This is a genomic window from Burkholderia sp. HI2714 (assembly GCF_002223085.1).
GTDB lineage: Bacteria > Pseudomonadota > Gammaproteobacteria > Burkholderiales > Burkholderiaceae > Burkholderia > Burkholderia lata_D.
On sequence record NZ_NKFM01000053.1, the window covers coordinates 461372 to 516760 of the forward strand.

53 protein-coding genes (2 of these 53 only partly in view) are annotated in these 55389 nt (G+C 67.8%); 26 read left to right on the top strand and 27 right to left on the bottom strand.

Features of this window, described 5'->3' with window-relative positions; genetic code table 11:
• Together CFB82_RS28810 and polA are read right to left on the bottom strand one after the other, a co-directional pair.
• Positions 1 to 899: the 5' portion of an NAD(P)/FAD-dependent oxidoreductase gene (locus CFB82_RS28810; RefSeq protein WP_089447348.1), read on the bottom strand. It extends 436 nt beyond the left edge of the window; 899 of the gene's 1335 nt are visible here — the first part of the coding sequence; it begins with the start codon at positions 897 to 899; its stop codon lies off the left edge, out of view.
• Positions 900 to 1169: 270 nt separating this feature from the next.
• On the bottom strand, positions 1170 to 3923 hold the full coding sequence (polA, locus tag CFB82_RS28815) for a DNA polymerase I (RefSeq protein WP_089486235.1): 2754 nt from the start codon (positions 3921 to 3923) through the stop codon (positions 1170 to 1172).
• A gap of 1 nt (position 3924) precedes the next feature.
• On the opposite strand from polA, the gene CFB82_RS28820 reads away from it, so the two are divergent.
• Both CFB82_RS28820 and CFB82_RS28825 read left to right on the top strand, forming a co-directional pair.
• Positions 3925 to 4683 carry a TIGR00730 family Rossman fold protein gene (locus CFB82_RS28820; RefSeq protein ID WP_039358092.1) on the top strand — a complete coding sequence of 253 codons (759 nt, stop codon included), beginning with the start codon at positions 3925 to 3927 and terminating at the stop codon, positions 4681 to 4683.
• A 388-nt stretch (positions 4684 to 5071) separates the two neighbouring features.
• Positions 5072 to 5368, top strand: coding sequence for a hypothetical protein (locus tag CFB82_RS28825; RefSeq protein WP_089447346.1), 297 nt, complete (start codon positions 5072 to 5074; stop codon positions 5366 to 5368).
• 274 nt (positions 5369 to 5642) lie between these two features.
• On the opposite strand, the gene CFB82_RS28830 is transcribed toward CFB82_RS28825, so the two are convergent.
• Entirely contained in the window at positions 5643 to 6602 is a 960-nt protein-coding gene (locus CFB82_RS28830; RefSeq protein WP_089447345.1) for a GlxA family transcriptional regulator, read from the bottom strand.
• A gap of 95 nt (positions 6603 to 6697) precedes the next feature.
• On the opposite strand from CFB82_RS28830, the gene CFB82_RS28835 reads away from it, so the two are divergent.
• Positions 6698 to 6988, top strand: coding sequence for a hypothetical protein (locus CFB82_RS28835; RefSeq protein ID WP_089447344.1), 291 nt, complete (start codon positions 6698 to 6700; stop codon positions 6986 to 6988).
• Between the two features lie 605 nt (positions 6989 to 7593).
• On the opposite strand, the gene CFB82_RS28845 is transcribed toward CFB82_RS28835, so the two are convergent.
• Positions 7594 to 9120 carry an AMP nucleosidase gene (locus CFB82_RS28845; RefSeq protein WP_089486236.1) on the bottom strand — a complete coding sequence of 509 codons (1527 nt, stop codon included), beginning with the start codon at positions 9118 to 9120 and terminating at the stop codon, positions 7594 to 7596.
• 129 nt (positions 9121 to 9249) lie between these two features.
• Between CFB82_RS28845 and CFB82_RS28850 the strand changes: the two genes are divergently transcribed.
• The 5 genes from CFB82_RS28850 to CFB82_RS28870 all read left to right on the top strand — a co-directional run bounded on the left by CFB82_RS28850 (position 9250) and on the right by CFB82_RS28870 (position 12760).
• A complete protein-coding gene (locus CFB82_RS28850) occupies positions 9250 to 9645 on the top strand; it encodes a hypothetical protein (protein WP_039358086.1) in 396 nt (131 codons plus the stop codon).
• A 101-nt stretch (positions 9646 to 9746) separates the two neighbouring features.
• Positions 9747 to 10745, top strand: a complete 999-nt coding sequence (locus CFB82_RS28855; RefSeq protein WP_089486237.1) for a homoserine kinase — start codon at positions 9747 to 9749, stop codon at positions 10743 to 10745.
• Complete coding sequence (locus CFB82_RS28860; RefSeq protein WP_089486238.1) at positions 10736 to 11545, top strand: BPSS1780 family membrane protein; 810 nt, start codon at positions 10736 to 10738, stop codon at positions 11543 to 11545. The genes CFB82_RS28855 and CFB82_RS28860 overlap by 10 nt, the downstream gene beginning before the upstream one ends.
• A gap of 186 nt (positions 11546 to 11731) precedes the next feature.
• Positions 11732 to 12184, top strand: coding sequence for a MarR family winged helix-turn-helix transcriptional regulator (locus tag CFB82_RS28865; RefSeq protein ID WP_089447341.1), 453 nt, complete (start codon positions 11732 to 11734; stop codon positions 12182 to 12184).
• Between the two features lie 156 nt (positions 12185 to 12340).
• Complete coding sequence (locus CFB82_RS28870) at positions 12341 to 12760, top strand: organic hydroperoxide resistance protein (protein WP_011355825.1); 420 nt, start codon at positions 12341 to 12343, stop codon at positions 12758 to 12760.
• Positions 12761 to 12873: 113 nt separating this feature from the next.
• Here the strand turns inward: CFB82_RS28870 and CFB82_RS28875 are convergent, their stop codons facing one another.
• Complete coding sequence (locus CFB82_RS28875) at positions 12874 to 13050, bottom strand: DUF3563 family protein (protein WP_069251078.1); 177 nt, start codon at positions 13048 to 13050, stop codon at positions 12874 to 12876.
• A gap of 96 nt (positions 13051 to 13146) precedes the next feature.
• The gene (locus CFB82_RS28880; protein WP_089486239.1) at positions 13147 to 14241 is read right to left on the bottom strand and encodes an extracellular catalytic domain type 1 short-chain-length polyhydroxyalkanoate depolymerase; all 1095 of its coding nucleotides are present in this window, start codon (positions 14239 to 14241) and stop codon (positions 13147 to 13149) included.
• A gap of 248 nt (positions 14242 to 14489) precedes the next feature.
• Here CFB82_RS28880 and CFB82_RS28885 point away from each other — a divergent pair, with 248 nt between their 5' ends.
• From CFB82_RS28885 to CFB82_RS28900, 4 genes are all read left to right on the top strand, one after another.
• Entirely contained in the window at positions 14490 to 15188 is a 699-nt protein-coding gene (locus tag CFB82_RS28885; RefSeq protein ID WP_089447339.1) for a phosphatase PAP2 family protein, read from the top strand.
• Positions 15189 to 15325: 137 nt separating this feature from the next.
• A complete protein-coding gene (gene modA / locus CFB82_RS28890) occupies positions 15326 to 16126 on the top strand; it encodes a molybdate ABC transporter substrate-binding protein (protein ID WP_089486240.1) in 801 nt (266 codons plus the stop codon).
• Between the two features lie 10 nt (positions 16127 to 16136).
• Complete coding sequence (gene modB, locus CFB82_RS28895; protein ID WP_089486241.1) at positions 16137 to 16814, top strand: molybdate ABC transporter permease subunit; 678 nt, start codon at positions 16137 to 16139, stop codon at positions 16812 to 16814.
• 55 nt (positions 16815 to 16869) lie between these two features.
• On the top strand, positions 16870 to 17571 hold the full coding sequence (locus CFB82_RS28900; protein ID WP_089447337.1) for a sulfate/molybdate ABC transporter ATP-binding protein: 702 nt from the start codon (positions 16870 to 16872) through the stop codon (positions 17569 to 17571).
• Between the two features lie 166 nt (positions 17572 to 17737).
• On the opposite strand, the gene CFB82_RS28905 is transcribed toward CFB82_RS28900, so the two are convergent.
• From CFB82_RS28905 to CFB82_RS28915, 3 genes are all read right to left on the bottom strand, one after another.
• Positions 17738 to 18574 carry a TOBE domain-containing protein gene (locus CFB82_RS28905; protein ID WP_089447336.1) on the bottom strand — a complete coding sequence of 279 codons (837 nt, stop codon included), beginning with the start codon at positions 18572 to 18574 and terminating at the stop codon, positions 17738 to 17740.
• A 48-nt stretch (positions 18575 to 18622) separates the two neighbouring features.
• Positions 18623 to 20257 carry a CHAD domain-containing protein gene (locus tag CFB82_RS28910; RefSeq protein ID WP_089486242.1) on the bottom strand — a complete coding sequence of 545 codons (1635 nt, stop codon included), beginning with the start codon at positions 20255 to 20257 and terminating at the stop codon, positions 18623 to 18625.
• A gap of 126 nt (positions 20258 to 20383) precedes the next feature.
• Positions 20384 to 20767: a tautomerase family protein gene (locus CFB82_RS28915; protein WP_011355834.1), complete on the bottom strand. Its 384-nt coding sequence runs from the start codon at positions 20765 to 20767 to the stop codon at positions 20384 to 20386.
• Positions 20768 to 20882: 115 nt separating this feature from the next.
• Here CFB82_RS28915 and CFB82_RS28920 point away from each other — a divergent pair, with 115 nt between their 5' ends.
• The 5 genes from CFB82_RS28920 to CFB82_RS28940 all read left to right on the top strand — a co-directional run bounded on the left by CFB82_RS28920 (position 20883) and on the right by CFB82_RS28940 (position 25579).
• Entirely contained in the window at positions 20883 to 21740 is an 858-nt protein-coding gene (locus CFB82_RS28920) for a LysR family transcriptional regulator (RefSeq protein WP_089486243.1), read from the top strand.
• A 41-nt stretch (positions 21741 to 21781) separates the two neighbouring features.
• Entirely contained in the window at positions 21782 to 22705 is a 924-nt protein-coding gene (locus tag CFB82_RS28925; protein ID WP_089486244.1) for a DMT family transporter, read from the top strand.
• Positions 22706 to 22772: 67 nt separating this feature from the next.
• On the top strand, positions 22773 to 23552 hold the full coding sequence (locus tag CFB82_RS28930) for a sensor histidine kinase (protein ID WP_089486245.1): 780 nt from the start codon (positions 22773 to 22775) through the stop codon (positions 23550 to 23552).
• 76 nt (positions 23553 to 23628) lie between these two features.
• The gene (locus CFB82_RS28935; RefSeq protein ID WP_069251067.1) at positions 23629 to 24972 is read left to right on the top strand and encodes a hemolysin family protein; all 1344 of its coding nucleotides are present in this window, start codon (positions 23629 to 23631) and stop codon (positions 24970 to 24972) included.
• Positions 24973 to 24994: 22 nt separating this feature from the next.
• Positions 24995 to 25579 carry a thiamine phosphate synthase gene (locus CFB82_RS28940; RefSeq protein ID WP_089486246.1) on the top strand — a complete coding sequence of 195 codons (585 nt, stop codon included), beginning with the start codon at positions 24995 to 24997 and terminating at the stop codon, positions 25577 to 25579.
• Positions 25580 to 25649: 70 nt separating this feature from the next.
• On the opposite strand, the gene CFB82_RS28945 is transcribed toward CFB82_RS28940, so the two are convergent.
• Complete coding sequence (locus CFB82_RS28945) at positions 25650 to 27302, bottom strand: DUF3459 domain-containing protein (RefSeq protein WP_089486308.1); 1653 nt, start codon at positions 27300 to 27302, stop codon at positions 25650 to 25652.
• A 309-nt stretch (positions 27303 to 27611) separates the two neighbouring features.
• On the opposite strand from CFB82_RS28945, the gene CFB82_RS28950 reads away from it, so the two are divergent.
• Together CFB82_RS28950 and CFB82_RS28955 are read left to right on the top strand one after the other, a co-directional pair.
• A complete protein-coding gene (locus CFB82_RS28950) occupies positions 27612 to 28319 on the top strand; it encodes a class I SAM-dependent methyltransferase (RefSeq protein ID WP_089447330.1) in 708 nt (235 codons plus the stop codon).
• A 148-nt stretch (positions 28320 to 28467) separates the two neighbouring features.
• On the top strand, positions 28468 to 29136 hold the full coding sequence (locus tag CFB82_RS28955) for a glutathione S-transferase (RefSeq protein ID WP_089486247.1): 669 nt from the start codon (positions 28468 to 28470) through the stop codon (positions 29134 to 29136).
• Between the two features lie 24 nt (positions 29137 to 29160).
• On the opposite strand, the gene CFB82_RS28960 is transcribed toward CFB82_RS28955, so the two are convergent.
• Positions 29161 to 29814 carry a DUF1345 domain-containing protein gene (locus CFB82_RS28960; protein WP_089448397.1) on the bottom strand — a complete coding sequence of 218 codons (654 nt, stop codon included), beginning with the start codon at positions 29812 to 29814 and terminating at the stop codon, positions 29161 to 29163.
• 139 nt (positions 29815 to 29953) lie between these two features.
• Between CFB82_RS28960 and CFB82_RS28965 the strand changes: the two genes are divergently transcribed.
• The gene (locus CFB82_RS28965; protein ID WP_089447328.1) at positions 29954 to 30685 is read left to right on the top strand and encodes a metallophosphoesterase; all 732 of its coding nucleotides are present in this window, start codon (positions 29954 to 29956) and stop codon (positions 30683 to 30685) included.
• 34 nt (positions 30686 to 30719) lie between these two features.
• On the opposite strand, the gene CFB82_RS28970 is transcribed toward CFB82_RS28965, so the two are convergent.
• On the bottom strand, positions 30720 to 31415 hold the full coding sequence (locus CFB82_RS28970; protein ID WP_069251061.1) for an RES family NAD+ phosphorylase: 696 nt from the start codon (positions 31413 to 31415) through the stop codon (positions 30720 to 30722).
• 2 nt (positions 31416 to 31417) lie between these two features.
• Complete coding sequence (locus CFB82_RS28975; RefSeq protein WP_011355846.1) at positions 31418 to 31837, bottom strand: MbcA/ParS/Xre antitoxin family protein; 420 nt, start codon at positions 31835 to 31837, stop codon at positions 31418 to 31420.
• A gap of 235 nt (positions 31838 to 32072) precedes the next feature.
• On the opposite strand from CFB82_RS28975, the gene CFB82_RS28980 reads away from it, so the two are divergent.
• Positions 32073 to 32855: an ABC transporter substrate-binding protein gene (locus CFB82_RS28980; RefSeq protein WP_069251060.1), complete on the top strand. Its 783-nt coding sequence runs from the start codon at positions 32073 to 32075 to the stop codon at positions 32853 to 32855.
• Positions 32856 to 33970: 1115 nt separating this feature from the next.
• On the top strand, positions 33971 to 34357 hold the full coding sequence (locus CFB82_RS28990) for a GtrA family protein (protein ID WP_069251058.1): 387 nt from the start codon (positions 33971 to 33973) through the stop codon (positions 34355 to 34357).
• Between the two features lie 28 nt (positions 34358 to 34385).
• Here CFB82_RS28990 and CFB82_RS28995 read toward each other — a convergent pair whose 3' ends face one another.
• Both CFB82_RS28995 and CFB82_RS29005 read right to left on the bottom strand, forming a co-directional pair.
• Positions 34386 to 35849 carry a sigma-54 dependent transcriptional regulator gene (locus tag CFB82_RS28995; protein WP_089447326.1) on the bottom strand — a complete coding sequence of 488 codons (1464 nt, stop codon included), beginning with the start codon at positions 35847 to 35849 and terminating at the stop codon, positions 34386 to 34388.
• 458 nt (positions 35850 to 36307) lie between these two features.
• Complete coding sequence (locus CFB82_RS29005) at positions 36308 to 37225, bottom strand: metal-dependent hydrolase (protein WP_089448396.1); 918 nt, start codon at positions 37223 to 37225, stop codon at positions 36308 to 36310.
• Between the two features lie 581 nt (positions 37226 to 37806).
• On the opposite strand from CFB82_RS29005, the gene CFB82_RS29010 reads away from it, so the two are divergent.
• Together CFB82_RS29010 and CFB82_RS29015 are read left to right on the top strand one after the other, a co-directional pair.
• Positions 37807 to 38148 (top strand): FKBP-type peptidyl-prolyl cis-trans isomerase, encoded by a 342-nt coding sequence (locus tag CFB82_RS29010; RefSeq protein ID WP_006479474.1) that lies wholly within the window; start codon positions 37807 to 37809, stop codon positions 38146 to 38148.
• A gap of 35 nt (positions 38149 to 38183) precedes the next feature.
• Entirely contained in the window at positions 38184 to 38957 is a 774-nt protein-coding gene (locus tag CFB82_RS29015; protein ID WP_089486249.1) for an AraC family transcriptional regulator, read from the top strand.
• Between the two features lie 61 nt (positions 38958 to 39018).
• Here CFB82_RS29015 and CFB82_RS29020 read toward each other — a convergent pair whose 3' ends face one another.
• Complete coding sequence (locus CFB82_RS29020) at positions 39019 to 39462, bottom strand: GNAT family N-acetyltransferase (protein ID WP_089486250.1); 444 nt, start codon at positions 39460 to 39462, stop codon at positions 39019 to 39021.
• 142 nt (positions 39463 to 39604) lie between these two features.
• Here CFB82_RS29020 and CFB82_RS29025 point away from each other — a divergent pair, with 142 nt between their 5' ends.
• Positions 39605 to 41044 carry an MFS transporter gene (locus CFB82_RS29025; RefSeq protein WP_089486251.1) on the top strand — a complete coding sequence of 480 codons (1440 nt, stop codon included), beginning with the start codon at positions 39605 to 39607 and terminating at the stop codon, positions 41042 to 41044.
• Positions 41045 to 41054: 10 nt separating this feature from the next.
• Here the strand turns inward: CFB82_RS29025 and CFB82_RS29030 are convergent, their stop codons facing one another.
• Together CFB82_RS29030 and CFB82_RS29035 are read right to left on the bottom strand one after the other, a co-directional pair.
• Positions 41055 to 41990, bottom strand: coding sequence for a hypothetical protein (locus tag CFB82_RS29030; RefSeq protein ID WP_089486252.1), 936 nt, complete (start codon positions 41988 to 41990; stop codon positions 41055 to 41057).
• 68 nt (positions 41991 to 42058) lie between these two features.
• A complete protein-coding gene (locus CFB82_RS29035) occupies positions 42059 to 42529 on the bottom strand; it encodes a winged helix-turn-helix transcriptional regulator (protein ID WP_179254214.1) in 471 nt (156 codons plus the stop codon).
• 154 nt (positions 42530 to 42683) lie between these two features.
• On the opposite strand from CFB82_RS29035, the gene CFB82_RS29040 reads away from it, so the two are divergent.
• Entirely contained in the window at positions 42684 to 43919 is a 1236-nt protein-coding gene (locus tag CFB82_RS29040; RefSeq protein WP_089486253.1) for an MFS transporter, read from the top strand.
• A 131-nt stretch (positions 43920 to 44050) separates the two neighbouring features.
• Here the strand turns inward: CFB82_RS29040 and CFB82_RS29045 are convergent, their stop codons facing one another.
• The 9 genes from CFB82_RS29045 to CFB82_RS29085 form a co-directional block, all read right to left on the bottom strand.
• A complete protein-coding gene (locus CFB82_RS29045) occupies positions 44051 to 45217 on the bottom strand; it encodes a glycosyltransferase family 4 protein (RefSeq protein ID WP_069252877.1) in 1167 nt (388 codons plus the stop codon).
• Complete coding sequence (locus CFB82_RS29050; RefSeq protein ID WP_089486254.1) at positions 45217 to 46401, bottom strand: glycosyltransferase family 4 protein; 1185 nt, start codon at positions 46399 to 46401, stop codon at positions 45217 to 45219. Before CFB82_RS29050 ends, CFB82_RS29045 begins: the two co-directional genes overlap by 1 nt.
• On the bottom strand, positions 46398 to 47864 hold the full coding sequence (locus CFB82_RS29055; protein ID WP_089486255.1) for a glucose-6-phosphate isomerase: 1467 nt from the start codon (positions 47862 to 47864) through the stop codon (positions 46398 to 46400). The genes CFB82_RS29050 and CFB82_RS29055 overlap by 4 nt, the downstream gene beginning before the upstream one ends.
• 10 nt (positions 47865 to 47874) lie before the next feature.
• On the bottom strand, positions 47875 to 49023 hold the full coding sequence (locus CFB82_RS29060) for a glycosyltransferase family 4 protein (protein WP_089447317.1): 1149 nt from the start codon (positions 49021 to 49023) through the stop codon (positions 47875 to 47877).
• 43 nt (positions 49024 to 49066) lie between these two features.
• Positions 49067 to 50026 (bottom strand): glycosyltransferase family 2 protein, encoded by a 960-nt coding sequence (locus CFB82_RS29065; protein WP_089486256.1) that lies wholly within the window; start codon positions 50024 to 50026, stop codon positions 49067 to 49069.
• Between the two features lie 64 nt (positions 50027 to 50090).
• Complete coding sequence (locus CFB82_RS29070) at positions 50091 to 52316, bottom strand: polysaccharide biosynthesis tyrosine autokinase (protein WP_089486257.1); 2226 nt, start codon at positions 52314 to 52316, stop codon at positions 50091 to 50093.
• A 50-nt stretch (positions 52317 to 52366) separates the two neighbouring features.
• Positions 52367 to 53545: a polysaccharide biosynthesis/export family protein gene (locus CFB82_RS29075; protein WP_069251045.1), complete on the bottom strand. Its 1179-nt coding sequence runs from the start codon at positions 53543 to 53545 to the stop codon at positions 52367 to 52369.
• Entirely contained in the window at positions 53539 to 53982 is a 444-nt protein-coding gene (locus CFB82_RS29080) for a low molecular weight protein-tyrosine-phosphatase (protein ID WP_069251044.1), read from the bottom strand. The genes CFB82_RS29075 and CFB82_RS29080 overlap by 7 nt, the downstream gene beginning before the upstream one ends.
• A gap of 30 nt (positions 53983 to 54012) precedes the next feature.
• A protein-coding gene (locus CFB82_RS29085; RefSeq protein WP_069251043.1) for a UDP-glucose dehydrogenase family protein crosses the window boundary here: on the bottom strand, positions 54013 to 55389 show its 3' portion. The gene runs 36 nt beyond the window's last position; 1377 of the gene's 1413 nt are visible here — the last part of the coding sequence; its start codon lies beyond the right edge, outside the window — the gene reads right to left on this strand; its stop codon occupies positions 54013 to 54015.

Here is a 55389-nt window from a genome sequence, read left to right on the forward strand (position 1 = left end):
TTGACCTGGAGGCCATCGAGATTGGCGAGCACGGACGGCGCCTTGATGCCCGCGGCCCAGACCGTCAGGTCGGCCCGCACCGTCTTGCCGCTCGCCGTATGGACGGCCCCGGGCGCCACCTCGGTCACGCGCTCGGCGAGCATCAGCCGCACGCCGATCTTTTCGAGCAGTTCGGCCGTCGCCGACGACACGCGCTCCGGCAATGCCGGGAGAATCCGCGGCCCCGATTCGATCAGCACGATGCCGACGTCGTGCCGCGGGTCGAGCTTGTGCAGCCCGTAGGCCGACAACACCTGCGCGGTGTTGCGCAGCTCGGCGGACAGCTCGACGCCGGTCGCGCCGCCACCGACGATCGCGACCTGGATGCGCGGCTCGGCCGCCTCACCCGGTGCGGTCGGCACCGGCGCCTGATGTTCGGCGCGCATGCACGCGGCGATCAGCCGCTTGCGGAAGCGCTCGGCCTCGCCAACGGTATCGAGCGCGATCGCGTTTTCCGCCGCTCCCTGCACGCCGAAGAAGTGAGTCGTGCTGCCGATCGCGATCACAAGCGTGTCATATTCCAGCTCGCGCGCCGGCAACAACTCCTCGCCGTCGCTGTCGTTGATGGGTGACAGCGTGATGCGCTTCGCCGCACGGTCGAGCCCGGTCAACCCGCCCTGCTGGAACTCGAAGCCATGCCAGCGCGCCTGCGCCGCATATTCGAGCTCCTGCGTGAACGGGTCCATGCTGCCGGCCGCGACCTCGTGCAGCAGCGGTTTCCAGATGTGGGTCGGATTGCGGTCGACGAGCGTGACAAGCGCACGCGCAGAGCGATTGCCGCGCGCGCCGTAACGGTCGCCGAGCCGCGTCGCCAGTTCCAGGCCGCCCGCGCCTCCGCCTACGATGATGATCCGATGCATCTGTTCCCCCTTTGCGATTCGAAACTGCTGCCGCCGGACAACGCGAACGCGATGCATTCGCGCGACCCGATGGATTAACCGGTTCGGACATCATCGATGTGCAGTTCGAAGCACTTCAATGCGCCCAACCCGGAACGCGGGGTGCGCATGCCCCCGAGTCAATGACATGCATTGTCCGGGAGCTTGCGCATTGACCACAAGCAAACCATCTCGATATTCAGCATCCCTGCAACAATATGCCGCAGGAATCGGGAACCGTGCAGCGGTGCGTCAGTGTGCCTCTTCCCAGTTCGCGCCGGCGCCTACTTCGGCGACCAGCGGCACCTTCAGCTTCGCCACGCCGCACATCATTTCCGGCAGTTTCTCGCGCACCAGCGACAGTTCGCCGTCGGGTACCTCGAGCACCAGTTCATCGTGCACCTGCATGATCATCCGCGACGCAAGCTTGTCGCGCGTGAGCCAGTCGTCCACCGCGATCATCGACAGCTTGATCAGGTCGGCCGCCGTGCCCTGCATCGGCGCATTGATTGCCGCGCGCTCGGCCGCCTGGCGGCGCGGGCCGTTGCCGCCGTTGATCTCGGGCAGCCACAGGCGGCGACCGAAAACGGTTTCGACGTAGCCCTTCTCCTTCGCAACCGAACGCGTGTCTTCCATGTACTGCGCGACACCCGGATAGCGGGCGAAATAACGGTCGATATAGAGCTTCGCCGCATCGCGCGTGATGCCGAGGTTCGACGCGAGCCCGAACGCGCTCATCCCGTAGATGAGCCCGAAGTTGATCACCTTCGCAATCCGGCGCTGGTCGGAATTGACCTCCAGCGGCGTCACGCCGAACACCTCGGCGGCCGTCGCGCGGTGGATGTCCTCGCCCTGCGAGAACGCGCGCAGCAGCGACGCGTCGCCCGAGATGTGCGCCATGATCCGCAGTTCGATCTGCGAATAATCGGCCGACACGATCCGGTGGCCCGGCGAGGCGATGAACGCCTCGCGGATCCGCCGCCCCTCGGCCGTGCGCACCGGAATGTTCTGAAGATTCGGATCGTTCGATGCCAGGCGGCCCGTGACCGCGACGGCCTGCGCGTAGTTCGTGTGCACGCGGCCCGTTGACGGGTTCACCATGCGCGGCAGCTTGTCGGTATAGGTCGACTTCAGCTTCGACAGCCCGCGATGCTCGAGCAGCAGCTTCGGCAACGGGTAATCTTCGGCCAGCTTCTGCAGCACTTCTTCGTCGGTCGACGGTGCGCCGCTCGGCGTCTTTTTCACGACGGGCAACTGCAGCTTTTCGAAGAAGATCTGCCCGATCTGCTTCGGCGAGCCGAGATTGAATTCGCCGCCCGCCAGTTCGTATGCCTGCCCTTCGAGCTCGATCAGGCGCGTCGCGATTTCGGTGCTCTGCGCCTGCAGGCGGGCGTCGTCGATCAGCACACCCGTGCGCTCCATCTTGCGCAGCACGAGCGACACGGGCATCTCGATCTCGCGGTACACGTGCAAGAGGCCCGGTTCGCGCGCGACCTGCGGATACAGTGCGTGATGCAGTTGCAGCGTGATGTCCGCATCTTCGGCGGCGTATTCGGCGGCCTGCGTGAGCGCGACTTCGTCGAAGCCGATCTGCTTCGCGCCCTTGCCGGCCACGTCTTCGTACTTGATCGTCTTGACACCCAGATGACGCAGCGCAAGGCTGTCCATGTCGTGCGTGCGATGCGATTCGACCACGTACGATTCGAGCAGCGTGTCGTGCTCGATGCCGTTCAGCGCGATGTCGTAGTTCGCGAGCACCTGCGCGTCGTACTTCAGGTGCTGGCCGACCTTCTTGCGATCGGCCGATTCGAGCCACGGCTTCAGGCGTGCGAGCACCTCATCGAGCGGAAGCTGTTCGGGCATGTCGGGGCCGCGATGCGCAACCGGCAGGTACGCCGCCTTGCCCGGCTCGACCGAGAACGACAGGCCGACGAGCCGCGCGAGCATCGGGTCGAGCGCGGTCGTCTCGGTGTCGAACGCGGTCAGTGCGGCCGCGTCGATCTTCGCGAACCACGCATCGAACTGTTCCCAGGTCTGAATCGTGTCGTATTCGCGCACGACGTCGGCCGGGATCACCGGGGCCGGCTCGCCTTCCGGCGCATCGGCGCCGTTGCCTTCGGCCTGTGCGCTCTCGACTTCGCGCAGCCACGTCTTGAAGCCGTAGCGCGCGAAGATGTCGCGCAGCAAGTCGCGCGCTTCGCCGTCGGTCTTCAACGACGCCTCGATCGATTCGAGATGCGGTGCGAGATCGCAAGCCGTGTCGACGGTCACGAGCTGGCGGCCGAGCGGCAGGAAGTCGAGCGCGCGGCGCAGGTTGTCGCCGACCACGCCCTTGATCTCGCCCGCGTGTTCGATCACGCCGTCGAGGCTGTCGTACTGCGCCAGCCATTTCACGGCCGTCTTCGGCCCGCACTTCTCGACGCCCGGCACGTTGTCGACGGTGTCGCCGATCAGTGCGAGGTAGTCGATGATGCGCTCCGGCGGCACGCCGAACTTCGCGATCACGCCGTCGCGGTCGAGCGTCTCGTTGGTCATCGTGTTGACGAGCGTGACGTGGTCGGTGACGAGCTGCGCGAGATCCTTGTCGCCGGTCGACACGATCACGTTCATCCCGTGCCGCTCGGCTTCGCGCGCGAGCGTGCCGATCACGTCGTCGGCCTCGACGCCTTCGACCATCAGCAGCGGCCAGCCGAGCGCGCGCACCGCGCCGTGGATCGGTTCGACCTGCAATGCGAGGTCGGGCGGCATCGACGGACGGTTTGCCTTATAGTCGGCATAAAGGTCGTCACGGAACGTCTTGCCCTTTGCATCGAACACGCAAGCGCTATACTCTGCACTGACTTCCTTGCGCATACGGCGCAGCATGTTGATGATTCCGTAGAGCGCTCCGGTCGGCTCCCCGCCAGGGCCACGCAAATCAGGCATCGCATGGTAAGCCCGATACAGATAGCTCGAACCGTCAACCAATAGCAGGGTCTTACCTTCCAGATTTCGTTCTTCAGGCATTATGAACAAGAGAAAAGTGATTCCGAGTCTGCGTTCGCTCGCAGATCAAGAACGCGCGACGGCCAAGAAGGCGCGCGCATCGTGGCAGATGTTCACGATTATGGCAGAGTTTATCGAGGCGACCGAGTACCTGTCGGAGATCCGCCCGGCTGTCAGCATCTATGGTTCTGCCCGCCTCAAACCCGATACGCCGCACTACAAGCTCGCCGCGCAGATCGCGCGCAAGCTGTCCGACGCCGGCTTCGCCGTGATCTCCGGCGGCGGCCCCGGCATCATGGAAGCGGCGAACAAGGGCGCGCACGCCGGCAAGGCGCCGTCGGTCGGCCTGAACATCGAGCTGCCGCACGAACAGGCCGGCAACCACTATCAGGACATCTCGCTGCGCTTCCGCCACTTCTTCACGCGCAAGGTCACGTTCGTGAAGAATTCGGATGCGGTGATCGTGATGCCGGGTGGCTTCGGCACGCTCGACGAACTGTCGGAAGTGCTCACGCTGATCCAGACGAAGAAGTCGCGCCTCGTGCCGATCATCCTCGTCGGCAGCGAGTTCTGGAAGGGGCTGCTGCAGTGGTTCCGCGATCAGTTGATCCCGATGGGCCTCATCAATCCGGAAGACATGGACCTGATGCAGGTGATCGATGATCCCGACCAGGTGCTCGACGCGGTGCTCGCGTTCTACGAGGACAGCGGCGAGGAAGAAGGTTCGGACGATGAAGGCCATCCGCCGCGCCCCGAAGAAGACCGGATGTTCTACCTGTAATCCATCCGTGACGATCGCCGGCCCGACGGCCGGCGCGCCCCTCCCGCGCGGCAGACGTGGCGATTCCGCCACCTGCCGCGTGTCACTTTGTAACGCGCCATTAATCGGGCTTCGTGGCCGCGCGCCACCGAATGTCAATTCCGCGCAGCAGGTGCCGTGCGGCGCGCGCCATCATCCGCGCACGTTGGCCGCCATTGTCAAATGACACGGCCTGACGCCCGCATCCGGCACCTGCCGGCCGCTAATCCTCCGTAACAACCCCGCCTCGCGTTTTCCGTCGCGCGCCAGCACACTGCATGTGTCGGTGCGGCGTTTCCCCCGGTGGAACGGTCCCCCTCGCTTCCATCGCGTCGCGCCGGCCTCTTACAACGACATCACGGAAAAGAACATGCAACGCTCGCTGATCGCCCTTGCCTTCGCCGGCCTTGGCCTTTCGCTGTCCGGCCTCGCCCACGCCGTCAACGTCGACGTCAACATCGGCACGCCCGCACCGGTCGTCGTCGCGCCCGCGCCCGTCGTGGTCGCCCCGGCGCCCGCCGTGATCGTCGGCTGGCATGGCGACCGCTACTGGGACGGCCGTCGCTACTGGGAACGCCGCGAGTGGGAAGATCACGAGCGTCATCACGGCCACGGCGATCGCGGCTATCACTGCCCGCCGGGACACGCGAAGAAGGGTGAGTGCTGAGCGACCGAGCGCGGCATTCATCGGCCCGCACACTGACGCGAAAAGAAGAAGGTCGCACGCAAACTTCCGTTCGTGTGCGGCCTTTGTCGTTGCAGACCCGGCTGCACAAGATTCATCGCGGATTTACCGGGGAACGCGGAGCGAATCTCAAGAAGGATGGATTCGGCGTCGCGCTTTGCCGGGCTTGCTCGGCGCGGTGCTCCCCGGCCTTTTCCTGCCCGACAGGCTTCGCAACTCGCAGGCCGACTGCGCGCGCGGATCTTTTGACGAACCGTCAGCGCAGATCGGCGCGAAGGTCACGCACACCGCGCCCTGTCCTCTGACGCAGGAGCGCACCCAACGTCGCCCCGTCGACGTAGCCCACCTGAGCGGCCACGGCTTCCAGGTCCATGCCGCCATGGAGAAGCGATTGGGCGTGCTCCACGCGCAGGTCCTGGAAATACGACAGCGGGGATTTTCCGAGTATGGCTTGGCATCGCCGCTGCAATGAGCGCGTACTGGTCCCTACCGCGGAAGCGGCGTCCTGCAGGGAGAATCCGTCCTTGAGATGATCCCTTGCCCAGCGCTCGAAACGCAGGACGAGAGGATCGGCCTGCGCCAAATGGTTGGGGATGATGTATTGCGCCTGCGATGAACGCAGGTCGGCGAGCAGATATCGCGAGACCATAACGGCCAACTCCGGACTCGCTTTGCGAATCAGCCAAAGCGCAAGGTCCAGATGCCCCATCGCCGCGCCGGCTGTGACGCCGATATCGGTCGGCACCAGCATTCGCGACTCTTCGAGCCGCACCTTGGGGAAGCGTTGCCGGAACAGCGGCGCAAGCCACCAGGTCGTCGTCGCCTCGCGATCATCGAGAAGACCTGTTTCGGCGAACACGAACGTCCCGATACACGACGTGGCGATCTTCGCGCCCTGCTCATGCCACCTCCTGAGCTCCCCAACGGCCTGCTTTACGTCAGGCCGCTCGAGCGCCGGAATCAGAAGCTCCGGTGTCGAGGTCGCCAGGGCGGGAAGGATCACCCAGTCCGGCATCAACACCGACGTGATGGGCTGCACGGGGATCACCAGCCCGCCATGGGTCCGCACCTTCTTGCGTACGCCCACGACGCTGATTTCAAACGGTCGTTGCCGGCCCTCCCGGGCCGCGAAACCGTTCGCGAGCCTAAGCGCATCGAGCATCGCCGTGTACCCGGTGTCGAACACTCCATCGAGCGCGATCAGCGTAATTCGCATGGCGTAAACGACCTAAAAGTTGGCATTTACGACTGTACCTTCTTTCGAGGGCGGGGACTAGACTCAGCCTCGTCGATTCAACAAGGAGACGACAGATGAAAGTTTTCGCAATCGGAAAGGGCGTGAAACCGATCACGGACGAAGTTCGGCAGCAAATCATGCCGAAGGAAGTCCCCCACACGCTCAAGCTCTACCTCGAAGGCAAGATCGAGCAGTTTTACTTTATCGACGGAAACCCGGGGGTGGTCTTCCTGATGAGCGCCGAATCGGTCGATGAAGCCAAGGCGATTGTGGGCGCGATGCCCCTCGCGGCCGAGGGCTTTCTCGACTTCGAGTTCCTGCCGGTCGGCCCGCTCAAGCCCCTCGGTATGCTGCTTCAGGGCTAACAGACCCGATGGCGCCGTCAATCGTGCTGCCCATTTTTGACGGCGCACCGGGCTGCTTTGATGCGGCAGCAACCGCTGCTGACGATGAAGTCGACAACGGAGCTTCGCTACCCGGCCCCTGGTTGTCGGTCGACGCCCCCTCAATGGCCGCGTGTGAAACGAACCTGCCCTTCCAGTGACGACTCTGGCGAAGGGGGCAAGCGAGCGCATCTGGCCGATCGCCAACGGACTTCCTCGCGCCTTCCCGGACATCCGCGATGAACAAAAAAACCGCCGGCACCCAAGTGTCTGGCGGTTTTTTGCTGCTGACCGGCTGCTCGTCGGACGTCAAACTGCGCGTCCATGATACCGAGCGTGGCGGCAATCTTGTCGCGCGTCGACTTACGCAGCTTCTCGCTGCTTTCCTGTCGATCGTACGCGGACTGACTGATGCCGAGTCGCGTCGCGACTTCGACCTGCGTCAGCCCGAGATATTTGCGCCACGCGCACAGGGGCGTCGCCCCGTCGACCGTTGTGCTGACGACCCGACCCGCCGCATTGATGCGGGCAAGTTGGACGCGGACGCTCCCCGACTCCGCCGGGGACCGTCACACAGCGATCGCTCGTTACTGAAACGCCACTTCCGCAAAGCTCCGCAACTTCCGGCTATGCAGCTTGTCGAGCCCGTTCGTGCGCAGGATCTCCATCGCCCTCACGCCGATCTGCAGATGCTGGTCGACCTGCCCGCGATAGAACGTGTCGGCCATGCCCGGCAGTTTCAGCTCGCCGTGCAGCGGCTTGTCCGACACACACAGCAGCGTGCCGTACGGCACGCGGAAGCGGAAGCCGTTCGCAGCGATCGTCGCGCTTTCCATGTCGAGCGCGATCGCGCGGCTCTGCGACAGGCGCTGCACGGGTTCGCGATGGTCGCGCAGCTCCCAGTTGCGGTTGTCGACGCTCGCGACCGTGCCCGTACGCATCACGCGCTTCAGCTCGACACCATCAAGTTGCGTGACGTCGGCCACCCCGCGCTCGAGCGCGAGCTGCACTTCGGCCAGCGCCGGAATCGGCACCCACAGCGGCAGGTCGGCATCGAGCACGTGATCCTCGCGCACGTAGCCGTGTGCGAGCACGTAATCGCCGAGACGCTGCGTGTTGCGCAACCCCGCGCAGTGACCGAGCATCACCCACGCGTGGGGACGCAGCACCGCGATGTGATCGGTGATCGTCTTCGCGTTCGACGGGCCGACGCCGATGTTGACCATCGTGATCCCGCTGCCGTCCGCGCGCTTCAGGTGATACGCGGGCATCTGCGGCAGGCGCGGCGGCGCGGCGCCCTCGGCCAGCTCGCTGCCGAGGTTCGCGTTGTAGGTGACGACATCGCCCGGCTCGACGAACGAGCTGTACTGGCTCCGGTAGGCACGCACCTCGGGATCGTCGCTCTCCGTCATCACCGTGCGGCCCAGCTTCACGAACTCGTCGATGTAGAACTGGTAGTTCGTGTAGAGCACGTAGTTCTGGAAATGCGTGGGCGACGTCGCCGTGTAGTGGCGCAGCCGGTGCAGCGAGAAGTCGACGCGCGCGGCCGTGAACAGCGCGAGCGGATGCGGCTCGCCCGGCGCCGGCTCGAACGTGCCGTTGACGATGCGATCGTCGAGATACGACAGGTCGGGCGTGTCGAAGATGTCGCGCATCGCGAGCAGGCGGTCGCGGTCGAGCTCGCCCTCGAGATGGATGCCTTCCGGAAACGCGAAATGGATCGGAATCGGCTGCGACGACACGCCGATCTCGATCTTCACATGGTGGTTCTTCGCCAGCAGGCGCAGCTGCTCGCGATAGTAGTTTGCGAAGAGATCGGGGCGCGTGACCGTCGTCTCGAATACGCCGGGGCCCGCGACGAAACCGTACGAGCGGCGCGAATCGACATGCGTGTTGACGTCGGTGCGAATCCGTACGAACGGGTAGCACGCGCGCACGTGCTCGGTAATCGATTCGTGGCGGCGATAGCGCGCGAATGCGTCGCGCAGGAAGCCCGTGTTCGTGTCGTAAATGGCGGACAGCCGCGCGACGGCGGCGATCGGATCGTCGAAAGCCTCGACCGGCGGGCTCTCGGGCGTCAGCACTCGGTGCCGGCGGCTCAAATCGTTCTTCATTTTCATCACCTCGTCTGATCCGACGACATTACCACGGAACCCGGTCGCCTTTATGGCTGCCCCTACGCACGCGAGGGCCGGATGGGGCGCAGTATTTGCTAAAATCGGTGGGTTCACTGGAGACTCATCATGAAGCCGCTCATTCTCGTCGCCGCTGCCGCCGCGTTTGCCGCCGCCAGCGTCGCTTACGCCGCCGGCGGCACGCCCGACGCCGACGCGCAGGCTCGGGCCGAGGCCAACGAGGCCGCCGGCCTGCCCGATCTCCGCAAGATCAACCGGCCGGGCGCCGAAGTCACGTCGAAAGTCGACTTCGCCGATATCCGCCGCACGCCGAGCTTTCACGAAAAGAGCAAGAACGGCACCGAAGTCACCGAGTACCGCGATCGAGGCAAGCCGGTCGAGATCGACGTGAAGTCGAACTTCGGCACGCGCTACCAGATGAGCTCGACGCCCGACACGTCGCCGAAGCCGCACGACGCGGGCATCCCGATCACGCGCCTGCCGTCGCTGAACCTGCGCTACTGATTCCTGGGCGCGCGGCATCGAACGCCGCGCGCCGCCTCCCTTCACCTGATGTCGCGACGCACGCCGCCCGCGTGCCGACACCCTGACCTGACGCATCTCGCATGGCCGTTTTCACTGCTGTTTCCGACTCCGATCTCGCGCAATGGATGCGCCACTACGAACTGGGCGACGTGCTTGCGTTCCGCGGCATTCCGTCCGGTATCGAAAACAGCAATTTCTTCCTGACGACGACGCGCGGCGAGTACGTCCTCACGATCTTCGAAAAGCTCACGGCGCAGCAACTGCCGTTCTATCTCGACCTGATGCGCCATCTGGCCGGCCACGGCGTGCCGGTGCCGGATCCGATCCCGCGTGACGACGGCGCGCTGTTCGGCGAGCTGCACGGCAAGCCGGCCGCGATCGTCACGAAGCTCGAAGGCTCGGCCGAACTGGCGCCGGGCGTCGAACACTGCATCGAGGTCGGGCAAATGCTCGCGCGCCTGCACCTCGCCGGCCGCGACTATCCGCGCAACCAGCCGAACCTGCGCAGCCTGCCGTGGTGGCAGGAGAACGTGCCCGCGATCGTGCCGTTCATCACGGATGAGCAGCGCGCGCTGCTGGAAGGCGAACTCGCGCACCAGGCCAGCTTCTTCGCGTCGGACGACTACGCGGCGCTGCCGGCCGGGCCATGCCATTGCGACCTGTTCCGCGACAACGTGCTGTTCGCTCACGCAGCGCCCGGCACCGGCCACGCCGTGCGGCTCGGCGGCTTCTTCGACTTCTATTTCGCGGGCTGCGACAAGTGGCTGTTCGACGTCGCGGTCACGGTCAACGACTGGTGCGTCGACCTCGCGACCGGCGTGCTCGACGTCGCGCGCGCCGACGCGCTGCTGCGCGCGTACCAGACGGTCCGGCCGTTCACGGCCGAGGAGCGCCGCCACTGGAGCGACATGCTGCGCGCGGGCGCGTACCGCTTCTGGGTGTCGCGCCTGTACGACTTCTACCTGCCGCGCGCGGCCGAGATGCTCAAGCCGCACGACCCCGGCCATTTCGAACGCATCCTGCGCGAGCGCATCGCGCATACGCCCGCGCTTCCCGAGATCCAAACCGCATGCAACTGATCGAAGTGCCCGCCAAAACGGGCTATGTCTGGTTCCGTCAAGGCGTCTGGCTGTTCCGCCGGAACCCGCTCGCGTTCATCACGCTGTTCTTCACGTACCTGCTGGCGATCACGCTGATATCGATGGTGCCCGTGATCGGCTCCGCGCTGCCGCTGGTATTCATTCCCGGCGTCGCGGTCGGCTTCATGGCCGCGTGCCGCGACACGGTGGCCGGCAAGCCCGTGATGCCGACGATCCTCGTCGACGGCTTCCGCTCGTACGGCACCGTCGCAACCCAGCGGCTGCTCGTGCTCGGCGTGATCTACGTCGCGTCGATGGTGGTCGTGTTCGCCGCTTCGTCGTTCGTGGACGGCGGCGCGCTGTTCCACGTGATGATGGGCGCGGCGGACGAAGCAAGCACGACGCCGGAAGCGCTCGCCGCGCAAGGCACGCTCGGCGCGCTGTTCTTCGCGACGCTGCTCTACCTGCCGGTCGCGATGCTGTTCTGGTTCGCGCCGGTGCTGGTCGCGTGGCATGACGTCCCGCCCGCCAAGGCGCTGTTCTTCAGCGTCGTGAGCTGCTGGCGCAATCGCGGTGCGTTCGTCGTGTACGGCGTGCTGTGGTTCGCGGTCGCGCTCGGCACGTCGCTCGCGCTGTCGCTGCTGCTGCAGGCGCTCGGCGCCGGCGCCTATGCGCTGACGATCATGATGCCGGTGACGATCATCATCGTCACGATGCTGTACTGCTCGTTCTACGCGACCTATCGCGGCTGCTTCGGCGTACAGGAACCGGGCGCGACGACCACCACGTCGGGCCGCTGAAGTCTCTGCGGCCGGCGCGCGTCGCCGGCCCGCCGTTCTCCGCGCCGGGTGGCCTCCCGGCGCTCCTCCCTTCCCCCGCCTCCGTCAGCCACCACTCGCCGCCGATCGCCCCTGTTCATCCCGATCTTTTGCGCGCAAAATAATTTGCGTACAAATTGTTAGCGCGTTCGCCGCGCCGCCCGAATCATGGACCGCCTGCCTCCGCTGCCCCAGACACTCGACGAGCAACTCTGCTTCGCGCTCTACTCGACTTCGCACGCAATGACGAAGGCGTACAAGCCGCTGCTCGACAAGCTGTCGCTGACCTATCCCCAATATCTCGCGATGCTCGTGCTGTGGGAACGCGACGACATCGCCGTCAAGGACATCGCCGCGCGGCTCGACCTCGACCCGGCCACGGTCACGCCCCTGCTGAAGCGGCTGGAGGCGCTCGGCTACGTCGAGCGCGTGCGCAACGCGGCCGACGAACGCATCGTGAACGTACTGGTGACGCCGGAAGGCCGTGCGTTGAAGGAGCGCGCGCGCTCGGTGCCCGCCGATCTCTTCTGCGCGATGCAGCAATCCCCCGACTTCCTGGTCAGGCTGCGCGCCGATCTTCAGCAGTTGCGCGACGCACTCTCGGCTGCCAACGAACGCTGACAGGCGGGCTTCGATGAACCGGCCCGGTACTGCCGGGCCTCTTCTTCAAAAATTCATTTGCACACAAATGATTTGTGTTCTATTGTTTGTGGGTGGCCGGCGACACCCCGTTCGACCGGGCCGCTTTTCCTCCCTTTTCCAGACAGGAGCTGCACGATGAACATTCTGTACAAGACCAGCGCCACGAGCACGGGTGGCCGCGACGGCCGCGCGGTATCCGCTGACAACAAGCTGGAAGTGAAGCTGGCCGCGCCGCGCGAACTCGGCGGCACGGGCGCGGAAGGCACGAATCCGGAGCAGCTGTTTGCCGCAGGTTACTCGGCCTGTTTCCTGAGCGCGATGAAATTCGTCGCCGGCCAGGACAAGAAGGCACTGCCGGCCGACACGCAGGTCACGGCGGAAGTCGGCATCGGCCCGAACGACGCAGGCGGCTTCGGGCTCGACGTCGAACTGCGCGTATCGCTGCCGGGGTTCGACAAGGCCGACGCGCAAGCGCTGGTCGAAAAGGCGCACCACGTGTGCCCGTATTCGAACGCGACGCGTAACAACGTGCCGGTGCGCCTGACGGTCGTCTGACGCGACACAAGGCCTGGAATGCAAAAAGGGCGCGTGCGGCATGGTGCCGCACGCGCCCTTTTCTGCTGCGTGACTCGCCGGGGCGGCGGGCCTGGCTGCCCGCCCTGCGCTTCTTAGCGCGAACCGAACGTGTACGGGCGGTTCATCGCCGCTTCGCGGTCGATCTTGCGCATGCGGAATTCGAGATCATAGATGTCGGTCGCTTCGGCCAGGTACGCGTCGGCGCGCTCTTTCGAGGCCTTTTCAGCGTTCTTGGTCAGCATCAGGAAGAGGTGGCTCAGCAGGTACATGGTTGATCTCGCAATCCAAAGGTTCTTTGACTAGGGTTTTCCCGAATTATAGGGAAAACCCTAGTCTTTGGCCAGCGTCGATCAGAAGGTGCGTCGTTAGGTCGCCACAGTGCGGCGCTGGGTTTCGAAAAAGGCCCAGATCATCGCGCTCGCATCGGGGCCGACCGCCGCGTGGAACGGCACGGCTTCGTCGCCGCCGGCCCACGCGTGGTCGAGCCCTTTCACATGACAGAGCCGCACGACCGGCTCGCCGTCGCGGCAGACATCGGTGATCTGCGCGCCCGCGTCGCGCGTCTCGACCCGTTCGCCGCCGCGCAACGCGCCGCGGCTGTCGGCAAGCCCATTCAGGCGCATGAACTGCACGGTCAGCTGGTCGGCATTCTTCGGCGCGACCACGTGGTCACCGTCGCCCTGGACAACCAGCGCCGGCATGCCCGGATAGGCGGCGGCATCGACCAGCGCGTCGACGGCCGCAGCCGGGTTCTGGCGCACGCCGCGCCGCATCACATCCATCGCGGTAATGCCCGAGGTCGCCTCGCCGAGCGCAGGGCCCGAATGCAGCGCCACCGCCGCGAAACGGTCCGGATGGTGCAGTGCGAGAAGCGACGCGAGACCCGCGCCGGCCGACAACCCCGCGACATAGACACGCGACGCGTCGAAACCGTGTTCGTCGACAAGCGCGTCGACGAGCGACGCCACCGCGTTCACCTCGCCGCGGCCCGCGCGGTCGGTGTCTTCATACCAGTGCCAGCAGCCGTGCGCGTGCGCGCGCAGCGACTGCTCCGGATACAGCACCGCAAAGCCGTGCTTGTCGGCCAGCAGGTTCATCCGCGTGCCTTGCACGAACTCGTCGACGGACTGCTGGCAGCCGTGCAGCATCACCACGAGCGGCATCGCGCCACGCCGGCGGCCCGGCGGCACGTAGAGGCCGTAGGCAAGATGCTGGACGAGGCGCCCGAGCGCGGGGGCCATCGGATGTTCGCCGCGCGTCCACTCGCCGGCCGCCCATGCGGCCGCGCGTGGTCGCACGCGCGATTCGCGCGGCGGGGACAGATCGGATACGGCGGTGGAGGCCGCGGCCTCGAGGGCATCACGTGTGATGCGCTGCGCTTCGCGCGCCGAGCGCTTGGCGGCCGGAGACAGCATGCGTTTCATGCCGCCCAGCCACACCTTGGTCAGACTTTTGGTCATCGATCGGGCTCGCAGTCAGGAAAAATAGGGGCACCACAGCGGATGCATCGTTCGTCTTTGTGCAATGCACCATAACATTGTTTCTCGGATTTTTCCTGCATGCGGATAGTTCCCGGCCGCGCAAAAAACGGGGCTCATGCGCACGCGGCGCTATACTGAAGTTTCGCCGCTTGTATCCGTTGTAGTCGTTCTTTCCGGCTCGCGCGTTGATTTAAGCATCCTCCCCGCCTTCGTTCGTCCCCTTCCCGATGTTCGACCTGTCGTCTCACCTGTGGATCATGATCACCGCGTTCGGCGGCGCCGGCCTGACCTTGCCGCTCGCGATCACGATCGCCGTCTGGCTCGCGCTCGGCTACTCGTGGCAGCGCGCGGCCGCGTGGCTCGGCGTGCTCGCGGCCGCGATCGGCGTGGTCGCGCTCACGAAGATCGCGTTCCTCGGGTGGGGGATCGGCATCCGCAAGTGGGATTTCACGGGGTTCAGCGGCCATGCGATGCTGTCGACGTCGGTCTATCCGGTCGCGATTTTCCTCGCGCTGATCCGCACCCGCGCGCCGGTGCGAATCGCCGGCATCGCGCTCGGGCTCGCGGCCGGCGTCGCGGTCGGCGTGTCGCGCGTCGCGCTCGACGCGCATTCGCCGTCCGAATCGATCACCGGCTGCATCGTCGGTGCGATTGCCGCGATCGCGTTCATCGCCGGTTCGTGGCGCGCGGTGCCGCACCGCTGGTCGGTGCCCGCGGTCGTTGCGAGCCTCGCGCTCGTCACCGTGGCGCTGCACGGCATCACGGTGCCGTCGCACCGCTGGGTCACCAAGGTGGCGCTGCAACTGTCGGGCCACGAGCGTCCGTTCGTCCGCGCGCGCTGGAAGGCCAACCCGAACTACCGCCCTGCTTCGCAGCCGTCGTCGCTGCAGCGCACCCAATCGTCGCCGCAAACGCTCCGTACGTGACCGGCCACCCGGCCGCCGCGTTCGCCACTTTTCACGTCTGATCATTACATGCTCGCCGTCGCATGAGCGGTATGTCGAGCGTTATAACCCGCCCTATATTACGATTACGGTTTCCACCCATTCAAAACGAATCCACCATGCGCTCAACCGTCCGTCCGCTTCGCCGCACCCTGCTTCGCCTGCTGCCGATCGCCACGCTTGCCGTTGCCGGTATCGCGTTCAGCGCGCCCGCGTCTGCTGCCGACGAACTGGTCGTGTCGGCCGCCGCCAGCCTGACGAACGCATTCAAGGCCGTCGGCGACGCGTACGAGAAGCAGCATCCGGATACCAAGGTGCTGTTCAACTTCGGCGCGTCGGACGTGCTGATGCAGCAGATCGCCAAGGGCGCGCCGGCCGACGTGTTCGCGTCGGCCGACCAGAAGGCGATGGATCGTGCGGCGGACGAAAAGGTGATCGTGCCCGGCACGCGTCGCGATTTCGCGGCGAACTCGCTCGTGCTGATCGTGCCGGCGGACAGCAAGGCCGCCGCGCCGACGTCGCTGAACGACCTGACCGCGCCCGGCGTGAAGCGCATCGCGTATGGCGACCCGGCATCGGTGCCGGTCGGCCGCTACACGGAAGGCGCGCTGCGCGCGGCCGGCGTGTGGGATGCCGTCAGCGCGAAGGGCGTACTGGCCGCCAACGTGCGCCAGAGCCTCGACTATGTCGCGCGCGGCGAAGTCGATGCGGGCTTCGTGTTCGGCACCGATGCCGCGATCATGCCGGGCCGCGTGAAGGTCGCGCTGACGGTGCCGACGAAGGCGGCCATCACCTATCCGATCGCCGTGGTCAAGGACAGCCGCCACGCCGCGCAGGCGCAGTCGTTCATCGACTTCGTCGCGTCGCCGCAGGGCCAGGCCGTGCTGTCGACGTTCGGCTTCAAGCCCGCGGGCAAGTGAGCGTAGCGCGATGCAAGACGCCTGGGTACCGCTGCTGCTGTCGTTGAAGGTTGCCGGCTGGGCAACCGCGCTCGACATCGTGCTCGGCGTCGCGGCCGCGTTCATGCTCGCGCGCTGGCGCTCGCCGCTGCGCGACGTCGTCGATTCCGTGCTGACGCTGCCGCTCGTGCTGCCGCCGACGGTACTCGGGTATTACCTGCTCGTGCTGCTCGGCCGGCGCGGCGTGTTCGGCGCGTGGCTCGACACGCTCGGCATCGAGCTCGTCTTCACGTGGCAAGGCGCGGTGATCGCATCGATGGTCGTCGCGTTTCCATTGATCCTGAAGTCGGCACGGGCTGCATTCGAAGGCGTCGATCCGCACCTCGAACGCGCGGCGCGCACGCTCGGGCTCGGCGAAGCCGCGGTGTTTTTCCGCGTGACGCTGCCGCTTGCCACGCGCGGCATTCTCGCGGGTGCGCTGCTCGCGTTCGCGCGCGCGCTCGGCGAGTTCGGCGCGACGCTGATGATCGCGGGCAACCTGCCCGGCCGCACGCAGACGCTGTCGGTCGCGATCTACGCGGCCGTCCAGGCCGGCGACGACAATACGGCCAACTTCCTCGTGCTGGTGACGTCGATCACCTGCGTGCTCGTGCTGCTCGCGACCGGCTGGCTCGTGCCGTCGCGTGCCCGGCGGGACCAGCTGACATGAAGCGCTCGCCTCGTTCATCGTCTTTCGCTATCGAGCGGCTTCGACGGAGGCACGCATGAGCCTCGTCGTCGACATCCGCAAGACCTACGCAAACGCCGAGCGCCGCTTCACGCTCGACATGTCGTTCACGGCAACGACGCAGCGCGTCGTGCTGTTCGGGCCGTCCGGTGCGGGCAAGAGCATGACGCTGCAGGCGATCGCCGGCCTGCTGTCGCCCGACGAAGGCACGATCACGCTGAACGGCGAAGCGCTGTTCGACGCCGCGCGCCGCATCGACGTGCCGACCCGCGAGCGGCGCGTCGCGTACCTGTTCCAGGATTACGCGCTGTTTCCACATCTGAACGTGCGCCAGAACATTGCCTTCGGGCTCACGTCGGGGCTGCGCAACCCGCGCGCGAAGATCGTGCCGCCGGAAGTCGCGTACTGGCTGCAGGCGTTCGATCTCGAGGCGCTCGCGGGGCAGTATCCGTCGCAGCTGTCGGGCGGGCAGAAACAGCGCGTCGCGCTCGCGCGCGCACTGGTCGCGCAGCCGCGGATCCTGCTGCTCGACGAACCGTTCGCGGCGCTCGACGGCGCAATGCGCCAGCGCATGCGTCACGAGCTCGCCGAGCTGCAGGCGCGGCTCGATATCCCGATGGTGCTGATCTCGCACGATCCCGACGATGTCGCCGCGTTCGGCGACCAGGTCGTGCAGTTGAGCGAAGGACGCGTGCAGGCGACTCCGCCGCACGCCGAGTGGCCGACGCGCGTCACATGAGCGCGCGAGGCCGTGGTCGTGGCAGGCAGTTGGAGCCTGAGAGAAGCCGCGCGTAGCGGCATAGGCTGAAAGCGGAAACGAAGCCGGTGCCGTGCAGGCGCTGTGCGATGCCGGCTTCGCCCCGCCCGTCACACGATCGTCGCCGCGCGCCGCCCGGCCAGCCTCGTCAGCCCGTCACCGCAAGAATCACGCTCGACGCCTTGAACAGCGCGATCGCCCGTCGTCCTGCGTCGAGTTGCAACGCCTCCACGCTGTCGTTGGTCACGACGGCCGTCAGTGTCCCGCCGCCGTCGAGCGCCAGCGTCACCTCGCTGTTCACCGCGCCCGCGGCAACGGTTTCCACGCTGCCGCGCAATTGATTCCGCGCGGACACTTTCAGCTCGGGCTCGCCATCGTCGACCGCGAGCACGACCCACGACGCCTTCACCAGCGCGCAGGCGTCCGTGCCGACCTGCAGGCCGAGCGCATCGGCACTCTCGTGCGTCAGCACGGCAACGATCGGCTGTCCGCCGGGCAGCGTGAGCGTGACTTCGTCGTTGACGGTGCCGCGCACGATCGATGCGACCTTGCCGAACCACTGGTTGCGCGCGCTGGTCTTCATCCCGATCCGGCCGATCAGCGCCCAGTCGACGTCGAACCCGGCTACGGCCGCGCTCGCGGCCTCGATGAACCGGCGATGCTCGCGCTCGATCGTGCGGAACGCGGCGATCAGCGAAGTGGCGCGCGGCGTCAGCGTCGTACCGCCGCCGCCCTTGCCGCCCGTCGAGCGTGCGACGAGCGGTTCGCCGGCAAGATTGTTCATCGTGTCGACCGCATCCCACGCGGCCTTGTAGCTGAGGCCGACGGCCTTCGCCGCGCGCGTGATCGAACCGGTGTCGCCGATCGCCGCGAGCAATGCAATGCGCGTGGCGCCGCCGAGCGTCTGCTCGCCGGCGCGCAGCCACAGCTCGCCGCCCAGTTCGAGCGGTTCGGCGGACGGGGAAGAATGCGGTGCGTCGGTCATCGGGATGCGTGCGAAAATCGGGCGGCCATTATAGTCAGCGCGTGCCGGTCAACCCGGCTTGCCGTCGAGCTTCGGCGGCCGCAGGCTGGCCAGCAGCGTCTCGGCATCGCGCGCCGCGCGCTGCTCGAGCGCCGCGCCGTAGCCACGCACGAACCCGAGCTGGTACGGCGGCGCAGCCAATTTTTCGAGATGCTGCAGCGCGACCATCGTGTCGTTCGCTTCGCCGAGCACGCTCTGCACGCGCGTGAGCGTCTTGACCGTCTCGGTGCGCGTGCGGCGCGACGCCAGCGATGCGAAGAATTCGAGCGCATAACGCAGCCGCTTCGCATCGATCCGCACCTGATGGCGCGCGGCCGTGTCGAGCGACGTCAGCGACGGCGACGCGTACAGATGACCGAACAGCCGCCGCACGCGCTTCGTCGCATGGCGCCGCAGCGACGGCGCGTCGCCGTCTTCGGCCGTCGGCAGCGCAAGCGAGCTCAGCCACTCGAGCCAGCCGAGCGCCAGCCGCGCATAGCGAGCCGAATGCAGCGCCTGGCGCAACTCGACCCGCGCGGCCGCGCACTGCGCGCGCGCGGCGTCGAGCGTGCCGTTCCACTCGCCGTCGCCGCCGTCGGCCGCGATCAGCGCGGGCAGGCTTTCGGTCGCGAACACGTCCCAGTCGCGCACCGTGCCGAGCAGCGAGGCAAGCCAGCGCAGGTCGACACCGAGCGTGTCGCGCCACTGGCGGTCGGCAAAGCGCGGGAAGAAGCGCATCAGCGTGCGCAGGCGGCGCAGCGCGACACGCATCTGGTGCACGAATTCGGGATCGTCATGCTCGAGCACCCCGCCCTCGTTGCCGAGCCATTGCGCGGTGATGTCGCCGGACAGCGCGAACAGCGCGGCGCGCTGCGTGCGCACGCCGGTCAGGTCGACGGGCTTGGCCTTGATGGGCGCGTCGGCGGCCGGCTCGGCCGCGCAGGCGCGATCGATCACGCTCGTCAGTTGCACGAATGCGGGCCACGCGCCGCTCAATTCGCGCGCCGCGGCAAACAGCGCATGCAGCGCGGCGGTACGCGCGGGCAGCGTCTCCCAGTCAGGCGCCGCAAGGCGCAGCTCGACGACGCGGCGCTGCGGCTCGCTGCCGCGATCCAGCGTGACGTCGTCGAGCGTCATCTCGACCACGACGCCGCTGTCGTCGGCCCAGCGCCCGCGCCGCCGTTCGCTGACGAGGCGCAGCGCCGACGATCCCGGCTGCACGCTCGGGGCCGGGGGCACTGCGGCGTCGGGTGCGACGCCATCCACTTCATCTGCCGGTGCATCGGCGTCGGCCGCGGCAGCCGCCTCGGGCACGGGCAGCGGCATCGCGACGGCGATGCCCGCATGCTCCGCGTCGAACAGTTCGCGCGCCGTGACGCCGGGCGCAAACGCCTTCGTGCGCGACGCGACCACACGTCTTCCATGTGCATTCGACTCGACCCAGGTCCACCAGCTCGCGCCGGGGCTCAACTCGGCCTCCTCGATCTGGCAAGGCTCGATCGTCACGCGCTCATGGCCGCGGCGCATCCGGACCTGCGGGCAGATCCGCCACGCGCGCACGAGTTCGGCGCCGAAATCACGCTGCGCCCCCCGGGCGCGACTCGCGGCCTTGACCGGCCACCCTTCCAGCGACAGCGACAACACGATTTCCAGCACACGCGACATGGAGGCTCCTGCACATGAAGAATCGCCGGCGCATCGTCCGCGCCGGCGTCATCCGTGAAGCTGCTTCCATAGTACACGTCGTCAAAACTCGCAGGCGACGATCTGGCCCTGTCGCGCTGTCGCAGGTCAAACGGCGTATTGCGCGAGGCCGTTGCCGAACGACCAGTCCTCCTTCAACACCTCGACAAGACTGATGAATACGTCCTGCTGCCGCACGCCCGGCTGCTGCGCGAGATTGTCCGCGATCGCCCGGTACAGCGCCCGCTTCTGCTCGAGCGTACGCGTGTTGTTCGCGGTGATCTGGATCATCACGAGATCGTCGCTGCGTTCGATATCGAGGTAGTGACGACCGAACACGAAGTTCTCGGCCGCATGCTCGGTGACGACCATGAAGATGTCGTCCTCGGGCACGTTGAACGTGTGCATCAGCGCGCGATGCACGCCATCGACGAGCGCCGCACGGTAGGCGGCCGGCTTGCCTTCGCGGACTGCGATACGGGTGAATGGCATGGTCCTGCTCCTGTCGGTGAAGTTGACGTTGAAGAACGGAAACACAGCGTCAGGTTAGGCGCGCCGAACTATAATGAAAAGTCATCGATGAATATTTCATCCATTTACATCGAAAATGAAAGTCCTTGATCTCGATGCCGTTCGCGCGTTCGTGCTGGTCGCCGATCTCGCCAGCTTCACGCGCGCCGCCGATGCGCTCGGTACCACGCAATCGGCCGTCAGCCTGAAGCTGAAGCGGCTGGAGGCCCATCTCGGCAAGCCGCTGCTCGCGCGCACGCCGCGCGTCGTCAAACTGGCCGCCGACGGCGAGAATTTCCTGCAGGCCGCCCGCGCGCTGCTCGATGCGCACGATCATGCGCTGGGCGCGATCTCGGCCGGCACGCACCGGCTGTCGCTCGGCGTCAGCGAGCACGTCGCCGTGCCCGACCTGCCGGCCGTGCTCACGAGCCTGCATCGGCAGGATCCGGGGTTGTCGCTCGAAATGCACCTCGGCACCTCGACGAACCTGCTCGCGCAATACGACGAACGCCGGTTCGATGCGGTAATCGTGCGGCACGAGCCGGGCGAAGACCCGCCGCGCGAAGACGGCACGCTGCTGTTTTCCGAACCGCTGGCCTGGCTCGCCGCGCCGGACTGGGTGCCGCGCGCGGGCGAGCCGCTGCCGCTCGCGGTGCTGGCCGGCCCGTGCGGTGTGCGGGCCGCCGCGCTGCGCGCGCTCGACCACGCGGGGCGGCCGTGGCGCGAGCGCTTTACGGGCGGCGGCGTGGCGGCGGTCACGGCCGCCGCCGCCGCGGGGCTCGCCGTCTGTCCGCTGGCGCGGCGGGTCGCGCCGCGCACGCTGGTCGACGTCGGCGCGAAATTCGGGCTGCCGCCGCTGCCGCTGTCGCAGGTCGTGCTGTATTCGCGCGTACGCGACGCACGTGCCGGCGCCGCGTTGCGCAGGTTTGCCGACAGCCTTGCAATCTCGGCGTAAACTTACGGGTTTCGCCGCCCGCAATCTCCAGAAGAATTCCGATGAAGCCCGACGCCCGCAAGCACCTCCGTGCCAACCTGCTGATGCTCGCCGCCGCCGCGATCTGGGGTTCGGCTTTCGTCGCCCAGCGACTGAGCCTCGACGTGATCGGGCCGTTCCTGTTCACGGGGCTCCGTTTCCTGCTCGGCGCGCTGGTGTTGGTGCCGCTGCTGATGCTGAATACGGCGTCGCGCACGCAACTCGCGGCGATCCGCCGTGAGCCGACGCTGCTGCTGCCGGGCCTCGCGCTCGGCGGGCTGCTGGCGGTATCGATTTCGCTGCAGCAGATCGGCCTGCAGTACACGCGCATCGCCAACGCGGGCTTCATCAGCTCGCTGTACGTCGTGATCGTGCCGCTGATGGGCGTGTTCGCCCGTCACCGGATCGGCCCGGGCACGTGGTTCGGCGCGCTGCTCGCGGCAATTGGCCTGTATTTCCTCAGCATCAACGAGCAATTCTCGGTGCTGTACGGCGACTGGTTCCAGCTCGCCGGCGCCGTGATCATCGCCGCGCACGTGATGGCCGTCGGCCATTTCGCGAAGCGCCACAATCCGCTCGTGCTCGCGTTCATGCAGTTCGTCGTGTGCGGCGTGGCATGCCTCGCGGTCGGCCTCGTCATCGAGCCGGTCAGCGGCGCGATGCTGCGCAACGCGCTGCCGACGCTGCTGTACGGCGGCCTGCTGTCGGTCGGGGTCGGCTATACGATGCAGGTCGTCGCGCAACGCGACGCGGCGCCCGCGCACGCGGCCGTGATCTTCAGCATGGAAGGCGTGTTCGCGGCGATCGCCGGCTGGGCCGCGCTCGGCGAAACGCTGACGCTGCGCGCGCTCGTCGGCTGCGCGCTGATGCTGGCCGGCCTGCTCGCGTGCCAGCTGCTGCCGAACGGCGACGCCCGGAAAAAGGACGAAGACGCGCTCCCGGCGTGACAAGCACCGTCCCTATAATGGCGGTTCGCGTGACTTTCACGCCAACCGCTTCCGACAGGCCAGCTCCGTGACGTCCACTCCCGTCGATCCCGCCGCCGACGTGCTGCGCGAACGCGCAGCGCATTACGCCACCCAGGCGGCGCTGTTCCTGCGCGACCAGGCGCTCTCCACCGCGTCGCACGACCTGCGCAGCCCGCTGAACGCCATGCATAGCTGGGCGTACGTGCTCGAACGCCAGCTCGCCAACGCCGATCCGAACCTGCAGCGCGCGCTCGCGGGCATCCGCACGGGCATCGACCAGCAGGTCGCGCTGATCGACGACGTGCTCGACGCGCCGCGCGCCGAAACGCGCACGCTCGCCCTCAAGCCGCGGCCGTTCGCGCTGCGCGCGCTGTTCGACGAAACGATCGCGCTCGCGCGTTTCGCGCTCGCCGACGCACGGCAGGTCACGCTCGACGCGACGCCGCCGGACGGCGACCCGTCGTTGACCATCGACCGCGAACGCATCGCGCAGGCGCTCTGGACGATGCTGACGGCCGCGGTCGAAGCCAGCGCCGCCGGCAGCCGCGTGACGTTTTCGTGCGCTCGCGACGGCATGCAGTTCACCGCGCGCGCCACGTGTACCGTCAACGCGGACGCGCTCGCCGATCCCGCGCAACCGCATGCATTCGAATCGTTCGCACGACGCGAGATGCTGCGCGAGCGCGACGCCAAGCGCGTCGCCTGGACGCTCGCGCTTTGCCAGCGCGTCGCGCTCGCACACGGCGGCACGTTCTCGCACGACGCGTTCGCCGATGGCGCCACGGCCACGATCACGCTCTCCGTTCCCGGTGAGGTGCCGGTGTAAGCAATCGGCCGCCCTGCACATTACATATTCCTTTCTGGCTCTATACTGATGGGCCTGTCATAACCGGAGTGTTTCTTTGTTACAGATCTTCGCGCTCATCGGCGCGTTGTTCCTGGTGGCCCTGAACGGGTTCTTCGTTGCGGCCGAATTCGGCCTCGTCAAACTGCGCGCCACGCGCGTCAAGACACTCGCCCGCAAGCACGGCCTGCGCGGCCGCATCCTCGGCATCGTGCACGGCCGACTCGACGCGTATCTTTCCGCGTGCCAGCTCGGCATCACGCTTGCGTCGCTCGGCCTCGGCTGGGTCGGCGAACCGGCCTTCGCGCAACTGCTCGGCCCGCTGCTCGACCTGATCGGCGTGGAGTCGGAACGCGTCGTGCACCTGATCTCGCTGGTGTTCGCGTTCTCGCTGATTTCGTTCCTGCACATTGTCGTCGGCGAGCTGGCGCCGAAATCGATGGCGATCCGCCAGTCGGAGAAGGTCGGCCTGTGGGTCGCGCTGCCGCTCTATGCGTTCTACTGGGCGATGTATCCGGCGATCTGGGTGCTCAACAACAGCGCCAACGCAGTGCTGCGGCTCGCGGGGCTCTCCGCCGACCACGGCGGCGACGCCCACTACTCGACCGACGAGCTGAAGCTGATCCTGCGCAGCCGCCGCAGCACGGCCGGCAATCCGGCCCAGCCGGCGCGCGGCACGTACAGCAACGACGAGTGGAACACGCTCGCGCATTCGCTCGATTTTTCGTCGATGACCGTGTCGGACCTGATGCGGCCGGCCCACGAAATGATCGGCCTGCGCCGCGACCTGCCGCTGCCCGACAACATGGAGATCGTCGCGCGGCACCGCTTCAGCCGCTATCCGCTGTTCGAGGATGCGTCGCGCGAACAGGTGAGCGGGCTGATCCACCTGAAGGACCTGCTGCTCGCGCGTCACGCGGGCGCGGCGCTGGAAGACCTGTCGGACTACGTCCGCCCGGTGCAGTACGTGAGGCCCGACACGCCGGCGCTCGACCTGTTCCGCCGCTTCCGCAAGGGCGCGCCGCACTTCGCGCTGGTCGGCAACAAGGGCGAGAAGCCGATCGGCTTCCTGACGCTCGACAACCTGCTCGGCGCGCTGGTCGGCCAGATCCACGACGAGTTCCGCCAGGGCGACGCCGACTGGAGCCGCCTCGACGACGGCACGCTGATGGGCAAGGGCAGCCTGCCCGTCGTGTCGCTCGAACAGGCGCTCGGCATCGACATCGACGAAGGCCGTGCGGAATCGGTCGGCGGCCTCGTGATCCAGGCGCTCAGCGACCTGCCGACCGAAGGGCAGCGCGTGTCGTTCGACCGCTTCGACGTCGTCGTGAAGAAGATGAACGGGCCGCGCATCGTGCTCGTGCGCGTCTACCCGAAGATCTCGAAAGAGGCCGACGAATGACGGCCGCGCTTCGCCGCACGCGATGAACGCCACGCTGCCGCGCTGCTGCGTGATCACGCCGGAGCCGGCGTCCGCGTCGGCGGCCGATTGCGCGGCGTTCCTCGACCGGCTGTCGGCCGTGCTCGCGCGCGGCGAGATGCTCGTGCAACTCCGTGTGAAATCGCTCGACGCAACCGCGTTCGCGCGACTTGCCGCCGAAGCGCTCGCACGCTGCGACGCGGCCGGCGCGCGCCTGATGCTGAACGGGCCGATCGATGCGGCCGGCGTGATGCGGCTCGACGGCGCCGGCTGGCATCTCGACGGCACTGCCTTGCGCGCCGCCACGCAGCGGCCGTTGCCGGCCGGACGCTGGGTGTCCGCCGCCTGTCACACGCGCGACGACCTGCTGCTAGCCGCGCGCGCCGGCGCGGATTTCGTCACGCTGTCGCCGGTGTTGCCGACACTCAGCCATCCCGGTGCGCCGACGCTCGGCTGGGCCCGGTTCGGCGCGCTGGCGGCCGAGGCCGCCATGCCCGTCTTCGCGCTCGGCGGCATGACACGTACCCACCTCGACGATGCACGCCGCCACGGCGCCTACGGCATCGCGGGCATTCGCGGGTTCTGGTAGTTCGGAGATTGCCTGCGGCGCAGCCGGGCGCAGATGCGCCCGGCCTTTCGAACGCATACCTACTCGGTCATCATGCGTTCAGGTTCGGACGCATGCCGCGCCAGGCGCCGTCATCGATGCGACGCGCATCGTGCGTGAGCGCATACCGGTTGACGTCACCCGTCAGCCACGCGACGAGCGCATACGGCGGCAACACCCCTTCATCGACCCGGTCGCGCGCACGCGCCGGCGTCTCGAACACCACTCGCCCTCTCGGCGCATCGAACGGCACCGCGTCGGGCGACAGGTTCAACGCGATCGTCAGCGTCTCGTCGTCGGCGAGCCACCATGATGCGAGCAGCGCGTCGGCATCGCCGTCGCCGTCCGACTTCAGCGCACGCGCCTCCTGCGGCCGGCAATCGGACAATCGCGGCGAGATCAGCTTCGCGCGCACCGCGAGCGCCGACTGCACGAAATGCGCGCGATCGATATCGCGCGCGGTTTCGTCGAAGATCAACGGGATCTGCGGCGTGAGCAGCGACAGCGCAAGCGCGGCCAGACCGGCCTCCTGCCCGTGGTCACCCTGCCTGCTGTCGCGCCACGCGCCATCGGACAGCACCAGCGACGTCAACGACAGCCCGCTGTCGGCAGCCATGCCGCCTCCCGACCCGGCCGGCTGGAATGCGGCCCCGGCCGCGGTCAGCGCGCGGGCGAGCGTGTGGATCGACTGGTGCGTGGAAATGCCTTCGTGGGCCGACGTATCGCGCCCCGTCAGCCGGTGCAGCGCGCGTTCGCCGCACCCGTTCCACTGCGCATCGAAATGGGTATCGGCAAGATGCGCCGGATGCCGCTCGCTGCCGAGGACGAGATGGATCAGCCGGTCCGCTGGCACGGCCGCGCGCACGCGATCCGCGATCTCGCGCAGCCACGACACGCCGATCCGGTCGGCTTCGCGCAGGCGCAGCCCGTCGCAACGGTATTCGTCGATCCAGTACAACGCGTTGTCGCAGAAGAAATCGCAGACTTCCGGATGATCGAGCGCGAGCGGCGACGCCTGCAGCGGATCGTCGCGCGTATGGAAGAACGGTGCCGCGTAGTGGCGCAGCGCCTCGGTGCCGCTGCCGAAGCGCGCGTAGTCGAGTTCCAGCAACACCGCGAGACCATAGCCATGGGCGGCATCGATCAGCGCCTTCAGCGCGTCGGGGCCGCCTTCGGCCGCGAGCGGTGCGAACGGCAGGCTGTCGTGCGGCGATGCGAGCAGCTCCAGCGCGGTCACGCCGAGGCGCGCGAGTTGCGGCAGGCGCCGGCGCACGGCGTCGAAGCCGCCTACCGCGTGCGGGCGGATCGCATAGAGCGCGATGTCTTCCCACGCGCGCCCGCGCCAGAACGTGTTGCGCCACGTGAACGCGCGCGGATCGATGACCTCGCTCGGACCGTTGAGCCCTTCGGGTTGCGAACGCGACGCAGGATCGGGAATCGATACCGCATCGTCGAGGCGATAGCGGTAACGCGCACCCGCGCCGCAATCGGCAAAGACTTCGAACCAGTTCGTGCCGGCGGCGGCCATCGGCACGAGCGACGGGCCAAAGCCGGTATCGAGTTCGAGCTGGACCTGCGTGCTGCCCGGCGCCCACACGCGAAAATGCGTGCGCGGCGTCGCGCAGAGTGCGCCACAGGGCTGGGCGCCGAACGGCAAGCAGTGAATGTGGTGCTGCGCATACGGATCGTGCGGACAATCGGACATCATGCGCTCCTCGTGCGTACCGAGCGGCATGGCCGCGCCAGCGGGGCGCGGCGCATCGGGGCCCGGCATGCGACGGCCAGGCGGGGGGAGAGAAACGAGTATGCGCCGGATTCGCTACCGCGATGCGTCGTTCCCGGACATTATTAAATACGAATCGACCCCTGGAAAACCCGTATTCCGGCAGGCGCCGGCGAGTCGGGTAGCCGACATACCGGAATGACTGCTCGCCTTGTTGCAGCGGCCGCGCACGCTTACGCTCTGCGCCATGCTCGCGGACACGTCGTCCGCGCCCGACCCGAGGAACCCGCCATGTCGCTTCCCGCCAGCGCCGCCAAATTCGATCCGGCACGCGCCCACGAATACGCCGAGCAATCCCGCATCGCGCTCGCCGGCTACGATGCCTGCCACGAACTCACCGCGTGCATGCTCGCGTCGGCGATCGCGGCGCCCGAGGCGCGGATCCTCGTCGCGGGCGCGGGCGGCACCGGGCAGGAAATCTGCGTGGCGGCCGCGCTCGAGCCGGGCTGGCAGTTCACGGCCGTCGACCCGTCCGAACCGATGCTCGCGCTCGCGCGCTCGAACGTCGAGGCCGCGGGTTTCGGCGCACGCACGGCATTCGTCGGAGACGGTGTCGATGCGTTGCCCGACACGCCCGCGTTCGACGGCGCGACGTTGATCGGCGTACTGCACCACGTCCCCGGCGACGAAGCGAAGGCGGCGCTGCTGCATGCGATCGCGCGGCGCCTGAAACCCGGCGCGCCGCTCGTGCTCGCTGGCAACCATCGCCGCTATGCGGACCATCCTCGCCTGCTCGATGCATGGCAGCAGCGCTGGCGCATGAAAGGCGCGACGCCCGACGCGGTGCGCGCGCAACTCGCGAAGATCCTGCAGGGCGCCGATCCGCCCGCGTCCGAGGAAGCCGTGTTCGGCCTGCTGCGCGACGCGGGCTTCGATGCGCCGCTGCGCTTTTTCGCGAGCCTGTTCTGGGGTGCGTGGATCGCGGTGCGGCGCGCGTGAGGGAGCGGCGCGGACGGCCAGACGCGGACGGCTAGACGCGGTCAGCCAGACGCGGCTCGTCACGGCGCGCAACGCGTTTCGCGTACGCGCCCTACGCGCCCTACGCGCTGGGTATGATGTCGTTCCCGCCCCCACTTCCGGCGTCGACATGCTCACCGTCCATCACCTGAACAACTCGCGCTCGCAGCGCGTGCTCTGGCTGCTCGAAGAACTGGATGTGCCGTACGAGATCGTGCGCTACGCGCGTGATCCGAAGACGATGCTCGCGCCGCCCGAGTTGCGCGCGATCCATCCGCTCGGCAAGTCGCCGGTGGTCGCCGACGACGGCCGCACGTACGCCGAATCGGGCGCGATCATCGAATACCTGGTCGAACGCTACGGCAACGGACGCCTGGCGCCGCCGCCCGGCACGCCGGAGCGGCACCACTACACGTACTGGCTGCACTACGCGGAAGGGTCGGCGATGCCGCCGCTGCTGCTCAAGCTCGTCGCGCTGCGGATCGCACACGCGCCGATGCCGTTCTTCGCCCGGCCGATCGCACGCAAGATCGCCGACACGCTGCAGTCGAGCTTCGTCGATCCGCAGATCGCCCTGCATCTCGGCCATGTCGACGACACGTTGAGCCGCACCGGCTGGTTCGTCGGCGACGGTTTCAGCGCAGCCGACATCCAGATGAGCTTTCCGCTCGAAGCCGCGACCGCGCGCGGGGGCGGCAGCCGCTATCCCGCGATCGCGCGCTTTCTCGATGCGATCCACGCACGGCCCGCGTACCAGCGGGCGCTGGAGCGCGGCGGCCCGTACGACCTGCTCAAGTAACGCTGCGAACGACCGTGGCCTGCGTCAGCTCAGCAGGCCCGCCGCGACGTTGATCGACAGCCCGAGCACGGCCATGTTGAAGTAGAACGACAGGATCGACTGCGCGAGCACCGAGCGTCGCGCGGAGCGGTTCGCCAGCGACACGTCGGCCGTCTGCGACGCGACCGCGATCGTGAACGCGAAATACAGGAAATCCCAGTAATCTGGCTCGGGGTTCTGGTCCGGGAAGCGCAGCGCTCGATCCTTGGTCGGCGAGCCGTAATAGAGCCGCGCATAGTGCAGCGTGAAGATCGTCGGGATCAGGAACCACGCGCCGAACAGCGTCGCGCCCGTGATCGCGTAGTGGCTGAGCCCCGCGCTGAAGCCGACGCTCTTGGCGGTCGCGAGCTCGATCGCGATCGCGGCGACGCTCGCGACGGTCGCGAGGCACACGACGGTCAGCACCGTCGTCGCGTTTTCATCCTCGCGAATCGCGATTTCGCGCACCTGATGATGATGCGCGGTGATCATGCGCACCCACATCAGCACGAGATACAGCCAGATCGCGCAATCCCAGCCGATCAGCGCACGCACGGTCGGACGCAGCGAAAACGGCAGCAGCACCGCGCACAGCAAGCCGGCGACGAACGCCGCGACCATGCGCGGCCGGTTGCGTAACACCTGCGGATAAAGCGTCATCATGTGATTCCGAAAGCAAATGGAAAGGGTTGGGCCGGCGCGCGGGACAGACCGCCGCGCCGTACCGGCGGGTATTGCCCCGATTATCGTCATTCCATCGTGACGTGGCGATGGGGGCGCGAGCGCCTAAGATATTGGGATGACTGCCACCGCCCCCCTCTGCCGCCACCCGGCGAACGCGGTCGGCCGCGACTTCGTCGTCGGCGACCTGCACGGCTGCGTGGATGTGCTGCGCGCGCTGCTGCACGACATTCGCTTCGATCCGGCCCGCGACCGCCTGTTCTCGGTCGGCGACCTCGTCGACCGCGGCCCGGCCTCCGAAGCCACGCTCGACCTGCTCGACCGCCCGTGGTGCCACGTCGTGCGCGGCAATCACGAGGAAGTACTGAGCCTCGTGGCGCGTGGCAAGCTGTCGCCCGACGCGTGGCGCGGGATCGGCGGCGACTGGGGTGCCGACCTGCCGCCGGAACGGCTGCACGCGCATGCGGCACGCGTCGACGCGCTGCCGCTGGTGCGCGTGATCGGCGACGGCCCCGGGCGCTTCAACGTGCTGCATGCGGAATTCTTCGGCTCGGACGCCGATCTCGACACGGGCAGCTATGCGCACGACGTGCGCGAGCGGCTGATCTGGGGCCGCGATCTCGTCCAGGGGCTCGCCGATCCCGCGCGGCAGGCCGGGCTGTCGCTGACCTGCACCGGGCACACACCGGTGCGCGCGCCGCAGCGGATCGGCGCGCAGTGGTTCATCGACACGGGGGCATTCGCGCCGGCCGGGCGGCTCACGCTCGCCGAGCCGCGCACCGGGCGCACCTGGTCGATGACGCAGGCCGAAGCGCGCGAGCGCCACGCAGGCGACTGGCCGCTGCCCTGAGGCGCTGACATGCCCTGACGCCCGCAAGCGGGCGCTAGCCGACCTGGTTCAGTTCGAACACCGCATCGACGGCCGAGCCATTCCAGTTGTATTCGAGGTAGGCCGCGTGATGGCAGTCGCGCAGCAGCGCGGTGCGGAACGCCGCCAGGCACTCGCCGCGCGGGTCGCGCACCGACGGATACACGATGCCCGCGCCACCCGCATTGCGCACCGCGCGACCGAGCGCCTGCCCGGCGCTGTAATCGAGCGGGTGCAGCAGCGCCGGATCGCGTTTCGGCCACACGCGCAGGTCGGCCACTTCGCCCTGCGCGATCACCGTATAGAGCCGCATCTGCTGGCGCATCGGCGGCTCCTTCGTCGCTTCCAGGAACAACGCGCTGTGATAACGCGTTTCGGCGATCGCCGTATCGCGCGAACGCGCGCAGTAGAACACGCCATAGCTGCCGTCGGAAAAGCGGCTGCCCTGCGGATTCAGGTGCGTGAATGCGGCCATGATCGGCCCCCAGCCCTGCCCGTAGCGGCGCTCGGCGGGCGGCACGAGATCGAGTGCGCCGACTTCGTTGCGGATGCGGTCGTTGGTCAGCGATTCGAGTGCGTAAAGCGCGTCGAAATCGTCCGCCGAGGCCACGCGGTCGAACAGGTTGATCGCCGGGAAACGGGTGGGGATCACGCGATAGGCTGGCGCCCACTCGACCGCGGTCGTGGGCCATTGTTGTGCTTGGATCGGCATTGTCACGCCCAGCCACCTCGCATCGCGTCGAGATATTGCCGGACGGCGACCAGATCGCCGACGTTGCCGGCGAGCATCCGGTCGAGTGCGCGCTTGCCGCCGAACGGCGCCGCGTCGTTGGGCCGCTTGACCCACGCATCGGCCGCGGCTGGCTGCGGCAGCAGGATCTGCAGCGCCTTGTAGATGCCGAGCAACAGCGATAGCCGTTCGAGCGTATCGCGCGGCAGCCGCGCCGATTCCGGCGTGGCCTTCCACTTGAAGAACGTCGAACGGCCGGGCGACCCGAGCAGCACGATCTGCTCGTCGATCGTCAGTTCCCAGTCGCGTGCGATGTTGAAAAACGCACGCAGGCCGGCCGCCGACATTTGCGCGACCGAGGCCTGCGGCGGGGCGGAGTGCGATTCATAGGCGGGCTGTGACATGATCGTTAGTCTCGAAACGAATTTACTAACAAGATTAGTCCATTTTCGTATTTTTGCAAGGGTCGAGACCCGCCGACCGATTCGCCCACCCGACAAAAACGATATTTTTTGTCCATTCTGGACTCTGATTTTATTTTCTGCGTTAATGGCCGTGCGGACACCGCGCGCAGACGCGGTTCGTATCCGTGAAACCGTGTCGCACAGAACCCGGAAGCACCCCGCCAAGGAACGCACCATGAAGAGACTGATTGCCGCTGTTTCGATCGCCCTGCTGGCGGTATCCGCAGGCCCCGCCGTCGCGAAGGACTGGACCACGATCCGCTTCGGCACCGATGCCAGCTACGCGCCGTTCGAGTCGAAGGCGCCCGACGGCAAGCTCGTCGGCTTCGACATCGACCTCGGCAACGAGATCTGCGCGCGCCTGAAGGCGAAGTGCGTGTGGCTCGAGAACGATTTCGACGGGATGATTCCGGCGCTGAAGGCGAAGAAGTTCGACGCGGTGCTGTCGTCGATGTCGATCACGCCGCAACGCGCGCAGCAGATCGGCTTCACGACGAAGATCTACAACCAGCCGACGCGGCTCGTCGTGAAGAAGGGCTCGCCGCTGCTGCCGACGGCCGAATCGCTGAAGGGCAAATCGATCGGCGTCGAACAGGGCACGACGCAGGAAACGTATGCGAAGGCGTACTGGGGCAAGCAAGGCGCGAACGTCGTGTCGTACCAGAACCAGGACGGCGTGTACGCGGACCTGACCTCGGGCCGCCTCGACGCGGCACTGCAGGATGAAGTGCAGGCGGCCATCGGGTTCCTGAAATCGCCGCGCGGCGCGAACTACACGTTCGTCGGCCCGGAACTCGTCGACGAGAAGGTGCTCGGTATCGGCGCCGGCATCGGGCTGCGCAAGGAGGACACCGACCTGAAGGCGAAGATCGACGGCGCCATCCTCGATATGGTCAAGGACGGCACCTACAAGCGGCTCGCGTCCAAGTACTTCGACTTCGACATCTACGGCGGCTGAAACGGCGTCGCGCGCGTACGGGCGCCACACCCGTCGCGCGCGTCCGACCGCCCCTCCCCTCACCACCGGACGGCACCGGCGTCACGCCGTTTGCCGTCGCATCGAATGCTTCATCCGTCGCGCACATGGCACGACACTTCGCATTTCATTCGGATTGCAGATTGATCCTTCACGGGGACGATGCCTCGCGCGAACGGATATCGTGCGGCTTCAGTCAGTAGGCGAAGACCGGGCGTCGCGGTACCGGCGCCCGTGTGCACATGCCCTTGCGAATCGGGTTCGCGTGCAGGAAAGTGCCGACCCGGCGCGGATGACCGGCAATCAGCCGGATCCGCCTCGCACCGGGCGCGCAGAGATGGCCTGTCGATGCATGCCGGCCGGCTGCAAGAACGACGTTCGACCGGCGATGCCCCGAATCACTGCGATCGCGGCCTGCCGGCCGCGGCGTGTGGCGATCGATCATTTTTCTTCCCCGTATCAATCTGATGGTTGTTCCGGCAACCGGACGAGACCGGTGCTCCGACGATCAGGCGACGACACTCCGTGCTCGCCGGAACGCAGCTGTCGTGCCGCGCGCCGCCGCCGCATCCCCGCGGACTGTGTCCTGGCCGGTACTGACAGGGTTCGCTGCCGAACCGGGCGGACCGTGCATCGTCGACTTTCGCACGTCCACTCTCGCAAGGAGCGGGCCAGCGTCGCGCGAGCCCTTCCGGACAAGGGGTTGGCCGGGCAGTGTGGTGGCCGGAACGGGTGCGGAAGACGGGAAGTTACGAAACTGAAACACGCGGCGCGCGGCATGCGCCGGCCGCGTCGCGGCCCTGCCTTGCCGGATAAGGCTGAACAATACAGCGCGACATTTTTACCGATGGGTAGCCGGCCGTTCACCCCGATTGGCCGAGCAAATTTGCGTGGCCGCCGACGCGAAAATGTTTCATGCGCTTTACATGGCGCAGGCGGCGCGGAAGCCGCAGGTTGTCCGCGCATCCATCGGCCGGCGGCATCGCTATACTGCGAAACCGGTGCGCGTCATGTTTGCGTCGGCGCCCTTCGCCGGCGAGTGCCGCCCCCCTCGACACCACCCCACACGCCGCCACATCACCCGAACGACCGCACCGATGATCCGCACCCTCTATACCGCCGAACGCGCCAGGCTGATTCGCTTCGGGGTGTCGGGCGTCGGTTCGACCGCGCTGCATGCGCTGATCGCGGCGGCGATGTTCGCGCTGTTCGATGCGACGCCGGTGAGCGCGAACGCGGTCGCGTTCGCGTGCTCGACCGCGTTCTCGTATCTCGCCAACACGCTGTGGAGTTTTTCGTCGCCGGTGACGTGGGGCAACTTCGTGCGCTTTCTCGCCGTCGCGATGGCCGGCCTCGGCATGACGATGCTGCTGGCGCACGGCACCGAGACGCTCGGCCTCGCCCGCGCGTGGAGCATCGTCGCGGTCGTGCTGTGCGTGCCGCCGGTCACGTTCGTGCTGCACCGGCTCTGGACCTATCGCTGAACCGGCTCACGCGTCACGCGTGCGCCGCTCAGCCCACCCGCTGATGCCCCGCGTCGCCGGACGGCGTGCTGTCGTTCCCGCCATTGTTGTCGTGATCGTTCAGCCCGTGCTCGATCATCATCCGGTAGAGCGTCACGCGTGAAATGCCGAGTTCGGCCGCGGCCTTGTTGATGCGGTGATCGTTGCGCAGCAGCGCATTCTCGATCGCGGTGCGCTCGGCGAGCGCCCGCGCCTGTTCGAGCGTCACGGGTTCGGTTTCGCCCGGCGTCTCGAGCCCGAGATCGTGCGGCGTCAGCAGCCGGCTTTCGGCCATCACGATCGCGCGCCGCACGCGGTTGATCAGCTCGCGCACGTTGCCCGGCCATTCGTAGCGGCGCATCGCATCGAGCGCGGCCGACGTGAAGCCGCTGATCTTGCGGCCGCTGTCGGACTTGAACTTCTGCAGCACGTAGTGCGCGAGGATGTCGATATCCTTGCCGCGCGCGCGCAGCGGCGGCTCGTGGATGCGCAGCACGCACAGGCGATGATAAAGGTCCGCGCGGAAGCGCCCGGCCTCGACCGCGCCGTCGAGATCGACGTGGGTAGCCGAGATGATCCGTACGTCGACCGGAATCGACTCCTGCCCGCCGAGCCGCTCGATCTTCCCTTCCTGCAGGAAACGCAGCAGGCTCGCCTGGCTTTCGACCGGCATGTCGCCGATTTCGTCGAGAAACAGCGTGCCGCCGTTCGCCGATTCGATCCGGCCCGCACGCCGCTGGTTCGCGCCAGTGAACGCGCCGCGCTCGTAGCCGAACAGTTCCGACTGCAGCAGGTGATGCGGAATCGCGCCGCAATTGATCGCGATGAACGGCCCCTTGCCGCGGCCGGAGCGCTCGTGAATCGCGAGCGCCGTCAGCTCCTTGCCGGTGCCCGACTCGCCCGAGATGAACACGCTCGCGTCGGTCTTCGCGACCTTGCGGATCGTGCTGAACAGCTGCTGCATCGCCTCGCAGTTGCCGATCATCCCGTGTTCGCCGATCGACGCCGCATAGGCCGCGCCATCGACGCGATCGAGCGCGGCCATCCCGCGCGCATGGCCGAGCACGTGCGAAATCCATTCGTAGGGCAACGGAAGGGTCACGTAATCGAAACAATAGCTGCGGATCAGTTCGCGCACCGCGGGGCTGATCGTGATGCCGGCCTGCGCGATGGAAATCCAGCCGATCGACGGCTGGCTCAGGCACGCCTTCAGCGCGGGATAGTCGCGCGACGTGAATCCGGTGAAATCGACCAGACCGGCGGCGACGCTCACGCCGGAGGTCATGTTCTGCGCGGCGCCGGCCGTCTTCGCGACAGAGATTTCCCAGCCGAGCCCGCGCAGTTGCGCAAGCAACGGCTCATCGGGCGAGCGCATGATCACGAACAGCTTGCGTCCGTCCTCGGGCGCGGTGACGGACACATGCGACATCTCGGGCACCGCATGCCCGTTTGCGTCAGGTGACCTAGCAACCATCGTTGTTCCCCGCTTGGCGTTGGTATCGCGCTGGCTCGCCGTCACGCGCGACGGACCTCGATCGAACCGACATATTGGCCGCATTTCCGTCCGAATAAAATCCCCCCGTGCAGGAATCGCGCGTGAGGTGGACATTGTCATGAACGGTATATCGATGCGGCGGACGCGCGGCTAGATGGGTGTTATCCCGGTGGCGTACGCGGCGGCCCCCCTGAACGGGCGGCTGCGCGGCGCGCAAAGCCGCGCCGGTGCTGGCGCATGGCGTTCCCGGGCGATGCCGCGCACGCCGGATCGGCTCGCCCGTGCATGCGTGCACAACCTGTCGACGGGCGCGCAGGGCACCCGTGCTGCCGGTTCGAATTGATTTCAGTCAATCGTCAGAGGTGGACGGCTGATGCACGAACGCAACAGGCGCGGCCCGATGCCGCGCATGCCGACGCAGCGGCGCAGCGGCGGTCTCAGCGGCCCGATGCGAGCGGCGCCGGCGCGTTGGCGCGGCCACGGCCGGCCGTCGTGCCGCCCTGTTCGCCGTAGGCGGCGGCGAGCGCATCGACCCGCGCCAGATGGTGGTGATTGTCGTGATCCCACGGATGGAAGCCCGGCCGGAAGAAGCTCAGCCATTCGCCGGCGATGCGCGGGAACAGCCCCCGGCGCGGCCCGTACAGGAACGCGATCATCCGCAGCATGCCGCGCACGTGATGGCCGGCGCCGCGATCGCGCCACAGCAGCGTCGCATGCATCAGGAATACGGTCGGCCAGAACGTCAGCGTCGTCAGCAGATACACGCCGATGCGGATCAGGTAACGGCGCAGGCCCGGTTCCATCGCGGCGTTCCATACGTCGAACGACACGGCCTTGTGCTCGGTTTCCTCGAGCGCGTGCCAGATCCACATCTGGCGGTAGCCCTCGACCGAGCCGTCGAGGCGCGTCGGGTCGCGCAGCAGCCAGTCGGCGAGCATCGCCGTGTAGTGCTCCGCCGCGACCGTATGCGCGAGCTGCACCGAATGCGGCAGCTTGCGCTTCATGTAGCCGAGCACCGTCCAGACGCGCTTGTCGAGCTTGCGTGCGGGCAGGTGGTTCGCCTGCATCAGCTCGTTGTACTCGATGTGCTCGCGCGTGTGCATCGCCTCCTGGCCGATGAAGCCGAGCACCTGCTGCTTCAGCACGGGATCGTCGATCCGGTCGCGGTAGTTGCGCACCGAATCCATGAAGAAGCGCTCGCCGGCCGGGAACAGCAGCGACAGCGCGTTGAAGAAATGGGTCACGTGCGACCCGAGGCCATGCCAGTCCTTCGCGCGTTCGACCGGCAGGTCGAAGCGCAGGTCGCGGCGCACCGGCATGATCCCGGCTGCGGTGGCGGAAGCGGCTGACTTCATGTTCATCGTTCTCCTGGTTCCGGAACGGCCCGGCGCGTCGTCCGACGCAGCCGGCGCAGGCCCGGGCGGCGCGGCGCGCACCGCCAAAATCTTGACATCGACAGCTGTAAAGATAGGCCGCCCGCGGCGGCGCACGCAAGCCGCGCGGTAGATGCGCGCTTCCAAACAGGGCACGGTCGAAAAGGCGGAAAAAGCGGCGCTCGAACGGCGTCCGGGCTGGGCGGGATTCGAACGTGCGCGGTGGCTCGCGAGCGATACGCGCTGCGTCGTGCCGTGTCACGCCGACGGCCTGAAAGCCTCGTGCGGCGGGCGCTTCCCGGAAATCGGCGGCGCCACGCGGTACGCGGCGGCGCGCGCCGGTGGCACCGATTCATACACGCGTCGCACTCGCGTGGTGCAACCGGGGTCGCGGGGCGTGCGAAAAATTCAAACGCGCGTTCCATTTGCGTGTCGGACGATCGCGGCCACGGCGGCCAGCCGCCGCCCGCGACACACGTGCGAGCGGCCGACAGCCACGAGCGGCGGCCCGTTGCGCGCTCGCCTACAATAGCGGTTTTACCCATCCTTTTTCAGGAGAAGTCATGTCTGTCATCACGACCGAATCGGGCCTCAAGTACGAAGACCTGACCGAAGGCACCGGCGCGGAAGCGCAAGCCGGCAAGACCGTCAGCGTCCACTACACGGGCTGGCTGACCGATGGTCAGAAATTCGATTCGAGCAAGGATCGCAACGACCCGTTCGCATTCGTGCTCGGCGGCGGCATGGTCATCAAGGGCTGGGACGAAGGCGTGCAGGGCATGAAGGTCGGCGGCGTGCGTCGCCTGACGATCCCGCCGCAACTCGGCTACGGCCCGCGCGGCGCAGGCGGCGTGATTCCGCCGAATGCCACGCTCGTGTTCGAAGTCGAACTGCTCGACGTCTGATACCGCACGCGAGCCGCCGGCCGACGCCCTGCCCCATGGCCCACCTTTCGTCCCCCACCATCGCACTGCAACGCTACGACACGCTCGAAGCGTCGGACGTGCACGACTTTCACCAGATCGTGCTCGGCATCGACGGTGCGATGGTGATGGCGGTGGACGGCGTCAGCCAGCGGCTCGACCGGCACGGCGCGTGGCTGGTTCCGGCCGGCGCGCGCCACGATTACGCGGGCCTCGGCGAGAACCGCCAGCTCGTGCTCAATCTTCCCCTCGCGTCGCTCGCGGTGCCGCAGCGGCTGTTCGACAGCGCGCGCGCCGTGGCGATCGATCCGGCACTGACGTCGCTGGTCGCGCAGATCGCGGCCGCCGCCGCGCAACTCGAAGCCCCCGCCGACGACGCGCGGCACGCGGCCGCGCACCGTTTTCAGTGGCAGGCCGCCGCGCGGCTGTGTGGCGCGCTGCTCGACGAACGCGCCATCGCCGCGCCCGCGTCGGGCCTCGATTTCGCGCGCATCGACCGCTGGCTGCGCGCACGGCTCGAGGAGCCGCTGCGCATCGCCGACCTCGCCGCGCACTGCGGCTACGGGATGCGCCGCTTTCATCAACTGTTCGTCGACGCATTCGGTGAAACGCCGCATCGCTACCTGCAGCGGCTCAGGCTCGACGCAGCGGTCGTGCTGCTCGCCGACGGCCGGCATTCGCTCGTCGACATCGCGGGCAGCGTCGGCTTCGCGGACCAAAGCACGTTCACGCATGCGTTCACGAAGCGCTTCGGCGTGGCGCCGGGACGCTGGCGCGGCGAACGGCACTGAACGGCCACGCGTCGCCGGTTTTTTCGCGACAGCGGCTACGCCGCGCGCTCGCGCGGTGGCATTACGGCCGGACGAGCTTCGACAACCGTTGTCCGTCCCGCACGAAGCCGTGCCGCGCGTAAAAGCGGTGCGCATCGAGCCGAAGGTCGCCGCTCGTCACCTCCAGTTTCACGCACCCCGTCAACTCGAACCAGATGTGCGCCTCCGCGATCAGTGCGCCGCCGACACCCTGCCCGCGACAGCCTTCGTCGACGACCAGACTGGTGATGCGCCCGAGATTGCCGTGCGCGTGAAATAGCGCAAGCGCATGCAGGCTGATGCAGCCCACCACGCGGCCCGCGACCGTCGCGACCAGGATACGGTCGACCGCGCTCGGCAGCAGGGTTGCCAGCTTGTCGCGGATCATCGCGGGGGTCGCATCGTAGCCAAGCTGGTGCATCAGTCTTGCGATGTCGGCGTGATCGGCGATCTGCGCGTCGCGCGTCATCAGGTTCGAGGAAGTCATCCGGACGGGCCTGTCGAAAGTCGATGTGTGCGGTGGCAAGCATGAGCCGCCGCAGTGCCATGTTAATCGCCGCGCACCGGCACGTATCGACGCTTCACGTTCCGCTGAAACATTGCATGTCCGTCGCGCCTTCGATGGACGCATGGATACGACCCCACCGCCCCTCGCTTTCCCGCCCGCGCTCGCCCGCGTCGTCGCCACCGTCAGCATCGGCTTCGTCGTTACGCAGCTCGACGTGACGATCGTCAATATCGCGCTCGCGCATCTTGCCGGCGACCTGCACTTGCCGGTCGCCGGCCTGCAATGGGTCGTCGATGCGTACACGCTCGCGTTCGCGGTGCTGATGCTGTCGGGCGGCGCGCTCGGCGACCGCTTCGGCGCGCGGCGCCTGTACATCGGCGGCCTCGTGCTGTTCGCGCTGGCGTCGCTCGCGTGCGGCGCCGCGAGCGCGCCCGCGATGCTGATCGCGGCGCGCGCGCTGCAGGGCATCGGCGCCGCGGCGATGCTGCCCAATTCGCTCGCGCTGCTCAACGACGCGTGCCGGCACGACCCGCGCCTGCGCGCCCGCGCGGTCAGCGGGTGGACGGCGGCCGGGTCGATCTCGATCGCGGCCGGCCCGGTCGTCGGCGGGCTGCTGATCGCCGCGCGGGGCTGGCGCGGGATCTTCCTCGTGAACCTGCCGCTGTGTGCGGCCGGACTCGCCGCGACGCTCGCATGGGTGCCTGCGCGCCGCGAGCAGGCCGCGCCGGCCCGCTCACCCGGTTCGCTCGATCTGCGCGGCCAGTTCATCGCAATCGCGATGCTGACCGCGCTTACCGGCGCCGTGATCGAATGGCGGCCGCTCGGCTTCACGCATCCAGTCGTGGCCGGCGGCTTCGTGCTGGCGGCGCTGGCCGCGCTCGCGTTCGTCGCGGTCGAATCGCGCACGGCCACGCCGATGCTGCCGCTGGCGCTGTTCCGCCGCCCTACGTTCAGCGCGGCCGTGCTGTTCGGGATCTGCGTGAACCTCACGTACTACGGCACCGTGTTCGTGCTCGCACTGTACCTGCAACGCGCACGCGGCGAGTCGGCGTTGCAGGCCGGGCTCGCGTTCCTGCCGCTCACGGGCGGCTTCCTGCTGTCGAATCTCGCGAGCGGACGCGCCGTCGCCCGCCACGGCCCGCGCGTGCCGATGGCGGCCGGCGCGCTCGTCGCCGCGCTCGGCTACGGGTCGCTGCATTTCATCGACGCATCGACGCCGCTCGGCGTGCTGTTCGTGCCGTTCCTGCTGATTCCGACCGGCATGGGTTTCGCGGTGCCCGCGATGACGACGGCCGTGCTCGCATCGGTCGCACCCGGGCGGGCCGGCATCGCGTCGGCCGTGCTGAACACCGCACGGCAGGCCGGCGGCGCGATCGGCGTCGCGGCGTTCGGAGCGCTCGCCGGCGGCGGCGGTGCATCGCAGGTCGTCAGCGGGTTGCGGATCGAAACCGTCGTGTCGGTCGCGCTGTTGCTGGCGGCCGCGCTGCTCGCGACCCGCGTGCGGGCCGACGCGCATCGCGTCGCATCGCATGCGCGTCAGGCAGCGTCGGCGCACGATTGAGCGCGTGCGGTCATGCGTCGCCAGGATCGGGCTGGATCAGGTGACGCCACGGAAAAACGTTCCGCCTGAAGTGGCTCACGTACCCGCCGCTGCTGGCCTGAATCACCATGAACTGCAACCGCGGATGTAGCGCCTGCAGCGTTTCGAGTGCATCGAGATCGAGACAGGTATTTCTCAGATACAACGTGTGGAGCCGTTGGCCGGTCGCACTCTTCAGCAGACGCTCGTACGCGTCGAACGACGTCACGCTGCCGGCGCCGCGCTCATGCTTCCACGCCAAATGCAATTCCGTCGATTCGGAGAAATCGAGGCAGCCGAGCGACGGCAGGTTGTCGCTGCCGGCAAGACGATCGATGAACTGCTGCGTGTCGCTACCGCCACCGATGCGCAACCGGTTCAGGTGCGGCAACGGCACGTCGAAGAAGCGCGCGTCGGGCGCATTCGGCACCGTCAGCTCGGCGAGAAACGGCGCCTTCGCGGCAAAGCGGGCAATCTCGCCGCCCTCCTGCATGATCAGACCGCGGCGCACGATCATCGACTGGTTGTGATCGGCCGGCTCGGTCGGCCGCACATACAGCGAGCGCAGCATCGGGAAACGCGCATCCGAATCGAGCAGCGGACCGAAATCCCATTCGCGCGAGCCGTTGGCGCCTTCGTCCAGACCGCTGAACGCGAGGTCGGTGACGAGATCCGCGACGTCCCGCTCTGCAAGGCATTGCAGCGTCCAGTCGAACGGTTCGTCCCACGCGCCGCCGAAGTACCTGACATGCAGCCCGGCCCGCATCGGCGCGACGGTGACGTGGTTGAAATCGGTCGGCCACAACGGCTCGGCCGGATCGGAATGATCGCGCCCGTCCTCGGCACCCTCGCGCTCACAATAGTCGTGGATACGGCGCTGCAGGTCGAGCAGCCGCCGATAACCGGCAGAATCCAACGGATGGGTCATGGCGATGCGGCTCCGGTCAACGACGATCGCGACAGTCTAGCCGACGGTGCAGCCATCGCGCATGACGCTCAATGGCGCGCCTTGCCGGCTTCGTCGCCGACCTTCCTCACGACCGTCTCGGCCGCCTTCAAAAGCCGCCCATCGTCATGCCGCAGCGCGAGCTTGCGGACCGCGCGCCCCGTGCCGCGATCGACCAGCACCGAATGCGGCTCGCCGCGCGCGAACAGGTTCGCCTCACCCCACTGCCGCAACATCACGATCACCGGAAACAGCCCTTCGCCCTTTTTGGTGAGCGCGTATTCCTGATACGCGGTGCCGTCGGATGCCGGCACGACGTCGAACACGCCGGCGTCCACCAGCATCTTCAGCCGGTCGGACAGGATGTTGCTCGCGACACCGAGGCTCGCGCGGAAATCGCCGAACCGGCGCACGCCGTCGAACGCATCGCGCACGATCAGCAACGCCCAGCGATCGCCGACGATATCGGTCGCCCGCGCCACCGGGCACGGCGAATCCGCAAGACTTTTCTGCCTGGCCATGTTCCTCTCCGCAATCTCGCCGGCCGCCTTCGCGGCAACGCCGGCCATCCATGCGCGGACCTCTCGCCCGCTGCACAACAGGTTGCATTTTAAAACTACTTTTCCTACACTCCACACCAGTTTCAATTTGCAACTACTTTGCACGAGGGAACCCATGGAGTCTTCCTGTCAATCCGGCACCGTTGCATCGAACGTGCCGACACATGCCGCGCATCCGGCCGACGGCGGCCGCCTGTCCGCGGCGCGCGTCACGTTGCTGGCCGTCTGCTGCGCGGCCAGTGTCGCGAACGTCTACTATGCGCAGCCGCTGCTCGATTCGATCGCGCGGGATTTCGGCGTATCGCAGGCGGCCGTCGGCGGCGTCATCACCGCAACGCAGCTCGGCTGCGCGCTCGCGCTGCTGTTCGTCGTGCCGCTCGGCGACCTGCTGAACCGCAAGCGCCTGATCACCGTGCAGCTACTGCTGCTGACGGCGGCCTGCATCGGTGTCGCCGCCTCGTCGACGCGCGTCGCGCTGCTGGCAGGGATGGTCGCGGTCGGGCTGCTCGGCACCGCGATGACGCAAGGGCTGATCGCGTGCTCGGCCGCGCTCGCGGGCGCCGGCGAACGCGGGCGCGTGGTGGGCGCCGCGCAGGGCGGCGTCGTGGTCGGGTTGCTGGCCGCGCGCTCGCTGGCGGGCGTCGTCACCGACATCGCGGGCTGGCGGGCCGTCTATCTGGTGTCGGGTGCGCTCGCGATCGCGATGCTCGTCGTGCTGTCGCGGCTATTGCCGGACGAGAACGGCCCGCGCGAGCGCATCGGCTACGCGGCGCTGCTGCGATCGATGGTGTCGCTGCTGCGCGATGAACGCGTGCTGCACGTGCGCGGCGCGATCGCGCTGCTGATGTTCGCGGCCTTCAGCATCTTCTGGAGCGCACTGGTGCTGCCGCTGAGCGCGCCGCCGCACGCGATGTCGCATACGCAGATCGGCGCGTTCGGCCTCGTCGGCGCACTGGGCGCGGCGGCGGCCGCCCGCGCGGGCCGGCTCGCGGATCGCGGGCGTGGCGAAGCAACGACCGGCGTCGCGCTCGCGCTGCTCGCGTGCTCGTGGCTGCCGCTCGCATTCGTCGATACGTCGATTGCATGGCTGATCGTCGGCATCGTGCTGCTCGATGTCGGCGGGCAGGCCGTCCACGTCGTCAACCAGAGCATGATTCTTGGCGCGCGGCCCGATGCGCATGCGCGCCTCGTCGGCTGCTATATGCTGTTCTATTCGGCCGGCAGCGGGCTCGGCGCGATTGCGTCGACGATGATGTATGCACGCGCCGGATGGACGGGCGTCTGCGTGCTCGGCGCGGTCGTGAGCGTGGCGGCGCTCGGCGTCTGGGGCGCGACGCTCAGGCGCGCGTGACGCGTGCCGGCACCGCGTATCGGATGGGAAAGGCCGGCCAGCCCTTCGCGGGCGGCCGGCTTGCGAACCGGCCGCGAACGCGCGCCGGTGAGGCGTTCGGTTCGGCACGCAGGTAGCGTGCCGCGGGGCACTCAACCTGCCGCCTGAATCGCCTCTTCGTACACGCCGGCCACACGCCGCGCGATCACCGCGTTGTCGAAATGGTCACGTGCATAGCGCTTGCACGCGGCCTCGTCGGGCAGGGTGATCGCGCCCGACAACGCGGCGCCGAGCCCTTCCGCGATCGCATCCGCGCCCGTGGACGGCAGCACGAGATCGTCGGACAGCCCGGCAACCGCCTCCGGCAGCCCGCCCACCGGCGTGACCAGCACGGGCGTGCCGGATGCGAGCGATTCGACGGTGATCAGCCCGAAGCCTTCGAGCGCGACCGTCGGCACGACGCTGACCGTCGCCGCGCGGTACAGCGCCGCCAGATGGTTGTCGGGCACGAAGCCGAGCAGCTTCACGTTGTCCTGCAGCCCGGCCGCATCGATGCGCTGCTGCAGTTCCTCGCCGATCTTGCCCTTGCCGGCGATCAGCAGCAGCACGTCCGGGTGACGGTGCTTGAGGAGGCCGATCGCGTCGATCAGGTCCTCCAGCCCCATGCGTCGCACGAGCCGGCGCACGGCCAGGACGATCGGCCGGTCCTGCGGCAGTTGCAGCTTGTGCCGCGCCTCGGCCGGCGTGAGCGGCGTGTCGAACTGCGCGGTATCGACGCAGCCGGGAATCACGCGCACGCGCGACGGATCGATCCCGTAGCGGTTCGTCAGGATCTGGCCAAAGGCCTGCGACAGCACGATCAGCCGCGACGAACGCGTATAGACGGCCTGTTCGAGATAGCGCTTCGCGCGCTGGCCGAGCGACGCGGCGCCCTCGACCTGGCTTTCGTCGGCCCACGGCCCCTGGAAATGCGACACCTGCGGAATCCCGCGCGTGACGTCGAGGCCCGGGAACGTGTACAGCGCGAAGTGCGACGAGATCACGTCCGGCCGCTCGCTGCGGATCTCCTCGCGCAGCGCGCGCCGCGCGGCGAGCATCCGGCGCGCCAGCGATTCCGTAGCGGGGCCGAAGCCCTGGATCGCACCGTCCGTATCGTCGGCGACTTTCGGCGAGCCGGCGACGAGCCCGCGCACCTCGACGCCCGCGCCCGGCAGCGCGCCGACGAGCGAGTAGTACATCCGGTCGAGGCCGCCCGCTCGCTCGGGGAACCAGTGCATGCCGATCTGCAACGATTTGATCGGCCGGGAAGATTGGGACATCACGTTTGCTCCTGCGTGACTGCATGCTCGGCCCGCTCGAATGCGGACGGCTGCGTGGGTTGGCCGATGCGCCGGTAAAGCGCGACATACTGGGCGCCCATGTGCGCCCAGCCGAAACGGGACATCAGTTCGCGGGCGGCTTCGCCCATCGCGCGACAGGTGTCGCGCGACGCCGCGAGCGAACCGATCGCCTGCGCGAGCGCCGCCGGATCGTCCGGATCCTCCAGCACGATCCCGCATTCGCGCGTGATGATTTCCGCGCCGCCCGCCGTGCGCGCGGTGACGACCGGCAGCCCGGCCGCCATCGCCTCGAGCAGCGACAGGCTCATCGCTTCGTAGCGCGACGGGAACACGTACGCGTCGACCGAGCGCATCAGCGTCGGCATGTTTTTAACCAGGCCGAGGAAATGCACGCGCGAATCGATGCCGAGCGCGCGCGCCTCCTCCGGATACGGGCTGCCGGGCAGATAGCCGGCCACCGCCAGGTGCACGTTCGCCGGCAGCTTCGTCAGCGCCTTCAGCACGGTGCCGAGGTTCTTGCGCGGCGTGCGCAGGTCGCCGACGAACAGCAGCAGGAACGCATCGTCCGGCAGCTTGAACGCCGCGCGGTCGGCCTGCGCACCCGCGAACGCGCTGGCGTCGACACCGTTGTAGATCACGCTGATCTTGCGGCTGTCGATGCCGAGCCCGGCGATCTCGTCGGCCACCTTCTGCGACACGGCCGTGATCGCGCGCGAACGCCGGTACGCCCAGCGCTCGAGCGTGGTGTTCACGCGCGTATAGACGTACTGGTAGGCCGACCACAGCCCCTTCGTCGGCCCGAACGGATAGTACGGACTCTTGAACCAGCCGCCGTGCACGAAGTGCGCGGTATTCACGTCGGCCTTGATCCACGAAATGAAGCCGTTCACGTGCAGCACGTCGTACTCGCTGCGGTGCGCGCGCAGCCAGGCCGCGCTCTTCAGCGCGAACACCTGCTGCTTGACGAGGTTCGACGGCCAGAAGCCGGCGACCTTCACGGGCACCCAGCGCACGCGCGGGTCGGCCAGCAGCTCGGGCGCGACGTGCGACGCGACCAGCGTGACCTCGTAGTTCTCGGCCAGCGCCGCGCGCGCGATTTCGTAATTGACGCGGCCCTGGCCGTCGTTATGTCGCACGACGTGCGTGACGATCGCGATTCTCAATGGTCGCCTCCCCGTAAACGCGCGGCGGCCAGCAGGCGTTGTGCCTTTTGCCAGTGCGCCGCGGAAAGAATCGAAAAAATGGCTGTGAACATCAGCAGGCCGCCCGTGCCGATCAGCGAGTTCGTGAACACGAGCATCGCGAAGGTCGACAGGCACAGGCTCAGGCACGCGCCGACGAACTTGTCCTTGCGCAGCTTGAACGCCGCGCGCAGCGTGCGGCCGAACAGCATCACGACGCCCGAGAGGTACAGCAGCGTGCCGGGCCAGCCGAGCACGAACGGCACGTTCATCACGCCGCTGTCGAAGCTGCCGTACTTGCCGAGCTCGCCGCTGTCGCTCGACAGCTTCGTGGATGCACCCGTCGCGCCCATCCCTTCGCCGGCGACGTCGGTGAACGCCGTCTGCGCGAAGGTGGCGTAGAACTTGTTGCGGTCGTCGTAGCTGCGGTCGTCCTTCAGGTTAGTGATCGACTGCAGACGCGCGCCGAGACGGTCGGCCACCGGCCCGACGGTCAGCAGCGGCACGCACAGGCCGACCAGCACGACGCCGCTGATCAGGATCCGCATCCGCACGCGGTTGTTCGACTGCGCGAGCTGGATCGCGAGCGCGATGACCCAGCCGCCCCACGTCGAGCGCACGAGACACAGCGCGAACGACACGAAGCCGGCCGCTCCCGCAAACCAGCGGATCTTCTGCGGCGCGGCGAACACGAACACCAGCGCGCCCATGATCGCGAACGCGAACGGCCCCGACGAGTTCATCGTGCTGAACACGCGCACGCCGTACGGCACCGGCTCGCCTTGCGAGCCCATGTCGGAGCCGATCATCCACAGCACGTCCCACTGCGGCATCACGAAATACTGCACGACGCCGTACAGGCCCATCACGAGCATGCCCCACATGAACGTGGACAGCAGCACGTCGCGGTACTCGGGGTAATCGCGCGCGTTGACCATGATGTGAAAGCCGATCAGCACCGGGTACACCCAGTTCGCGAGGTCGTAGGTCGCGGCCATCACGCCGCTCGACACGATCCCGACGAGGTAGGCGTACGCGAGCCCGAACAGCATCAGCAGGATCGGAATCCCGCGCCGCTGCGCGAGCACGCGGTAATGCCGGATCAGCCCGAGGCCGGCGATCATCGTCACCGCGAGCGGCGCGACCTGGATCAGGCTCGTCGGCGTGAACGCGCCCTTCGACCAGTCGGCGAGACGCCGCACTTCCGGGCTCAGGAACCACACCCACCACATGAAGCCGACGTAGCGCGCCGGACTCTTGAAATACAGCCAGAGGCCGACCGCGATGGCCAGCACCGGAAACGCGAGCGTCAGCACCTTGCCCTGGTGAATGGCGATCAGCGCGGCCGTGAACGTCCACAGCCCGGCCTGCCCGACCCAGTGCTTCGGTTCGGGAAGCCAGTTGCGTTTGCGCGACGGTGCGCGTTCGGCGGCAATCGTACTCATCGATCCGCTCTCACCGCGACGACGGACGCGAATCCGCGAGCGGCATCGCCACGCCCGCGGCGGCAGGCGTGCGGCGCCGGCGCAGCATGTCGCGCGTGATCCGCACGTGCTGCTCGGCGAACGCCTGCGTGGTCAGGTCACGGTCGCGCAGGCACGCGGCGGCGGCCTGCGCGCAGGCGAGCGCCGCGACCGGATCGGCCACGAAGCGATCGGCGGCCTGGCGCATCGCCTGCGCGTCGAACGCCGGCACATAGGCGGCCGTATCGTGCGGGAAGTAGTCGCTGAGCCCGCCAACGTCGGACACGATCATCGGCTTGCCGACGGCCGCCGCCTCGAGCATCACCGTGATGCCCGACGCATGGAAGTTCGGCCGCAGCGGCACGACGATCACGTCGGCCCACGCGTACAGCTCGTGCTGTTTCGCGAGCCCCGACGCCGAGCCGATCTTCACGTTCGGCGCATGCCACTCGCGCGGCACGCGGCGGCGCGTCGCGAGCCGCACGTCGTAGCGCTCGTCGCCGCCGAACGCGGCGAGGAACGTGCGCCAGTCGCGGTCGCGGTCGTTGCCGATCGCCGCGATCCGCAGCGGCCGGTTCGGTTGCCATTGCCGCGGCTCGGTGATCGGGAAGTCCTGCGTGTTCAGCCCGTAGTAGACGAACTCGGCGTCGCGGCCGAGATAGCGGCGGCACAGGTCGGCGTTGTCGCGGGCCAGCGTGGTCAGCGCGTCGGCACGCGCGATCAGCTTGCGGTACAGCCAGCGGCGCGGGCCGCCGAAGCTGCCCCACTTGTCGAACAGCCACACGCTCTGCGCGAGCAGCAGCGGGCGCTTGCCCTGCGCGCCGGCGAGCTTCAGGATCAGCGCGGCCGCAAGATGCTCCTGCTCCGTGTGCGTCCAGATCACGTCGGTGTTCAGCAGCGCGGCGCGATTGCGCCACGCATGCACGACGTCGAAGCCGAGCGCCGCCTTCAGCGCGCGGCGCGCGAGGCTGGCGACGCGGTTCTCGCCGCCGTCCTGCGAATAGGTCAGCCGGAATTCGTCGGATTCGGCATGGTGATAGCCGTACAGGCAGCCGATGTTCTCGCCTTTCCGGTAGGTACGCGGATCGGCGCCGTAAAACAGGTGAACGTGGACGTTCGTTGCAGCTTTCGTTGCAGTCATGCGAGCCCTCCGTGGGTGGCCGCGCGCGAGGCGCGCAGGCCGTTCAAGACGTCACCGGCGGCATCGCCGCACGATGGGGGGCAAGGTTCGCGCGGCGGGCATCGCGCGCACCGCGGCGCACCGCGCGCCAGTGCTCGCGGATCCGCTCGCGCTGCGCCGTATGCAGCGACAGCAGCACGTGCGCGAGGCCCGGGTAGACGCGCGTGCCGACCAGCGTCCACCACCACCACGCGATCTCGCGCCGGACCGGCGGCAGATGCTCGCGCAGGATCAGGTGCATGTTGTACGCGCCATTGCTGATCGCATTCAGCGACGCGGCATCGCGCCGGTCGTCGTCGAAGCGCTCGGCCGGGAAATGATCGACCGCGATCGCCGGGTCGTAGACGAGCTTCCAGCCGTCGCGCTGCACGCGCATGCTGAAACCCATGTCGTTGTGCACCTGCGCGCCGGCGCCGCGCAGCCGCGTGTCGAAGCGCAGCCGCTCGATCGCGGCGCGGCGGTAGCTCATGTTCGCGCCTTTCAGCATGTCGACTTCGCGCAGGCCGCCGACGCCGAGATGATGGTTGCCGACGATCTTGCCGGACAGCGTGAGCTGGCCGACGCGTTCGCGCGATTCGTCGAGCACGCGGCCCTTCTCGTGCACCCAGTCGCGCCCGCCGACCGCGCCCACGCGCGGATCGGCCTCGAACACCGACTCGACGCGCGCGAGCCAGTCGGGATGCGGCGCCGCGTCGTCGTCGGTGATCGCGACGATGTCGCCGTTCGCCGAGTCGAGCCCCTTGTTCAGCGCGGCGACCTGGCCCGGCACGTCGACCGGCACGATGCGCAGCGGCAGCGCGCCGCCGACCGCCGGATCGGCGAGCCGTTCGTGCGTGGCGTCATCCTCCGGGCGCGCGACGACGATCACCTCGTCGGGCAGCCGATGCTGCCGCTGCAGCGCCAGCAGGCAGCGCGCGAGGTCGGCGGGACGCCGATAGGTCGGAACGAGCACGGAAATTTTCATCGTTGATTCTCCTGTCGGCCGGGCGGGCAACACGCGCTGCCCGCCCGGTTACGTGCGATGCGGATCAGGCGCTCAGGTATTCATGCACGGCCGCATAGCCGCGGCCGTAGCCGCGCGCCTTCGGCGGCACGCCGTTGAAGATCCCGCCTTCCAGATCGACGCCCGCGGTGCGCAGGCGCTTGATCGCGTCGGCGATCTCGCCTTCGGTATGCATGCCCGAGCGCAGCACGAGGAACGTCGAGCCGGCCATGCGGCCGATGATGGTCGCGTCGGTCACCGCCAGTACCGGCGGCGAGTCGATCAGCACGACGTCGTAGCGCTTGCCGAGCCCTTCGAGGTATTGCGGCAGGCGCGTCGACATCAGCAGCTCCGACGGGTTCGGCGGGCGCGTGCCGGCCGAGATGAACGACAGGCCCTGCACCGGCGTCTCGCGCACAGCGTCTTCGAGCGCCGACTGGTCGCTCAGCAGCTCGGACAGGCCCGGCTGCGACGTGAGGCCGAAGTAGCGGTCGAGCAGGCCACGGCGCATGTCGGCGTCGATCAGCAGCACGCGCTTGCCCGAATGGGCGAGCAGCACCGCGAGGTTGACCGTCAGGAAGCTCTTGCCGATGCCCGGCGTCGGGCCCGTCAGCACGATCACGCGGTTCTTCGCATCCATCATCGCGAACTGCATCGCGGTGCGCAGGCTGCGCAGGCTCTCGACGCTGAGATCCTTCGGACGCAGGCTCGCGAGGATCGGCCGGGTACGGCTGCCGCTCTTCTCGGCCTGCGCGTCGAGCTTCACCTGCTCGGCGCTTTGCGGCACCAGCCCGTACAGCGGCAGGTTGAACGCGCGCTCGATGCGGTCGGGATCCTCGATGCCCTGGAACATGTTACGGCGCAGGAACACGACGCCAGTGCCGAGGATCAGCCCGAGGAACACGGCGGCCGACAGGATCAGCACCTTCTTCGGCTTGACCGGATCGCCCGGACGCAGCGCCGAGTCGACGAGGTGGATGTTGCCGCCCGTGCCGGCCTTCTGCACCGACAGCTCCTGCACGCGGTTCAGCAGCAGCACGTAGATGTCCTCGGCAACCTTCGCGTCGCGCTGCAGCTGGACGGCCTTCACTTCGGTGGCCGGCAGGCTGCGGAAGCGGTTGCTGAACTTGTCCTTCTCGCCCTGCAGCTCCGCGAGCTGCTGCTTCGCGGCGATCACCATCGGGTGCGAATCGGTGAAGCGCTGCGCGAGCGACGCGAGCTGCAGGCGCTGCGCGGCGATCTGCTGCTCGTACTGCACGCTGCCCTCGAGGTAGACCTTCGCCTCGTCGCTCGCGTTGATCGAGCCCGACGTGCGCTGGTACTGCGTCAGCGCGGCTTCCGCGCGTTCGAGGTCGGCCTTCAGGCGCGGCTCCTCGCCCTTCAGGAAGTCGAGCATCTTGGTCGCTTCGGCCTGCTTCGCGACCACGTGCTGGTTCAGGTACGAGTGAGCAAGTGCGTTCGCGATCGCGGCGGTCTGGTCCGGGTCCTTGCCTTCGAGCGAGATCTGCACGACGCCCGTCTGCTTGCCCTGCTCGGTCACCTGGATGCCGGTCTGGAAGCCGCTGATCGCGTCGAGATCGTTGTAGCGGACCACCGTGAACTGCGTGCCGGGGCGCGCGACGAGCTTCGACACGAGCAGCGTCACGCCGCCGCCCTGCGCCGATTCGCCGACATGGCCCGACAGCAGCCGCATGCCGTTCTGGTCGACGATCGAATAGGTGCCGTTCGGGCCGGCAGTCAGCGTCAGCTTCTTGCCTTCGAGCGCGGGCACGACGTTGATCGAATCGACGTCGGCGATTTCGCCGCCCCACGCGTACGACTTCAGGCCGAGCCACGGCCGCCCCGGTTCACCCGGCGTCGCGACGCGCGCCGCGAGGCTGCCGATCACCGGCAGCGTCTTCGGCACGACCGAGAAATTCAGCTTGAACTGCTCGACCACCGGCGCGACCACGCCGCGGCTCTTGATGATCTCGATTTCCGCGTCGGTCGGCGCCTGCTGCGGGCCGCTGTTGATCATCGCGCCCGTCTGCGTCTGCGTGAGCGCCTGCGACGTGTTGTCGTTGCCCTCGACCCGCACGTGCACGTCGGCCTGGTAGACCGGCTTCGCGATGTAGCAGTAAAGGCCGGCGAGCGCGACGACCGTGACCGCGATGCCGAGCAGCAGCCAGATGTCGTCCATGATCACCTGGAGCAGCTGGCCGAGGACGACGTCCTCTTCCTCGGTTTTCGTGGACAGATCCGCGTAGGAGTGTTTCGCTTGCGTGTTCACCATTCGTTCCCGCTTGAGTGGTGCCGGGGCGGAGGCGCCGCCCCGGCGGGCTATCAGCGCGTGATTTGCCGCATGTAGAAGATCGTCTGGATCGTCGGCAGCACCTGCTGCAGCACACGGTTGAACTGCACCGAGCTGGCCGTGCTGACGTAGACGACGTCGAGCGGTTGAAGCGGGAAGCGGCTCGACAGCATCAGCGCATCCGGCTGCGTCATGTCGAGGCGGAACACTTCAGGCTTCGTCGGGTTGTCGCGCATCCCGCGCATCACGTAGATCTTGCGCGGGTTCGCGTCGGTGTCGAGGATGCCGCCGCCCGCGGTCAGCGCGTCGGCGATGGTCAACTTGCCCTTGAGCATCGGCACCGTGACCGGCGTCTTGACCTCGCCCATGATGAATACGCGGCTGTCGCTGCGGTCCGGCACGTTGACGATGTCGCCCGGCTGCAGCATCACGTTCTGCTTCACCTCGCCGCGATCGAGCACGCCGTTCGCGTCGAGCGTGTAGAGCTTGCCGTCGCGCGTCAGGCGCACGCGCTGCAGGTCGGCCTCGTTGGTCGAGCCGCCCGAGCGCGAGATCGCGTCGACGAGCGTCAGCGGCACGTCGCTCACCGCGAGCGGGCCCGGCTGCTTCACCTCGCCGGTCACCTGCACCTTCTGGCTGCGGAACGACAGCACGCGCACGTCGAGCTGCGGATTCTTCACGTAGCGCGACAGCGTGGTGGCCATCTGCTCGCGGATCTGCGCGACCGTCTTGCCGGCCACCTTGATGCGGCCGACGAACGGGAAGAAGATCGTGCCGTCCGAGGCCACCGTCTGGCCGTACGGATCGGCCTGGCCCGGCAGCGCGGTCGTATACGGCTGCTGCAACGCACCCGCGACCGACTGCGTCGTGTTGCCGCCGCTCGAGAACGACTGGCCCTGCGGCGTCGTCAGCTCGGGGTGGTCCCACACGGTGACGCCGAGGATGTCCTGCGGGCCGACGCGGTACACGTACTCCGACGGATCGGTATAACGTCCGGGCGGCAGCGGATGGTCCACCTGCGCTTTCTGCAGCTGGTCCATCACCACTTTGGCGTCGATGTAATGAACCGGATAGGTTTCGGCCGCTTGCTGCCGGCCTTCGTCCTTCAGGTTCGACGAGTCGAGGTAGTTGCCGGGCGCGGTTGCACAGGCTGACAGGAAAGTCGTCAGCGCGACGGCAAGCGCCACCGGGCGCATCGGGCGTTTCAGCATAGTTTCTGTAGCCATCCTTGAACCAGACGTTCGATCAGTGAGTAGCTCTCGCGGTAGTCGGCCTCGGGGCCGCCGTGCGGATCGGCAATCTCGGCCCCTTCCCACTTGCCGAGCAGGTGGACCTTGCCGCGCGCGAACGGATCGACCGATTCGACGGCCTTGATCTGTTCGCGCTCGCTGACGAGAATCAGGTCGGCGTCGCGCACGATCCGGCGCGACAGCCGCCGCGAGCGGTGGGTCGTCGCATCGACGCCCCGCTCGGCAAGCAGCTGACGCATCATCGGATCGATGCCGTCGCCGTCATTCGCATGCACGCCCGCCGAGTGGAACGTCGGGCGCGGGCCGCCGCGCGACGCGGCGTGCGACTTGAACAGCATTTCCGCTGCCGGGCTGCGGCAGACGTTCGCGTGGCAGACGATCAGGATGTTCCGGAACATGGCGCCTCGTAACGAGTGACGGGAAACGGGTTACGCGCTCGCGGGCGCGGTGCCCGGCACACGGGCGGCGACGGCCTGGCGCGAGCCCGGCCGGCCGATCGGGTGGTATTCGATGCCCTGCTCGCTCATCGTCTCCGGCTCGTACAGGTTGCGGCCGTCGAAGATCACCGGCGATTTCCACAAGCGGCCGAGCGCGACGAAATCAGGGCTCTTGAAGATCTTCCATTCGGTGACGATCACGAGCGCGTCGGCATCGCGCGCGGCCTGCGCCTCGTCGTCGACGAAGCTCAGGCGCTCGAGCCAGCTCGGGTGATCGGCGAGATCGAGCGCGATCACGCGGCGCGCTTCCTCCTGCGCAACCGGGTCGTACGCGGCGATGCGCGCCCCGCGCGACAGCAGCTCGGCGATCAGCTCGCGGCTCGGCGCTTCGCGCATGTCGTCGGTGTTCGGCTTGAACGCGAGGCCCCAGATGGCGAACGTGCGGCCGGTCAGGTCCTCGCCGAAGCGCGCGACGATCTTCTCGGCGAGCACGCGCTTTTGCGTGGCATTGACCGACGACACCGCCTTCAGGATCTGCAGTGCCTGCCCGTGCTCGTCGGCGGTGCGGATCAGCGCCTCGACGTCCTTCGGGAAGCACGAGCCGCCGTAGCCGCAGCCGGCGTACAGGAAGTGATAGCCGATGCGCGGATCGGAGCCGATCCCGCGGCGTACGGCCTCGATGTCCGCGCCGAAGCGGTCGGCAAGGTTCGCCAGCTCGTTCATGAACGAAATGCGGGTCGCGAGCATCGCGTTCGCCGCGTATTTCGTGAACTCGGCCGAGCGCACGTCCATATACAGCGTGCGTTCGTGGTTGCGGTTGAACGGCGCGTAGAGCTTCTTCATCAGCTCGCGGGCGCGCTCGCCCGGCACGTCGTCGTCGCAGCCGATCACGATGCGGTCAGGCCGCGTGAAATCGTCGACCGCCGCGCCTTCCTTCAGGAATTCCGGATTCGACACGACCGAGAACATCTGGTCGCCGCCGCGCTTCGCGAGTTCTTCCGCCACCGCCGCGCGCACGCGCTCGGCCGTGCCGACCGGCACCGTCGACTTGTCGACGATCACCTTGAAGCCCGTCATGTAGCGGCCGATGTTGCGCGCGGCTGCGAGCACGTATTGCAGGTCGGCCGACCCGTCCTCGTCAGGCGGCGTGCCGACCGCGATGAACTGCACGTCGCCGTGCGCGACCGCGGCCTCGATATCGGTCGAGAAGCGCAGGCGGCCCGCCGAGCGGTTGCGCGCGATCACTTCCTTGAGGCCCGGCTCGTGGATCGGCACGCCGCCGTTGTTCAGGATGTCGATCTTTGCCTGGTCGACGTCGAGACAGAACACGTCGTGCCCGATGTCGGCCAGACATGCGCCGGTGACGAG

Excerpts from the sequence above, each read along its gene's own strand:
- polA (WP_089486235.1), bottom strand. The coding sequence starts at position 3,923 with ATGCCTGAAGAACGAAATCTGGAAGGTAAGACCCTGCTATTGGTTGAC.
- CFB82_RS28820 (WP_039358092.1), top strand. The coding sequence starts at position 3,925 with ATGAACAAGAGAAAAGTGATTCCGAGTCTGCGTTCGCTCGCAGATCAA.
- CFB82_RS28825 (WP_089447346.1), top strand. The coding sequence starts at position 5,072 with ATGCAACGCTCGCTGATCGCCCTTGCCTTCGCCGGCCTTGGCCTTTCG.
- CFB82_RS28830 (WP_089447345.1), bottom strand. The coding sequence starts at position 6,602 with ATGCGAATTACGCTGATCGCGCTCGATGGAGTGTTCGACACCGGGTAC.
- CFB82_RS28835 (WP_089447344.1), top strand. The coding sequence starts at position 6,698 with ATGAAAGTTTTCGCAATCGGAAAGGGCGTGAAACCGATCACGGACGAA.
- CFB82_RS28845 (WP_089486236.1), bottom strand. The coding sequence starts at position 9,120 with ATGAAGAACGATTTGAGCCGCCGGCACCGAGTGCTGACGCCCGAGAGC.
- CFB82_RS28850 (WP_039358086.1), top strand. The coding sequence starts at position 9,250 with ATGAAGCCGCTCATTCTCGTCGCCGCTGCCGCCGCGTTTGCCGCCGCC.
- CFB82_RS28855 (WP_089486237.1), top strand. The coding sequence starts at position 9,747 with ATGGCCGTTTTCACTGCTGTTTCCGACTCCGATCTCGCGCAATGGATG.
- CFB82_RS28860 (WP_089486238.1), top strand. The coding sequence starts at position 10,736 with ATGCAACTGATCGAAGTGCCCGCCAAAACGGGCTATGTCTGGTTCCGT.
- CFB82_RS28865 (WP_089447341.1), top strand. The coding sequence starts at position 11,732 with ATGGACCGCCTGCCTCCGCTGCCCCAGACACTCGACGAGCAACTCTGC.
- CFB82_RS28870 (WP_011355825.1), top strand. The coding sequence starts at position 12,341 with ATGAACATTCTGTACAAGACCAGCGCCACGAGCACGGGTGGCCGCGAC.
- CFB82_RS28875 (WP_069251078.1), bottom strand. The coding sequence starts at position 13,050 with ATGTACCTGCTGAGCCACCTCTTCCTGATGCTGACCAAGAACGCTGAA.
- CFB82_RS28880 (WP_089486239.1), bottom strand. The coding sequence starts at position 14,241 with ATGACCAAAAGTCTGACCAAGGTGTGGCTGGGCGGCATGAAACGCATG.
- CFB82_RS28885 (WP_089447339.1), top strand. The coding sequence starts at position 14,490 with ATGTTCGACCTGTCGTCTCACCTGTGGATCATGATCACCGCGTTCGGC.
- modA (WP_089486240.1), top strand. The coding sequence starts at position 15,326 with ATGCGCTCAACCGTCCGTCCGCTTCGCCGCACCCTGCTTCGCCTGCTG.
- modB (WP_089486241.1), top strand. The coding sequence starts at position 16,137 with ATGCAAGACGCCTGGGTACCGCTGCTGCTGTCGTTGAAGGTTGCCGGC.
- CFB82_RS28900 (WP_089447337.1), top strand. The coding sequence starts at position 16,870 with ATGAGCCTCGTCGTCGACATCCGCAAGACCTACGCAAACGCCGAGCGC.
- CFB82_RS28905 (WP_089447336.1), bottom strand. The coding sequence starts at position 18,574 with ATGACCGACGCACCGCATTCTTCCCCGTCCGCCGAACCGCTCGAACTG.
- CFB82_RS28910 (WP_089486242.1), bottom strand. The coding sequence starts at position 20,257 with ATGTCGCGTGTGCTGGAAATCGTGTTGTCGCTGTCGCTGGAAGGGTGG.
- CFB82_RS28915 (WP_011355834.1), bottom strand. The coding sequence starts at position 20,767 with ATGCCATTCACCCGTATCGCAGTCCGCGAAGGCAAGCCGGCCGCCTAC.
- CFB82_RS28920 (WP_089486243.1), top strand. The coding sequence starts at position 20,883 with ATGAAAGTCCTTGATCTCGATGCCGTTCGCGCGTTCGTGCTGGTCGCC.
- CFB82_RS28925 (WP_089486244.1), top strand. The coding sequence starts at position 21,782 with ATGAAGCCCGACGCCCGCAAGCACCTCCGTGCCAACCTGCTGATGCTC.
- CFB82_RS28940 (WP_089486246.1), top strand. The coding sequence starts at position 24,995 with ATGAACGCCACGCTGCCGCGCTGCTGCGTGATCACGCCGGAGCCGGCG.
- CFB82_RS28945 (WP_089486308.1), bottom strand. The coding sequence starts at position 27,302 with ATGTCCGATTGTCCGCACGATCCGTATGCGCAGCACCACATTCACTGC.
- CFB82_RS28950 (WP_089447330.1), top strand. The coding sequence starts at position 27,612 with ATGTCGCTTCCCGCCAGCGCCGCCAAATTCGATCCGGCACGCGCCCAC.
- CFB82_RS28955 (WP_089486247.1), top strand. The coding sequence starts at position 28,468 with ATGCTCACCGTCCATCACCTGAACAACTCGCGCTCGCAGCGCGTGCTC.
- CFB82_RS28960 (WP_089448397.1), bottom strand. The coding sequence starts at position 29,814 with ATGACGCTTTATCCGCAGGTGTTACGCAACCGGCCGCGCATGGTCGCG.
- CFB82_RS28965 (WP_089447328.1), top strand. The coding sequence starts at position 29,954 with ATGACTGCCACCGCCCCCCTCTGCCGCCACCCGGCGAACGCGGTCGGC.
- CFB82_RS28970 (WP_069251061.1), bottom strand. The coding sequence starts at position 31,415 with ATGCCGATCCAAGCACAACAATGGCCCACGACCGCGGTCGAGTGGGCG.
- CFB82_RS28975 (WP_011355846.1), bottom strand. The coding sequence starts at position 31,837 with ATGTCACAGCCCGCCTATGAATCGCACTCCGCCCCGCCGCAGGCCTCG.
- CFB82_RS28980 (WP_069251060.1), top strand. The coding sequence starts at position 32,073 with ATGAAGAGACTGATTGCCGCTGTTTCGATCGCCCTGCTGGCGGTATCC.
- CFB82_RS28990 (WP_069251058.1), top strand. The coding sequence starts at position 33,971 with ATGATCCGCACCCTCTATACCGCCGAACGCGCCAGGCTGATTCGCTTC.
- CFB82_RS28995 (WP_089447326.1), bottom strand. The coding sequence starts at position 35,849 with ATGGTTGCTAGGTCACCTGACGCAAACGGGCATGCGGTGCCCGAGATG.
- CFB82_RS29005 (WP_089448396.1), bottom strand. The coding sequence starts at position 37,225 with ATGAAGTCAGCCGCTTCCGCCACCGCAGCCGGGATCATGCCGGTGCGC.
- CFB82_RS29010 (WP_006479474.1), top strand. The coding sequence starts at position 37,807 with ATGTCTGTCATCACGACCGAATCGGGCCTCAAGTACGAAGACCTGACC.
- CFB82_RS29015 (WP_089486249.1), top strand. The coding sequence starts at position 38,184 with ATGGCCCACCTTTCGTCCCCCACCATCGCACTGCAACGCTACGACACG.
- CFB82_RS29020 (WP_089486250.1), bottom strand. The coding sequence starts at position 39,462 with ATGACTTCCTCGAACCTGATGACGCGCGACGCGCAGATCGCCGATCAC.
- CFB82_RS29025 (WP_089486251.1), top strand. The coding sequence starts at position 39,605 with ATGGATACGACCCCACCGCCCCTCGCTTTCCCGCCCGCGCTCGCCCGC.
- CFB82_RS29030 (WP_089486252.1), bottom strand. The coding sequence starts at position 41,990 with ATGACCCATCCGTTGGATTCTGCCGGTTATCGGCGGCTGCTCGACCTG.
- CFB82_RS29035 (WP_179254214.1), bottom strand. The coding sequence starts at position 42,529 with ATGGCCAGGCAGAAAAGTCTTGCGGATTCGCCGTGCCCGGTGGCGCGG.
- CFB82_RS29040 (WP_089486253.1), top strand. The coding sequence starts at position 42,684 with ATGGAGTCTTCCTGTCAATCCGGCACCGTTGCATCGAACGTGCCGACA.
- CFB82_RS29045 (WP_069252877.1), bottom strand. The coding sequence starts at position 45,217 with ATGTCCCAATCTTCCCGGCCGATCAAATCGTTGCAGATCGGCATGCAC.
- CFB82_RS29055 (WP_089486255.1), bottom strand. The coding sequence starts at position 47,864 with ATGAGTACGATTGCCGCCGAACGCGCACCGTCGCGCAAACGCAACTGG.
- CFB82_RS29060 (WP_089447317.1), bottom strand. The coding sequence starts at position 49,023 with ATGACTGCAACGAAAGCTGCAACGAACGTCCACGTTCACCTGTTTTAC.
- CFB82_RS29065 (WP_089486256.1), bottom strand. The coding sequence starts at position 50,026 with ATGAAAATTTCCGTGCTCGTTCCGACCTATCGGCGTCCCGCCGACCTC.
- CFB82_RS29070 (WP_089486257.1), bottom strand. The coding sequence starts at position 52,316 with ATGGTGAACACGCAAGCGAAACACTCCTACGCGGATCTGTCCACGAAA.
- CFB82_RS29075 (WP_069251045.1), bottom strand. The coding sequence starts at position 53,545 with ATGCTGAAACGCCCGATGCGCCCGGTGGCGCTTGCCGTCGCGCTGACG.
- CFB82_RS29080 (WP_069251044.1), bottom strand. The coding sequence starts at position 53,982 with ATGTTCCGGAACATCCTGATCGTCTGCCACGCGAACGTCTGCCGCAGC.